The organism is Mycobacterium sp., from assembly GCF_965229105.1.
GTDB lineage: Bacteria > Actinomycetota > Actinomycetes > Mycobacteriales > Mycobacteriaceae > Mycobacterium.
Genome location: NZ_OZ245858.1, coordinates 6,624,663 through 6,680,775 on the forward strand (window position 1 = coordinate 6,624,663; position 56,113 = coordinate 6,680,775).

Annotated in this window: 55 protein-coding genes (1 of these 55 running past the window's edge); 18 read left to right on the top strand and 37 right to left on the bottom strand. The window is 65.1% G+C overall.

Annotation, left to right across the window (positions count from 1 at the left end; all coding sequences use genetic code 11):
- The first annotated feature begins 138 nt into the window (after positions 1–138).
- From trmB to mmpL3, 3 genes are all read left to right on the top strand, one after another.
- Positions 139–891, top strand: coding sequence for a tRNA (guanosine(46)-N7)-methyltransferase TrmB (gene trmB, locus ADBZ9O_RS31195; protein ID WP_526527370.1), 753 nt, complete (start codon positions 139–141; stop codon positions 889–891).
- Positions 888–1,595 carry an NYN domain-containing protein gene (locus ADBZ9O_RS31200; protein ID WP_526527371.1) on the top strand — a complete coding sequence of 236 codons (708 nt, stop codon included), beginning with the start codon at positions 888–890 and terminating at the stop codon, positions 1,593–1,595. The genes trmB and ADBZ9O_RS31200 overlap by 4 nt, the downstream gene beginning before the upstream one ends.
- A 75-nt stretch (positions 1,596–1,670) precedes the next feature.
- Positions 1,671–4,670, top strand: a complete 3,000-nt coding sequence (gene mmpL3 / locus ADBZ9O_RS31205; RefSeq protein ID WP_526527372.1) for a trehalose monomycolate exporter MmpL3 — start codon at positions 1,671–1,673, stop codon at positions 4,668–4,670.
- 15 nt (positions 4,671–4,685) lie between these two features.
- On the opposite strand, the gene ADBZ9O_RS31210 is transcribed toward mmpL3, so the two are convergent.
- The gene (locus tag ADBZ9O_RS31210; RefSeq protein WP_526527373.1) at positions 4,686–5,834 is read right to left on the bottom strand and encodes an AI-2E family transporter; all 1,149 of its coding nucleotides are present in this window, start codon (positions 5,832–5,834) and stop codon (positions 4,686–4,688) included.
- Positions 5,835–5,988: 154 nt separating this feature from the next.
- Here ADBZ9O_RS31210 and ADBZ9O_RS31215 point away from each other — a divergent pair, with 154 nt between their 5' ends.
- The 3 genes from ADBZ9O_RS31215 to ADBZ9O_RS31225 are packed head-to-tail and all read left to right on the top strand — an operon-like array spanning position 5,989 to position 8,808.
- Positions 5,989–7,149 carry a lysylphosphatidylglycerol synthase transmembrane domain-containing protein gene (locus ADBZ9O_RS31215; RefSeq protein ID WP_526533710.1) on the top strand — a complete coding sequence of 387 codons (1,161 nt, stop codon included), beginning with the start codon at positions 5,989–5,991 and terminating at the stop codon, positions 7,147–7,149.
- A gap of 49 nt (positions 7,150–7,198) precedes the next feature.
- The gene (locus tag ADBZ9O_RS31220) at positions 7,199–8,428 is read left to right on the top strand and encodes a M23 family metallopeptidase (protein WP_526527374.1); all 1,230 of its coding nucleotides are present in this window, start codon (positions 7,199–7,201) and stop codon (positions 8,426–8,428) included.
- Positions 8,428–8,808, top strand: a complete 381-nt coding sequence (locus tag ADBZ9O_RS31225; protein WP_526533712.1) for a DUF3054 family protein — start codon at positions 8,428–8,430, stop codon at positions 8,806–8,808. The genes ADBZ9O_RS31220 and ADBZ9O_RS31225 overlap by 1 nt, the downstream gene beginning before the upstream one ends.
- 13 nt (positions 8,809–8,821) lie before the next feature.
- Here the strand turns inward: ADBZ9O_RS31225 and ADBZ9O_RS31230 are convergent, their stop codons facing one another.
- The 4 genes from ADBZ9O_RS31230 to ADBZ9O_RS31245 form a co-directional block, all read right to left on the bottom strand.
- Positions 8,822–10,180, bottom strand: a complete 1,359-nt coding sequence (locus ADBZ9O_RS31230) for a sensor histidine kinase (protein ID WP_526527375.1) — start codon at positions 10,178–10,180, stop codon at positions 8,822–8,824.
- Positions 10,177–10,854, bottom strand: coding sequence for a response regulator transcription factor (locus ADBZ9O_RS31235; RefSeq protein ID WP_526527376.1), 678 nt, complete (start codon positions 10,852–10,854; stop codon positions 10,177–10,179). The genes ADBZ9O_RS31230 and ADBZ9O_RS31235 overlap by 4 nt, the downstream gene beginning before the upstream one ends.
- 71 nt (positions 10,855–10,925) lie before the next feature.
- Positions 10,926–11,300, bottom strand: a complete 375-nt coding sequence (locus ADBZ9O_RS31240) for a hemophore-related protein (protein WP_526527377.1) — start codon at positions 11,298–11,300, stop codon at positions 10,926–10,928.
- 187 nt (positions 11,301–11,487) lie between these two features.
- Entirely contained in the window at positions 11,488–12,078 is a 591-nt protein-coding gene (locus ADBZ9O_RS31245) for a hemophore (RefSeq protein ID WP_526527378.1), read from the bottom strand.
- A gap of 260 nt (positions 12,079–12,338) precedes the next feature.
- Between ADBZ9O_RS31245 and ADBZ9O_RS31250 the strand changes: the two genes are divergently transcribed.
- From ADBZ9O_RS31250 to ADBZ9O_RS31265, 4 genes are all read left to right on the top strand, one after another.
- Positions 12,339–15,338: an MMPL family transporter gene (locus ADBZ9O_RS31250; RefSeq protein WP_526533714.1), complete on the top strand. Its 3,000-nt coding sequence runs from the start codon at positions 12,339–12,341 to the stop codon at positions 15,336–15,338.
- Positions 15,339–15,415: 77 nt separating this feature from the next.
- Positions 15,416–15,859 carry an XRE family transcriptional regulator gene (locus ADBZ9O_RS31255; RefSeq protein WP_526533716.1) on the top strand — a complete coding sequence of 148 codons (444 nt, stop codon included), beginning with the start codon at positions 15,416–15,418 and terminating at the stop codon, positions 15,857–15,859.
- A 181-nt stretch (positions 15,860–16,040) separates the two neighbouring features.
- Positions 16,041–17,327 carry an O-acetylhomoserine aminocarboxypropyltransferase/cysteine synthase family protein gene (locus tag ADBZ9O_RS31260; protein WP_526527379.1) on the top strand — a complete coding sequence of 429 codons (1,287 nt, stop codon included), beginning with the start codon at positions 16,041–16,043 and terminating at the stop codon, positions 17,325–17,327.
- Positions 17,324–17,794, top strand: a complete 471-nt coding sequence (locus ADBZ9O_RS31265; protein ID WP_526527380.1) for a CoA-binding protein — start codon at positions 17,324–17,326, stop codon at positions 17,792–17,794. Before ADBZ9O_RS31260 ends, ADBZ9O_RS31265 begins: the two co-directional genes overlap by 4 nt.
- Here ADBZ9O_RS31265 and ADBZ9O_RS31270 read toward each other — a convergent pair.
- Entirely contained in the window at positions 17,791–18,480 is a 690-nt protein-coding gene (locus tag ADBZ9O_RS31270) for a hypothetical protein (protein WP_526527381.1), read from the bottom strand. The genes ADBZ9O_RS31265 and ADBZ9O_RS31270 overlap by 4 nt on opposite strands.
- Positions 18,477–19,112: an Rv1363c family protein gene (locus tag ADBZ9O_RS31275; protein ID WP_526527382.1), complete on the bottom strand. Its 636-nt coding sequence runs from the start codon at positions 19,110–19,112 to the stop codon at positions 18,477–18,479. The genes ADBZ9O_RS31270 and ADBZ9O_RS31275 overlap by 4 nt, the downstream gene beginning before the upstream one ends.
- Positions 19,113–19,152: 40 nt before the next feature.
- Between ADBZ9O_RS31275 and ADBZ9O_RS31280 the strand changes: the two genes are divergently transcribed.
- The gene (locus ADBZ9O_RS31280; protein WP_526527383.1) at positions 19,153–21,135 is read left to right on the top strand and encodes a M13 family metallopeptidase; all 1,983 of its coding nucleotides are present in this window, start codon (positions 19,153–19,155) and stop codon (positions 21,133–21,135) included.
- A gap of 63 nt (positions 21,136–21,198) precedes the next feature.
- Here ADBZ9O_RS31280 and ADBZ9O_RS31285 read toward each other — a convergent pair whose 3' ends face one another.
- Positions 21,199–22,209, bottom strand: coding sequence for a L,D-transpeptidase (locus ADBZ9O_RS31285; RefSeq protein WP_526527384.1), 1,011 nt, complete (start codon positions 22,207–22,209; stop codon positions 21,199–21,201).
- A gap of 334 nt (positions 22,210–22,543) precedes the next feature.
- Between ADBZ9O_RS31285 and ADBZ9O_RS31290 the strand changes: the two genes are divergently transcribed.
- The gene (locus ADBZ9O_RS31290; protein ID WP_526527385.1) at positions 22,544–22,843 is read left to right on the top strand and encodes a thiamine-binding protein; all 300 of its coding nucleotides are present in this window, start codon (positions 22,544–22,546) and stop codon (positions 22,841–22,843) included.
- A gap of 13 nt (positions 22,844–22,856) precedes the next feature.
- On the opposite strand, the gene ricR is transcribed toward ADBZ9O_RS31290, so the two are convergent.
- Both ricR and ADBZ9O_RS31300 read right to left on the bottom strand, forming a co-directional pair.
- Positions 22,857–23,150 carry a copper-sensing transcriptional repressor RicR gene (ricR, locus tag ADBZ9O_RS31295; protein WP_526533718.1) on the bottom strand — a complete coding sequence of 98 codons (294 nt, stop codon included), beginning with the start codon at positions 23,148–23,150 and terminating at the stop codon, positions 22,857–22,859.
- A gap of 64 nt (positions 23,151–23,214) precedes the next feature.
- Entirely contained in the window at positions 23,215–23,868 is a 654-nt protein-coding gene (locus ADBZ9O_RS31300; RefSeq protein ID WP_526527386.1) for a DUF305 domain-containing protein, read from the bottom strand.
- Positions 23,869–23,948: 80 nt separating this feature from the next.
- On the opposite strand from ADBZ9O_RS31300, the gene ilvD reads away from it, so the two are divergent.
- A complete protein-coding gene (gene ilvD / locus ADBZ9O_RS31305) occupies positions 23,949–25,670 on the top strand; it encodes a dihydroxy-acid dehydratase (protein ID WP_526527387.1) in 1,722 nt (573 codons plus the stop codon).
- A 3-nt stretch (positions 25,671–25,673) separates the two neighbouring features.
- Here the strand turns inward: ilvD and ADBZ9O_RS31310 are convergent, their stop codons facing one another.
- The 4 genes from ADBZ9O_RS31310 to ADBZ9O_RS31325 all read right to left on the bottom strand — a co-directional run bounded on the left by ADBZ9O_RS31310 (position 25,674) and on the right by ADBZ9O_RS31325 (position 30,083).
- Complete coding sequence (locus tag ADBZ9O_RS31310) at positions 25,674–26,714, bottom strand: extracellular solute-binding protein (RefSeq protein ID WP_526527388.1); 1,041 nt, start codon at positions 26,712–26,714, stop codon at positions 25,674–25,676.
- A 105-nt stretch (positions 26,715–26,819) separates the two neighbouring features.
- On the bottom strand, positions 26,820–27,869 hold the full coding sequence (locus tag ADBZ9O_RS31315) for an extracellular solute-binding protein (RefSeq protein ID WP_526527389.1): 1,050 nt from the start codon (positions 27,867–27,869) through the stop codon (positions 26,820–26,822).
- Between the two features lie 85 nt (positions 27,870–27,954).
- Positions 27,955–28,743, bottom strand: coding sequence for a DAPG hydrolase family protein (locus ADBZ9O_RS31320; protein WP_526527390.1), 789 nt, complete (start codon positions 28,741–28,743; stop codon positions 27,955–27,957).
- Complete coding sequence (locus tag ADBZ9O_RS31325) at positions 28,743–30,083, bottom strand: FAD-binding oxidoreductase (protein WP_526533720.1); 1,341 nt, start codon at positions 30,081–30,083, stop codon at positions 28,743–28,745. The genes ADBZ9O_RS31320 and ADBZ9O_RS31325 overlap by 1 nt, the downstream gene beginning before the upstream one ends.
- 65 nt (positions 30,084–30,148) lie before the next feature.
- Here ADBZ9O_RS31325 and ADBZ9O_RS31330 point away from each other — a divergent pair, with 65 nt between their 5' ends.
- Positions 30,149–30,832, top strand: a complete 684-nt coding sequence (locus ADBZ9O_RS31330; RefSeq protein WP_526527391.1) for an IclR family transcriptional regulator — start codon at positions 30,149–30,151, stop codon at positions 30,830–30,832.
- Here the strand turns inward: ADBZ9O_RS31330 and ADBZ9O_RS31335 are convergent.
- From ADBZ9O_RS31335 to ADBZ9O_RS31360, 6 genes are read right to left on the bottom strand one after another with little or no spacing between them, the layout of a single operon-like run.
- Positions 30,829–31,482 (bottom strand): O-methyltransferase, encoded by a 654-nt coding sequence (locus ADBZ9O_RS31335; RefSeq protein ID WP_526527392.1) that lies wholly within the window; start codon positions 31,480–31,482, stop codon positions 30,829–30,831. The two genes, ADBZ9O_RS31330 and ADBZ9O_RS31335, sit on opposite strands and share 4 nt — an antisense overlap.
- The gene (locus ADBZ9O_RS31340) at positions 31,482–31,979 is read right to left on the bottom strand and encodes a TIGR04338 family metallohydrolase (protein WP_526527393.1); all 498 of its coding nucleotides are present in this window, start codon (positions 31,977–31,979) and stop codon (positions 31,482–31,484) included. The genes ADBZ9O_RS31335 and ADBZ9O_RS31340 overlap by 1 nt, the downstream gene beginning before the upstream one ends.
- On the bottom strand, positions 31,976–32,725 hold the full coding sequence (locus tag ADBZ9O_RS31345; RefSeq protein ID WP_526527394.1) for a DUF2786 domain-containing protein: 750 nt from the start codon (positions 32,723–32,725) through the stop codon (positions 31,976–31,978). The genes ADBZ9O_RS31340 and ADBZ9O_RS31345 overlap by 4 nt, the downstream gene beginning before the upstream one ends.
- Positions 32,726–32,734: 9 nt before the next feature.
- Positions 32,735–33,670, bottom strand: coding sequence for an NADP-dependent oxidoreductase (locus tag ADBZ9O_RS31350; RefSeq protein ID WP_526527395.1), 936 nt, complete (start codon positions 33,668–33,670; stop codon positions 32,735–32,737).
- Positions 33,671–33,680: 10 nt separating this feature from the next.
- Positions 33,681–34,712: an alpha/beta hydrolase gene (locus ADBZ9O_RS31355; RefSeq protein ID WP_526527396.1), complete on the bottom strand. Its 1,032-nt coding sequence runs from the start codon at positions 34,710–34,712 to the stop codon at positions 33,681–33,683.
- Positions 34,709–35,563 (bottom strand): alpha/beta hydrolase, encoded by an 855-nt coding sequence (locus ADBZ9O_RS31360; protein ID WP_526527397.1) that lies wholly within the window; start codon positions 35,561–35,563, stop codon positions 34,709–34,711. Before ADBZ9O_RS31360 ends, ADBZ9O_RS31355 begins: the two co-directional genes overlap by 4 nt.
- 63 nt (positions 35,564–35,626) lie before the next feature.
- On the opposite strand from ADBZ9O_RS31360, the gene ADBZ9O_RS31365 reads away from it, so the two are divergent.
- Entirely contained in the window at positions 35,627–36,625 is a 999-nt protein-coding gene (locus ADBZ9O_RS31365; RefSeq protein WP_526527398.1) for an RNA polymerase subunit sigma-70, read from the top strand.
- 30 nt (positions 36,626–36,655) lie between these two features.
- Here ADBZ9O_RS31365 and ADBZ9O_RS31370 read toward each other — a convergent pair whose 3' ends face one another.
- From ADBZ9O_RS31370 to ADBZ9O_RS31400, 7 genes are all read right to left on the bottom strand, one after another.
- Complete coding sequence (locus ADBZ9O_RS31370) at positions 36,656–37,567, bottom strand: type IV toxin-antitoxin system AbiEi family antitoxin (protein ID WP_526527399.1); 912 nt, start codon at positions 37,565–37,567, stop codon at positions 36,656–36,658.
- A 487-nt stretch (positions 37,568–38,054) separates the two neighbouring features.
- Entirely contained in the window at positions 38,055–38,324 is a 270-nt protein-coding gene (locus ADBZ9O_RS31375) for a DUF4926 domain-containing protein (protein WP_526527400.1), read from the bottom strand.
- Positions 38,325–38,337: 13 nt separating this feature from the next.
- Entirely contained in the window at positions 38,338–38,592 is a 255-nt protein-coding gene (locus tag ADBZ9O_RS31380; protein ID WP_526527401.1) for a DUF4926 domain-containing protein, read from the bottom strand.
- Positions 38,593–38,603: 11 nt separating this feature from the next.
- Positions 38,604–39,827 (bottom strand): WXG100-like domain-containing protein, encoded by a 1,224-nt coding sequence (locus tag ADBZ9O_RS31385; RefSeq protein WP_526527402.1) that lies wholly within the window; start codon positions 39,825–39,827, stop codon positions 38,604–38,606.
- Between the two features lie 116 nt (positions 39,828–39,943).
- Positions 39,944–40,231, bottom strand: a complete 288-nt coding sequence (locus tag ADBZ9O_RS31390; RefSeq protein ID WP_526527403.1) for a WXG100 family type VII secretion target — start codon at positions 40,229–40,231, stop codon at positions 39,944–39,946.
- Positions 40,228–40,527 carry a WXG100 family type VII secretion target gene (locus ADBZ9O_RS31395; protein WP_526527404.1) on the bottom strand — a complete coding sequence of 100 codons (300 nt, stop codon included), beginning with the start codon at positions 40,525–40,527 and terminating at the stop codon, positions 40,228–40,230. Before ADBZ9O_RS31395 ends, ADBZ9O_RS31390 begins: the two co-directional genes overlap by 4 nt.
- A 46-nt stretch (positions 40,528–40,573) precedes the next feature.
- Positions 40,574–41,014: a MarR family winged helix-turn-helix transcriptional regulator gene (locus tag ADBZ9O_RS31400; protein WP_526527405.1), complete on the bottom strand. Its 441-nt coding sequence runs from the start codon at positions 41,012–41,014 to the stop codon at positions 40,574–40,576.
- 101 nt (positions 41,015–41,115) lie between these two features.
- Here ADBZ9O_RS31400 and ADBZ9O_RS31405 point away from each other — a divergent pair, with 101 nt between their 5' ends.
- From ADBZ9O_RS31405 to ADBZ9O_RS31415, 3 genes are all read left to right on the top strand, one after another.
- A complete protein-coding gene (locus ADBZ9O_RS31405) occupies positions 41,116–41,883 on the top strand; it encodes a pirin family protein (RefSeq protein WP_526527406.1) in 768 nt (255 codons plus the stop codon).
- Positions 41,864–43,168 carry a PQQ-dependent sugar dehydrogenase gene (locus ADBZ9O_RS31410; RefSeq protein ID WP_526527407.1) on the top strand — a complete coding sequence of 435 codons (1,305 nt, stop codon included), beginning with the start codon at positions 41,864–41,866 and terminating at the stop codon, positions 43,166–43,168. The genes ADBZ9O_RS31405 and ADBZ9O_RS31410 overlap by 20 nt, the downstream gene beginning before the upstream one ends.
- Positions 43,169–43,366: 198 nt before the next feature.
- Entirely contained in the window at positions 43,367–44,383 is a 1,017-nt protein-coding gene (locus tag ADBZ9O_RS31415; protein ID WP_526533722.1) for a phosphodiester glycosidase family protein, read from the top strand.
- Positions 44,384–44,410: 27 nt separating this feature from the next.
- On the opposite strand, the gene ADBZ9O_RS31420 is transcribed toward ADBZ9O_RS31415, so the two are convergent.
- From ADBZ9O_RS31420 to ADBZ9O_RS31465, 10 genes are all read right to left on the bottom strand, one after another.
- Positions 44,411–46,660: an AAA family ATPase gene (locus ADBZ9O_RS31420; RefSeq protein ID WP_526527408.1), complete on the bottom strand. Its 2,250-nt coding sequence runs from the start codon at positions 46,658–46,660 to the stop codon at positions 44,411–44,413.
- 153 nt (positions 46,661–46,813) lie between these two features.
- Positions 46,814–47,638 carry an SDR family NAD(P)-dependent oxidoreductase gene (locus ADBZ9O_RS31425; protein WP_526527409.1) on the bottom strand — a complete coding sequence of 275 codons (825 nt, stop codon included), beginning with the start codon at positions 47,636–47,638 and terminating at the stop codon, positions 46,814–46,816.
- Positions 47,639–47,905: 267 nt separating this feature from the next.
- Complete coding sequence (locus ADBZ9O_RS31430) at positions 47,906–48,646, bottom strand: hypothetical protein (RefSeq protein ID WP_526527410.1); 741 nt, start codon at positions 48,644–48,646, stop codon at positions 47,906–47,908.
- Complete coding sequence (locus ADBZ9O_RS31435) at positions 48,613–49,158, bottom strand: Rv1363c family protein (RefSeq protein WP_526527411.1); 546 nt, start codon at positions 49,156–49,158, stop codon at positions 48,613–48,615. Before ADBZ9O_RS31435 ends, ADBZ9O_RS31430 begins: the two co-directional genes overlap by 34 nt.
- The gene (locus ADBZ9O_RS31440; protein ID WP_526527412.1) at positions 49,155–50,147 is read right to left on the bottom strand and encodes an RDD family protein; all 993 of its coding nucleotides are present in this window, start codon (positions 50,145–50,147) and stop codon (positions 49,155–49,157) included. Before ADBZ9O_RS31440 ends, ADBZ9O_RS31435 begins: the two co-directional genes overlap by 4 nt.
- The gene (locus ADBZ9O_RS31445) at positions 50,144–50,794 is read right to left on the bottom strand and encodes an Rv1363c family protein (protein ID WP_526527413.1); all 651 of its coding nucleotides are present in this window, start codon (positions 50,792–50,794) and stop codon (positions 50,144–50,146) included. Before ADBZ9O_RS31445 ends, ADBZ9O_RS31440 begins: the two co-directional genes overlap by 4 nt.
- Positions 50,764–52,314, bottom strand: coding sequence for an MCE family protein (locus ADBZ9O_RS31450; RefSeq protein WP_526527414.1), 1,551 nt, complete (start codon positions 52,312–52,314; stop codon positions 50,764–50,766). The genes ADBZ9O_RS31445 and ADBZ9O_RS31450 overlap by 31 nt, the downstream gene beginning before the upstream one ends.
- 7 nt (positions 52,315–52,321) lie before the next feature.
- The gene (locus ADBZ9O_RS31455) at positions 52,322–53,476 is read right to left on the bottom strand and encodes a virulence factor Mce family protein (RefSeq protein WP_526527415.1); all 1,155 of its coding nucleotides are present in this window, start codon (positions 53,474–53,476) and stop codon (positions 52,322–52,324) included.
- The gene (locus ADBZ9O_RS31460) at positions 53,476–55,110 is read right to left on the bottom strand and encodes a virulence factor Mce family protein (protein ID WP_526527416.1); all 1,635 of its coding nucleotides are present in this window, start codon (positions 55,108–55,110) and stop codon (positions 53,476–53,478) included. Before ADBZ9O_RS31460 ends, ADBZ9O_RS31455 begins: the two co-directional genes overlap by 1 nt.
- Before the next feature lie 3 nt (positions 55,111–55,113).
- A protein-coding gene (locus ADBZ9O_RS31465) for a virulence factor Mce family protein (RefSeq protein ID WP_526527417.1) crosses the window boundary here: on the bottom strand, positions 55,114–56,113 show its 3' portion. The gene runs 593 nt beyond the window's last position; 1,000 of the gene's 1,593 nt are visible here — the last part of the coding sequence; its start codon lies off the right edge, out of view; the stop codon is at positions 55,114–55,116.

The following is a 56,113-nucleotide window of genomic DNA, read 5'->3' on the forward strand; positions in this document are numbered from 1 at the left end:
CCGACCCCCACCGGCGCGAGCCACGACAGCCCCATCCTGGGGACAACCAGGCGCTGTGACCGGCACTAAGTGCAACTGTTGGGTATCAATCTGCACCACGATGCGGGTCGATTCGGGTTGATGAGCGACCATTGACACATGTATGCGCATCGTGGGTCGGGGTCTGCGGAGCTGTCCGCCGAACCCGACGAGCCAACCGACGCGCACCTCTACCCCCGAGTGACCAGTTTTCGATCGAGACGATCGAGCCTGAATGACGCCCAGCAGGACACCTGGGATCGGCTGTGGCCACGCCTCGGCACGCAGGCCCGGTTACCCGACCGGCCCGCCGAACTGCTCGATACCGCGGCCTGGTTCGGGCGGTCAGCACCGGTGATCCTGGAAATCGGCTCCGGCACGGGCACCTCCACTCTGGCGATGGCCAAGACCGAACCGGATATCAACACCGTCGCTGTCGAGGTGTACCGCCGTGGTCTGGCCCAGCTGCTCTCGGCGATCGACCGGGACGGGGTCGAGAACATCCGGCTGATCCGCGGCGACGGTCTCGATGTCCTGGAGCACATGTTCGCGCCGGGGTCCCTGACCGGGGTGCGGGTGTTCTTCCCTGATCCGTGGCCGAAATCGCGCCACCACAAGCGCCGCCTGCTGCAACCGGCCACCATCGCCCTGATCGCCAACCGACTGCGTCCCGGCGGAGTGCTGCACGCCGCGACCGACGACGCGCACTACGCGGGGCAGATCGCCGAAGCCGGGGACGCCGACCCCCACCTGCGACGCATCTCCCCAGGTGCGGTGTTGCCCGTGTCCATCGAGCGGCCCACCACCAAATACGAGTCGAAGGCACACCACGCGGGCAGCGCCGTCGCCGAACTCCTGTGGGAGCGGTCATGACCGTGGATCTGATCGGCGACACCGCATCCGAAACCGACGACCAGGACGTGACTCCGGTCACGCTGCGCACCCGTCGCGTCCTGCTGGTGTGGGACGCCCCCAACCTTGATATGGGTCTCGGCTCGATCCTCGGCGGCAGACCCACCGCGGCACACCGCCCCCGGTTCGACGCGCTGGGCCGCTGGTTGCTGGCCCGCACGGCGGATCTCTCGCAACCCACCCCCGATGATCCGACCCCGTTTTCGCTGGAGCCGGAAGCCACCGTTTTCACCAATATCGCCCCGGGCAGCGCAGACGTCGTCCGGCCATGGGTGGAGGCACTCCGTAACGTTGGTTTCGCGGTATTCGCTAAACCAAAGGTCGACGACGACAGCGACGTCGACGCCGACATGCTCAACCACATTGCGCAGCGCCGCAGTGAGGGTCTGGCGGGCTTGTTGGTGGCGTCGGCCGATGGGCAGGCGTTCCGGCTACCGCTGGAGGAAATTGCCCGCGACGACGGCACCCCTGTTCAGGTGCTCGGATTTCGCGAACATGCCAGCTGGGCATTAGCGTCGGATACCTTGGAGTTTGTCGACCTGGAAGATATTCCTGGTGTGTTCCGGGAACCGCTCCCGCGAATCGGCCTAGATTCGCTACCAGAGCAGGGTGCCTGGCTACAGCCGTTCCGGCCACTCTCGGCGCTGCTGGCGTCCCGGGCCTGAGTACAACGGATTTAAGAAAACTTCAGAGCCATGCGCAGCGGGTCGCAAAGGACTTTTTGACGGTTAGGAGCTTACGTGTTCGCCTGGTGGGGTCGGACGGTGTACCGATACCGATGGATTGTGATTGCGGTCATGGTCGCGGCGTGCCTCGGTGGTGGCATCTATGGCATGAGCCTCGGTAAGCACGTCACGCAGAGTGGTTTCTACGACGAGGGCAGCCAGTCGGTCCACGCGTCGATCGTCGGTGACGAGGCATACGGGCGTGACACGTCCAGCCATATCATCGCCATTTATACGGCGCCTGAGGGCAAGACTGTCGACGACCCCGCGTTCCAGAAGAAGGTCCTGGACAACCTGGCGGAGGTCGAGAAGGACCACCCCGACCAGATTCTGCGATCCATCGGCTATTTCAAGAGCCCCGAGATTCTCAAGAACATGTCCGATGCCGATAAACAGCATGCGTTCATGTCGATCCAGCTCAAGGGCGATAACGACGACACCATCCTGAACAACTACAAAGAGGTCAAAGACGACTTCAATGTCCCCGGCGTCGACGTCAAGCTCGCTGGCCTGCAGCCACTGGCCGAGCAGCTGACCGGGACCATCGGCAAGGATCAGCAGCGCGCTGAGATTGCGGCCATCCCGCTGGTGGCGGTCCTGTTGTTCTTCGTCTTCGGCGGTGTCGTCGCAGCCATCCTGCCCGCCCTCATCGGTGGATTGTCGATCGCAGCGGCGCTGGGCATCATGCGCCTGGTCGCCGACTTTGCGCCCGTGCACTTCTTCGCCCAGCCGGTGGTGACGCTGATCGGGCTCGGCATCGCGATCGACTACGGCCTGTTCATCGTCAGCCGGTTCCGAGAAGAGCTGGCCGAGGGTTATGACACCGAGGCATCCGTGCGCCGCACCGTGATGACCTCGGGCCGGACAGTGATGTTCTCCGCTGTCATCATCGTGGCCTCCTCGGTACCGCTGCTGCTGTTCCCGCAGGGATTCCTGAAGTCGATCACCTACGCGATCATCGCGTCGGTCATGCTCGCGGCGATCCTGTCGATCACCGTGCTACCCGCCATCCTCGGCATCCTCGGACCCAACGTCGATGCGCTCGGGGTCCGCACACTGCTGCGGGTGCCCTTCTTCCGCAACTGGAAGCCGATGCGACTGTGGCTGACGTGGCTGGCCGATAAGACGCAGAAGACCAAAACCCGCGCCGAGGTCGAGAAGGGTTTCTGGGGCAAGCTCGTCAACCGGGTGATGAAGCGGCCGATCGTGTTTGCCGCTCCGATTGTGGTCTTCATGATCGTGCTGATCATCCCGCTGGGGCAGCTCGCACTCGGCGGTATCAGCGAGAAGTATCTGCCACCGAACAACTCGGTCCGCCAGGCGCAGGAGGAGTTCGACAACGTCTTCCCCGGCTTCCGCACCGAACCGCTGACCCTGGTCCTGGAGAGCACGAACGGCCAGCCGGTCACCGACCAGCAGATCGCCGAGGTCCGCAACCGGGCCATGCAGATCTCAGGGTTCACCGACCCCAACAACAATCCCGACAGCATGTGGCAGGAACGTTCCTACCTCGATGGCGCGTCGAAGGATCCGTCGATCCGGGTGATCCAGAACGGCCTGGTCGTGCGCAACGAGGCGGCCAAGAAGCTGGCGGAGCTGCGCGCGATCCCGCCCCCGCGTGGGATCACGATTTCCGTCGGCGGCACCCCGGCGCTGGAACAGGACAGTATTCACAGCCTGTTCGACAAGCTGCCGCTGATGGTGGTCCTGCTGATCACCACGACGACGATCCTGATGTTCCTGGCGTTCGGATCGCTGGTGTTGCCGATCAAGGCCGCGTTGATGAGCGCGCTCACCCTCGGGTCGACGATGGGCGTGCTCACCTGGATGTTCGTCGACGGGCACGGTTCCGGGCTGATGAACTACACGCCGCAGCCATTGATGGCGCCGATGATCGGCCTGATCATCGCGGTGATCTATGGCTTGTCGACGGACTATGAAGTGTTCCTGGTCTCCCGAATGGTCGAGGCCCGCGAACGCGGGATGTCCACCACCGAGGCCATCCGGATCGGTACGGCCACCACCGGCCGGTTGATCACCGCTGCCGCGCTGGTGCTGGCAGTGGTTGCCGGGGCGTTCGTGTTCTCCGATCTGGTGATGATGAAGTACCTGGCCTTCGGCCTGCTCATCGCGCTGCTCCTGGATGCCACGATCGTCCGGATGTTCCTGGTGCCGGCGATCATGAAGATGCTCGGCGACGACTGCTGGTGGGCACCGCGGTGGATGAAGCGACTGCAGGTCAAGATCGGCCTCGGCGAGACCCACCTCCCCGATGAGCGCAAGCGGCCGATGACCCAGGCCCCTGAAGACGAAGCTGACGCAGCTCTCGTCGGTGCCGGCGCGCCGGTACCCGACCGGGCCCGCCCGCACGACCCGACCCATCCCGGCGCCGAAGGGGCACCGCGCCCCAGGGCGACGCCGGCTCGGATTCGTCCGCCGCAGGAACTCCCGTCCGGTGCGGGCACCACCCGGATCCCGACGGCCGCTGCTCCCGACGCCGATAGTGAGGCGCCGACGACCCGGTTCTCCTCGGCGAAGAGCGCCGTGCGCAACGCGGTCACCACCGCGGCCGGGGCGGCCACCGCCGCCACGCACCGCCAGGCCCCACCCGCCAACGCCGAGCGGGAGATCGAATCATGGCTCGGCGAACTGCGCGGGAAGCCGGGTAGTGCTGCACCGCAACCACATTCACAACCGTCATCGGACCCAACCCGGTCGATGAATCCGGCACCCACTGGTGAGTCGCCTGCGGATAAGACGACGGCGATCCCGGTGGCACGTCCCAACGGCACCCATACCGAGGACAACGACGCGACACCGGAGGCCGCCACCAGGGCCATCCCCGTCGCGAACCCACGGGCCAAGGACACCGAGGCCGCTACCGAGAAGCTGAACTCGCGCCCCGACCGCGGCGAGGGTCCAGCGCCCCAGGGCGAGGGTGATGACAAGCCGACCCGTCGTGGCGGTGGCGGGGTCAGCGCACAGGATCTGCTGCGCCGCGAAGGCCGTATTTAATACGCGCGGTGTGCTTTAGCCGTCTCTGCCGGAGTCGACCACGTCGGCGTCGGCGGAGATGACTGGTCCGTCCTCCGCTATCTGTTTCGCTTCTTCGGCGGCAGGGTCATCGGCCAGCAGCACCCGCAGCGCGCTGTTGACGAACGCGATGATCGGGACCGCCAGGAGCGCCCCCACGATGCCCGCGAGAACGCCGCCGCCGGCGATACCGAGCACCACGGCCAACGGATGCAGCGATACTGCACGACCCATCACCAGGGGCTGAAGAATATGCGCTTCCAGCTGCTGTACGGCGACGATCAGACCCAGGGTGATCAACGCGACCACCGCACCCTTGGTCAGCAGGGCGACGATGACGGCGAGGAATCCGGTGACGATCGCACCTACCAGCGGGATGAAGGCACCCAGGAACACCAGCGACGCCAGCGGCAACGCCAGCGGTACACCCATGATCGCCAGGCCGGTGCCGATACCGACGGCGTCGACCAGGGCCACCACGAACGTCGCCCGTACATAGCCGATCAGGGAGTGAAACCCGGCCCGGCCCGCATCGGTGATCCGCACCCGCACATCGGAGGGGAAGACCTTGGTGACGAAATCCCAGATATTGCGTCCACCGTGCAGAAAGAAGATCAGCGTGAAAAACACCAGCAGGGCGCCGGTGACGATCTCGGTCACCGTCGACGCCGTCGACAGGGCACCGCTGGTCAGCTTTTCCTGATTGTCCTGCAGCGCCTTGACCGCCGAATCACCTGCGTGTTCGATCTGTTCGCGGCTGAGGTGGGCCGGCCCTTCGACGAGCCAGGTCTGCAGCGAGTCGATGCTGTGGGTGACCTGTTCGACGAGGCCCGGTAGGCCCGAAATGAATTGGCTGACAACGAATGTCAAAATCCCGCCGAGGGTCGCGAAGCTACCGAGCAGCACCAGCGCCACCGCACCACCGCGGGGTGCGCCGCGGCGGTCCAGCCAGTCGACCACCGGTACCAGCAGCGCCGCCAGCATGGTTGCCAGGGCCACCGGGACGACAATGAACTCAACCTTGGCGACCACCCACAGCAATGCGATGAAAGCGGCCAGAAGGACCAGCAGGCGCCATGCCCACGCTGCCATCTTGCGTATCAGCGGGGTGACAGCAAGATCGTCGGCTCCGGTGGGCAATGCCATCGGGCCAGCGTAGCGGCCGGGCAACGTTTAGCCGGGCAACCTCTAACCGGGCACGCAACCTGACCGGTCGACGACCCGGGCGAGGCTGCACTAACCGGGGGTCGCGCACCGTTACCCTAAGCACGTGTCCCACGACGCGCGGGCCAACGATGCCATGAGCCAGCAGGAAGGATCGGCTCGTAGCAAGTACTGGTGGCTGCGCTGGGCGGTCTTCGGTCTTGCCATCGTGGTGCTGGCCGTCGAGGCCACGCTGGTCTGGGATCAGCTGGCCAAGGCGTGGAAAAGCCTGCTGACCGCGAACTGGTGGTGGGTGCTGGCCGCGGTGTTCGCCGCGATGCTGTCCATGCACAGCTTCGCCCAGATCCAGCGGGAACTGCTCAGGTCGGCCGGGGTGCGAGTACGTCAATTGCGCTCCGAGGCCGCCTTCTATGCGGGCAACGCCCTGAGCACCACGCTGCCGGGCGGGCCGGTGCTCTCGGCCACCTTCATTTACCGGCAGCAGCGTATCTGGGGCGCCTCGCCGGTGGTCGCGTCCTGGCAGCTGGTGATGTCCGGCGCGCTGCAGGTGGTCGGCCTGGCGTTACTCGGCCTCGGCGGCGCATTCCTGATCGGCGCGAAAAACAATCCGTTCTCACTGCTGTTCACCCTCGGCGGTTTCGTCACGCTGCTGCTGCTGGCCCAGGCCGTGGCGTCGCGGCCGGACCTGATCGACGGTATCGGCGCACGAGTGCTGTCCTGGGTCAACCAGATTCGAGGCAAACCGGCGGACACCGGGTTGGCCAAATGGCGCGAAACACTTGAGCAACTCGAATCGGTCAGCCTGACCAGACGTCAGCTCAGCACGGCTTTCGGCTGGTCGTTCTTCAACTGGGTCGCCGACGTCGCCTGCCTGGCCTTCGCGGCCTACGCCGCAGGCGGTAAACCGTCGCTGGCCAGCCTGACGGTGGCCTACGCCGCGGCCCGCGCGGTCGGCTCCATCCCGCTGATGCCGGGCGGATTGCTGGTGGTCGAGGCGGTGCTGGTGCCCGGCCTGGTGTCCAGTGGCATGACGCTGCCCGCCGCTATCTCGGCGATGCTGATCTACCGACTGGTCAGCTGGATTTTCATCGCGGCGATCGGCTGGGTGATCTTCTTCTTCATGTTCCGCACCGAGAGCACCGTCGACCCGGACGTGCAGGAGCAAGCCGACCTCGCCGCCGCCGCATCAGAAGGGCGGGAGCCGTCAGCGCACCCCGAACCTCCGCCGGACGCCGGCGATACCGCGCTGCAGGGGCCGCTTCCCCCGCCGCACCCCGACGAGCAACGCGACCGCTGAGGATGCCCGACCCGTCCCGGTCCGGTGAGGTTCATGATTGGATCGGCGCATGTCGTTGCGCCCGTTCGTCAGAGGTCTGGTCCAGGCAGCTGCAGTACTGACGGCGGTCGCGACGGTGGCCGCGTGCTCGTCGTCTGCCCCGCCCGAAGCCGACAGCACCACCACGTCGCGGCCACCCGCGATGGTGACACCGTTGATCGGCTCGTCCACCGCCGACCCCATTCCGGTGCCCGCCACCGACGGCAGGACACATATCGCCTACGAGCTGCTGTTGACCAATTCGATGCCAGGTGAGGTCACGGTCGATTCACTGACCGCGCTCGACGGCGACCGGAAACTGCTCACCCTTTCCGGTGACAATCTGGCGTACTGGACACGGGCGCTGGGCAACTCCGCCACCCCGACCAACCGCATCCCGTCTGGCGGTTCGGCGCTGATCTGGCTGGACGTCACCATCGACAATGGGTCGCCGGCTCCTACCGAGATCGAGCATTCCGTCTCGCTCACCGTCGCCAAACCGATCCCGGGCCTGGTCAACGCCAACCTGACCCAGCTGGTGGCACCCGTGCAGGTGCAGACCAGCAAGCCGATATCCATCGCCCCGCCGCTGGACGGACCCAATTGGCTCGACGCAAACAGCTGCTGCGATACGACCGCACACCGGATGGCCGCTAACCCCATCAACGGAAAGATCTATCTCGCAGAGCGATTCGCCATCGATTACGTCCAGCTGACACCGGATTTCCGGTTGTTCAACAGCGACCCGACGAAGCCGGAGAGCTACCCGTATTTCGGCGCGCCGATTCACGCGGTTGCCGACGGGAAGGTGGTCGCCGTCGTCGATAATCTGCCCGAGCAGGTCGCGGGCCGCAGTCCCACCGGCCTGCCCCTGGACCAGTACGGCGGTAACCATGTCGTCCAGGACATCGGTGACGGAAATTTCGCGTTCTACGCGCACCTGAAAACGGGCAGTGTCGCTGTCAAACCGGGTGACGACCTCAAAGCCGGCCAACAGCTCGCCGCCCTGGGCAACACAGGAAACACCGACGCCCCGCATCTGCATTTCCACCTGATGGATGGTCCGGACCCGTTGGCGTCCAACGGTTTACCGTTCGTCATCAGATCATTCGGATTGGATCAGCGGGTGCTCTCCTTGTCCGCACTCGATAAATTGTTCACTGGCCAGCCCGCACCGCTGCAGCCCGGATTTGCCGCGCGCCAGCAGTCGGAGGTCTCCCCGCTGGTGCTGGACATCATGAATTACTCTGTCGGACAGTGATACCTACCGAAGCCACCAGCACCCGCAGTGCGGCGACCAGTCTCGCCGTCGATATCGCCTGCGTGCTGGTGTTCTGCGCGATCGGCCGCCGCAGCCATGCCGAAGGAATCACCGTCGCCGGGGTGGCATCGACCGCATGGCCATTCCTGTCCGGAACCGCGGCCGGCTGGCTGCTGTCACGGGGCTGGCAGCGACCGACGGCGATCGCCCCCACCGGGGTGATCGTCTGGGTCACGACGGTGATCGTCGGCATGCTGTTGCGAAAGATCAGTTCCCAGGTCGTCGTGCTGCCGTTCGTGATCGTGGCCTCGCTGGCGACAGCGGTACTGCTTCTGGGCTGGCGTGCGGCCGTGGCTGTGCGCGCGTCGCGCCGACACTGACGGCGAACCCGACCTAGACGGACGGCTCCGGTGCGGTCGCCACCGTCAGCGTGGCACGAAGGCCGCCCAGCGGCCCGTCCGACAGTTCGATATGCCCGCCATGCAGCACCGCCTGCTGCGCTACCAGGGCGAGCCCGAGGCCGGAGCCGCCCTGCGTGGCCGTACTGCCCCTGGAGAACCTCTCCAGCACGACGACGTGTTCCTCGGCGGGCAGGCCACGGCCGTTATCGTCGACGACGATCGCCATCTCGGTGCCCTGCCGGTGCGCCGCGAGGGCGATCAGGGTTGCACCGCCATGGGTGATGGCGTTGCGCACCAGATTGTCCACGGCCAGCCGCAGCCCGCCGGGCCAACCGAGGATGGTGCCGGCACCGTCGGCCTGCACGGTGATCTGCACTGAGCCGCCTGGGCGCTGATTCTCCCGGGCGACCCGGTCCAAAAGCTCTTCGACATCGATCTTTTCGCGGTCCTCAGCCTGGGCCAACTGCCCGGAAGCCAGCTGCCCCAACGCGGTGATGATCGCCTCGACCCGGCGTTGAGCTCGGGACAGGTCGGCCACCACTTCCTCGCGTTCCTCCGGTGGCAGGTTATGGATACGCAGGGTGTCCAGGTCGGCGCGCATGGCCGTCAGCGGGGTGCGAAGTTCGTGGGCGGCGTTGGCGGCGAAGTCCTGGGCAGCCTGCAGTGAGTTGGTGGTGGCCACCTGAGCGGCGGCCAACCGGGTGATCATTCCGGTCATCGCGTCGGACAGGTCCTCGGCTTCTTTGAGGCCGTGCACCGGCGCGATCTGTTCGGTGCCGTCCTGTCCGAGGCGCCGAGTCTGCTCGGTGAGCCTGCGAAGCGGCCGACTGGCTGCGCCACCCAACAACCAGCCAAGTCCGCCGGCGATCAGTACCGCACCGATGCCGATCGTGGCGTACAACGGGATCCGCGCCCGGTTGAGCAGAATGCTGTCGGCCCGAATACCGATCGATACCAGCAGCACACCTTGAGAGTTGTTCTGCGACACCGTGCGCACCCGGTACTCGGCGCCGTTGACGGTGACCGTCGAGGTGCCCTCGGGTAGCCGGGGCAGCTGGAATCCGCGCTGGAACACCACCTGACCGGTGCCGGCGGACCGGCCTGTGGACAGCACACCGCGTTGCGGATCCTGGAATTCTTCGGGCCGCATACTCGCGTCGACGATCGCGTCGAGCCGCCGATCCAGTTGCGTCACATCGTTATTCGCGAGAACGATCGACGTCAGCACCACCAGCACACCGACGACAGCGGCCGCGGCGATGGCGGCAGCGATAGCGACCCGGGTACGAAGGGAGGCACTGGGCTGCTTACGCCGAGATGCCCACTTGGATGGCTTGATCGACGAACTCATGGGTCGGCGCGGAGCACGTACCCGATCCCGCGAACCGTGTGGATGACCCTCGGCACGTCTTCGCGTTCAAGCTTGCGTCGCAAGTAGCTGATGAAAACGTCGGCCACATTGGTGTCGACGTCGAAGTCATAGCCCCAGACGAGTTCAAGCAGGCGCTGTCGACTCAACACCACACCGGCGTTCTCGGCCAGGACCGCCAGCAGATCGAACTCACGCTTGGTCAGCTCGACCCGCTCGCCTGAGACGAACACCAGACGCCTGGCGGTATCGATGGTCAGCGGGCCGACGGTCATCGCATCGGAATGCTCATCGGAGTGGGCCGAGCGACGCAGCAGCGCGTGCAGCCGGGCCACGAGTTCGCCCAGATCGAACGGTTTGGTGAGGTAGTCGTCGGCGCCGGCCTCGAGTCCCGCAATGCGGTCGTTGACGGTGTCACGAGCCGACAGCACACAGATGGGGATGTCGTTGCCCAGAGCCCGCAGCGCGGTCACCACGGCGACCCCGTCCAGCTCAGGCATCTGAACATCGAGGACGAGGGCGTCGTGACTTTCGTTGGACAACAGGCGAAGTGCTTCTTTGCCGTTGGCGGCGACGCGAACGTCGAACCCGGAATGGCGCAGCCCCCGAGCAACGGAGGTACGCACATCCGCGTCGTCATCGACCATGAGCACCATGTGGCCCGCGCCATCACGCGCGGGCCCGTCTCCCCCACTAGGTGACTGTGCCCCCAGTCCGACCAGGGGCACTAGGCGCCGGGCGCGTCCGAGATGCCGTCGCCGTTCTCGTCACCGCACCGGTTCTTGAGGTCGACCAGCGGCTGACGGATAGCGGTCAGTTCAGCCTTGTACTGCGGGTTGGCGTTCAAGTAGTCCTGCACCTGGCTGCGGACGGTGTCGCGAGGCGCACCCTCCAGGCCGGTGAAGAAGGCGTTGACGTCCGGATGCGTGAACAGGTACACCGAAGTGCCTGCGGAAACGCCAGCAGCAACCTGCGCAAGGTCGCCGGCGGTGCAGTTCGGTGGCGGGTCGGCGAGCGCCGACGGTGCCGCGAACAGCATCGCACTGGCAACCGCGCCGGTTCCGATCACACCGACAAACGCGCGACGGACAGTGAGCAACATGGTCAGGCTCCTTCATTGGGAGTAGAGAGGCCAGCTCGAGTGGATCGCAGGACGACGAAACACCGTACTGACTCCGGAAAGCTAAGCAGATTCTGTGACCACTTTCCTGCCTTGCGTGAAGGCAATCCCCAGAAACTGCAAAACCGCAGGTCAGTGACCCGAGTGGCGCGCCGGTCCGTGACCCTTGCTAACGAGTGCCGGTCGCTGCTGGCCCCGACGCCGACCCAGGTGTCGTCGGTACCGCCGTTACGGGCGCTCCCACAACGGGCGCGGTGCCCGTCGTCCCGGCCACCGCCTGTGCGGCTGTGGCGGTTCCTGGCAAACCCGCCGGCAGTCCGCCACTCTGCTGGGCGGCCTGCAGCAGACCCAACAACTGCGGGAGCGAGACCGGCAGTTTGCACTTGGCGGACAGGGTGGTGAGCGGCTGCTGGATCGCTTGCAGATCCTGACCGGCCTGCGGGTTGCCCTCGAAATATGCCTTGAGAGACACCAGTGATTGGGGCCCCGCCTGCTGCTGCGAGATCGTCGTCAGCGCCTGGTTGGTGTCGGGGTGCGCGTCGAGGTAGATACCGGTGTTGGTACCGACCGACCCGACGGTGCGAGCGATGCTGCTGGCTGCACACGGATCGGGGACCGCGCTGGCTGGCTGCGCAAGGAGAAGGGCGGTGCTACCGACGACAGCGGCAGTGGCGGCGCCGCCCAGGCCACGTCGAAACACCTGACCGGTCGCTCGCTGGGAGAGGTACACGGGGGATAGCTCCTTACGGATTGCGAACATCTGCGCGCCATCGCAAACAGCACAAGAGCGCTGATGCCGGCACACGGTCCCCCGACCTGGACACGGCCAAACCACATCCTGCCATCTCAAACTGGCCGGTGGCCAACCGGTCCAGCGAACACGCAGGTCAGGCCCAGCCGGCAGGCACCTCGGGGTCACCGCAGCTCAGGGCCCTGGTACAGCAGTGACGCCCAACCTGCTGCGGTAAGCTCACGGCACGCAATTCGGGGAGAATGCGGGGAGAGACCATCCAGCAGTTCATGATGCGGCTGAGCAGCAACCTGCGCCGGTTCCGCTGGTTTGTGTTCGCTGCCTGGTTGCTGGCGCTGGCGCCCGCCATCTGGCTCACCCTCACGCAGTCCGACAATCTGACCGGCGGCGGCTTCGAGGTCGCGGGTTCGCAGTCGCTGAATGTGCAGTATCAGGTCGAAGACCATTTCCCCACCGAAGGCGCATCGCCGCTGGCCCTGGTCGCCGCCCCACGGGCCGATGCCACCTACGACGATATGACCGCGGCCGTCGCCGGACTGGAACGCATGGCCGCCGAGGTGCCCAGCGTCACCATCGTGCCGAACCCGATGCAGCCAGCGCCGCAGCCCGACCGGCCGTACGTGGTGTCGCTGAAACTGGACTTCAACAACACCGGCGCCGTGGACGTCGCCAAGCAGTTGCGCGAAAAGGTCGGCATCGACGGTGACCAACCGGGCGAGGCGCAGGACGGCCGCGTCCGGCTCTATGTCATCGGACAGGGCGCACTCGGCGCGGCGGCCTCGGAAGCGACCAAGCACGATATCGCCGAAGCCGAACGGTGGAACCTGCCGATCGTCCTGATCGTGTTGCTCGCAGTATTCGGCTCCCTCGCGGCCGCGGCCATCCCGTTGGTCCTCGGCATCACCACGGTCATCGTCACGATGGGTGTCGTCTACTTCTTATCGCTGTATACGACGATGTCGGTGTTCGTGACGTCGACGGTCTCGATGTTCGGTATCGCCCTGGCCATCGACTATTCGCTGTTCATCCTGATGCGCTTCCGCGAGGAGTTACGCGCGGGCCGAGACGCCAAACAGGCCACTGATGCCGCGATGGCCACCTCCGGCCTTGCCGTCGTGCTGTCCGGTGCCACCGTCATCGCCTCCGTTACCGGTATCTATCTGATCCGCACGCCCGTGCTGAGTTCGATGGCCACCGGTGCGATTCTGGCGGTGGCGGTCGCCGTCCTGACCGCCACGACGCTGACGCCTGCGGTCCTGGCCACCTTCGGCCGGTCAGCGGCCAAACGGTCGCGGGTGCTGCACTGGGGACGCCGGGCGGAGACCACTCAGTCCCGATTCTGGACCCGCTGGGTCGGTGGAGTGATGCGCCGCCCATGGCTGTCCGCCTTGAGCGCGACGCTGTTTTTACTCTTGCTGGCCGCGCCCGCCTTCTCGATGGTGATGGGCAACAGCATGTTGCGCCAATTCCCGGCCTCGCATGAGATCCGCGGCGGCGTGGGCGCAGCGGCCGAAGCTCTCGGAGCCGGCGCGCTCGGACCCGTCCGGATCCTGGTGACCTTCCCCGACGGTGACGCGTCGTCACCGCCGAACGTCGGGGTCGTCGACGGTATCGCCAAGGAGATGGGCCGCGCGATCAACGTCGTGTCGGTGTCGCCGCCGCAGTTCTCCGATGACGGCCACAGCGCACTGCTGAGCGGGGTGCTGTCGGTCGATCCTGAGGACCTCGGGGCTCGCACCACCGTCGACTGGTTGCGCGAGCAGCTGCCCAAGGTGCCCGGCGCCTCAGCGGAATCGGGGGTGCGGGTCGATGTCGGCGGCCCGACCGCTCTGATCAAGGATTTCGACGATCGGGTGAGCCATACCGGACCCTTGGTGTTCGCGTTCGTCTCGCTGATCGCGTTCGTCATGCTGCTGATCTCCGTGCGATCGGTCTTCCTTGCCTTCAAGGGCGTCGTGATGACCGTGCTGTCGGTGGCCGCGGCCTACGGCAGCCTGGTGATGATCTTCCAGTGGGGCTGGCTGGAACCCCTCGGCTTCGAACCGATCAGCTCGATCGACAGCACCATCCCGCCGCTGGTGCTCGCGCTGACCTTCGGCCTGTCGATGGACTACGAAATCTTCCTGTTGACCCGGATCAGGGAACGCTTCCTGCAGTCCGGGGACACCCGCGACGCGGTGGCCTACGGCGTGTCCACCAGCGCCCGCACCATCACCAGCGCAGCGCTGATCATGATCGCCGTCTTCATCGGATTCGCCTTCGCCGGTATGCCGTTGGTCGCCGAACTCGGGGTGGCCTGTGCGGTCGCCATCGCCGTCGACGCCACCGTGGTCCGGCTGGTGCTGGTGCCCGCGCTGATGGCCATGTTCGACCAGTGGAACTGGTGGATACCGAACTGGTTGGGGCGCATCCTGCCGTCGGTCGATTTCGAGAAGCCGTTGCCCAAGGTCGACCTCGGCGATCTGGTGATCATCCCCGACGACATCTCCGCACTGATCGCGCCCGGCGCCGATATGCGCCAAGTGGTCAAGTCGGCGGCCAAGCTCAAGAATCTGGCACCCGACGCCATCACCGTCGCCGACCCGCTGGCGTTTAGCGGGTGCGCGGGCCTGGGTGATCTGCACGGCAAGGTCAAAGGCAGCGACGACGCCAGGGCGCACAAGGCGGCGCAGGCTCGGATCGGCGCCGCACTGACGCGCAGCGGCGCAGGCCGGTCCCACAGCAGTCGGTCGCACACCAACGGGCACGGCGATAAGCCGAGGAACTCCGGGCGTCCGGCGCGACCGGTGCATCCGGTGACGATGTGGCGTGGGCGGCTGTCCGTCGCGCTGGATGCGCTGAGCGCACAGGATGACGACCTCTCCTACTTCGGCAAATCCGCACTCCAACGGTCCAGCCCGATGGAGACCACCAATGTCCAGCTGCCCACGGGCGACCGGCTGCAGATTCCCACCGGCGCTGAGACGCTGCGGCTCAAGGGCTACCTGATCCTGTGCCGCAATAGCAGCCGCGATTACGCCGAGTTCGCCGATCTGTGCGACGCGATGGACCCCCAGACCGCAGCCGTCGTGCTCGCGGGTATGGACCGGTATTACTGTGGTCAACGATCTAACCGACTTTGGGTTGCCACCCAGCTGGTTCGGCGGCTTGCCGATCCCCACCCGTCCGATGTGGACGACGGGATAGGACCAGATGGCGAGGCAGACTGGGAGCGGGTAAGGCAACGGTGCCTGTCTGTGGCCGTAGCGATGCTGGAGGAGGCGAGGTGACGTTGGCCCCCAGCGAGGCCGGTAATGCGCGCCACCCAGAATCAAACGTCGACGCTCCGCTTTCGGGCGAACCCCGTATCCACGACGACCGACCGGTCGAGTTCTGGCCGACGTCATCGATCAGGTCGGCGCTGGAAACCGGGGATATCACCGTCTGGCAGCGCATCGTCGTCGCCATCAAACGCGACCCATTCGGTCGCACCGCCCGCCAGGTCGAGGAAGTGCTCGAGCGCACCGAACCGTTGGGCATCTCCAAGGCGCTGTCTGAAGTGCTGACGCGCAGCCGACAACACCTTGAGGCCAACGAGCGCGCCGAAGCCGCCCGCCACGTTCAACTGCTGCTGGCCCGCTCTGGACTCAGCGAGCAGGAGTTCGCGTCCCGCATCGGTGTCCCCACCGCTGATCTGGCCATCTACCTCGAGGGCAAGGTCAGCCCGCCCGCATCACTGATGATCAGGATGCGACGACTCTCCGATCGCTTCGCCAAGATGCGGTCCCAACGTCCGAACAGCGTCGACTGACGCAGACCAGGTGTTCCCTGTCGAGCCTGAGTCTTCCCGTCGTCGACTGTGCAGGAAGACGTCGAGGAATCAGCAAGATCTCGACGCCTTCCTGCACAGTCGGCGCGCAACCCCCCTGGTTTTAATCCGCCAGCAGATATCTCTTTTGCCGGTGCCAGCTCGCCTGCCATGCTCGTGACCCGTGACGCAACGAACCTTCGGCCTGGCCACCCGCGCCATCCACGCCGGCCAGCGCCCCGACCCGCAGACCGGAGCTCGGGTCGTCCCGATCTACCAGAACGCCAGCTTCGTCTTCGAGAACACCGAGGACGCCGGAAACCTGTTCGCGCTGCAGAAGTACGGGAACATCTACAGCCGGATCGCCAACCCGACCGTGGCGGCTTTCGAGGAGTGCATCGCCAGCCTCGAAGGAGGTATCGGCGCGGTGGCCGCCGCCAGCGGCCTGGCCGCCCAGTTCGCCGTCTTCGCGGCACTGACCGGAGCCGGTGACCATATCGTCGCCGCAGGCAGCCTCTATGGCGGCACGATCACCCAGCTCGATGTCTCGTTGCGCCGTTTCGGGGTGGACACCACCTTCGTGCCGGGTACCGACGCGCAAGACTATGCCGCGGCCATCACCGATCGAACCAAACTGCTCTACGCCGAAGTGATCGCCAACCCGTCCGGGGAGATCGCCGATATCGCCGGGCTGGCCGCCGTCGCGCACGCCGCAGGCCTACCGTTGGTGGTCGATGCCACCGTCGCCACCCCGGCGTTGTGCCGGCCGATCGAACACGGCGCAGATATCGTCGTGCACTCGGCCACCAAATTCCTCGGCGGACACGGCACGACACTCGGCGGGATTGTCGTCGAGGCCGGTCAATTCGACTGGGGTGCAGGTCGTTTCCCTCAGCTGACCGAACCGGTAGCGGCATATGGCGGCCTGAGCTGGTGGGGTAACTTCGGCGAATACGGTTTTTTGACCAAACTGCGCAGCGAACAGCTTCGCGACCTGGGGGCGGCGTTGGCCCCGCAGTCAGCGTTCCAGCTACTACAGGGTGTGCAGACGCTGCCACAACGGATGAGCGCACATATCGCCAACGCGCGGACCGTGGCCCAGTGGCTGGAGGCCGACCCGCGGATCGAATACGTACGCTGGGCCGGGTTGCCCTCCCATCCACATCATGACCGGGCCAAGGTGTATTTGCCCGACGGCCCGGGTTCGGTATTCGCCTTCGGGGTCCGCGGTGGCCGCGAAGCCGGCGAAAAGTTCATCAATGCAGTGCAATTGGCCAGCCATCTGGCCAATATCGGCGATGTGCGCACGCTCGTCATCCACCCCGGCAGCACCACCCATCGTCAGCTCACCGACGAACAGCTGCACGCCGGCGGAGTGGGACCAGAACTCATCCGCATCAGCGTCGGCCTCGAGGATGCCGACGATATCCTGTGGGATCTGGACCAGGCACTGGAGGAGTCACAGCGATGACCGGATTGGATGCGGTTGAAAGGCAACGGATTCTGCGCGACACCAAAACGGTCGCCATCATCGGCGCATCGGCGAACCCGTCGCGCGCAAGCTACTTCGTGTACACGTATCTGAAGTCAACGAGTGACTATGAGATCTATCTGGTCAACCCGTCGATCAGCGAAATCGACGGCGCGCCGGTCTATCCCAACCTCGCTGCCCTGCCCGTGGTCCCGGATCTGGTCGATGTTTTCCGTAAGCGTGACGACCTACCGTCGGTGCTGGCCGAGGTACTGTCGCTGCCGCACCATCCCACGACGCTGTGGCTGCAACTGGGTCTGCGCCACGACGACGTGGTCCGCGACGGTGAAGCCGCCGGCCTGGACGTGGTGCAGGACCGGTGCCTGAAGATCGAGCACGCCCGCTTTCACGGCGGATTGCACCTGGCCGGTTTCAATACCGGTGTGATCGACTCTCGGCGGCGCTAGCCGGCGTTGATCGGGGCCACGTCGTACACCAGCCACTGACCGTTCTGCTTCCCCAGCGCCACCCGCAGCGCCAGGACCGCCCGGCTCGGCTGCTGCCCTGGCACGTTCTGGGTGCCACGCATGACGACGGCAACACTGGCCGCCGCGGGGCCGAGGGCCTCGACCCCCGCAGAGATGGTCTGGGCCTGCGCCGAAATGTTCTTCTGCGCAAGCGCTTCGGTGGACTTACCGAAGTTCGTCTTGAACTCGGCCGCTTGCTCCGGTGCCATCAACGCGGCGGCCCGGTCGATCGACGATGACGGATCCTGCGGGGAGAACGTGGCCGTCGCCTCCGAGACCGCTGTCGCGAGCCGAACCACTTCGGCGGTATCGCGATTGAGGTCCCGGTCCGGCACCGTCCAGCGCGTGTAGCCGACGAGCACCGCAGCGACGAGCGCCGCGGTCATCAACGCGACAGCCGCCAACCGCAGGGGGGCGCCGTCATCGTCGGTGCCCACCGTCACCCGGTCGCGACGCATCAACACGAAGTTCACGATCATCGACTGCACCACCAGCAGGCACAGCACCGAGCAGGTCGCCACCCACCACAGGGGCCAGCCCAGGAACACCCCGATCATCAGCAGAGCCGCGAGTGCGATCAGCGGACCGACGATATCGAACGCCACCAGGCGCCAAAGGTTTCTCATCGTGTCGACTCCAGCCGCGAGATGAGCAGTTCGCCGTCGACGTCAGAGACGTCGAGCCGAAGGTTCCAGCGCACCGTTTGTGGTGTGCCGCCGACGTTCTGGCTCACCGAGGACGCGATCACCAATACGGTGTCGGTGCGCTTGGCCAACCCTGGCGGTAACGACTCCACTGGTGGCGGCGCGCTACCGGGTGCAGTGTCCAGATCGTGGTGCACCGACTCCAGCGCGACCGCCTGAATCTGGCCCGTGGTGTTGGACTGCAGCTTCTGCACCACCTCGCGGTACGGCGCCACCGCGTTGGAGAAATCGGCGTTCAGCTCGCCGACGGTGCCGTCATGCAGTTTCTGCAGGCTCGCTTCGACGTTGTCCTTGTTCATGTTGATCAGCACGCCGGTCCAGTCTGCGGCCGTCTGCATGACGTCGGTCCGGTAGCGAAGCTCCGTGACGTCGTCGTGGTGTTGCTTCCAGATCAAGCCGATCATGACGACGGCGACGACCGACGCCAGCGCCAGAACCGTGGACAGGATCCCGTACCGGGAGAACACCGGCCCATCAGAGGTGGCGACGGTATCGGTCGCCGTTTCCTCAGAACTCAGGCTGACGCCGGGTTCGCTGTCCTGCACCTCGGGCATGGCCGTGAGGGTACCTGGCAAGTTCTGGAAGAATGGCAGGGTGACGGTAGAAGCCATTCGCTCAGGTATCGAACTGAGCTACGTCGATGACCATGCCCGCCCCCAGGACGACCTGTTCGGCCACGTCAACGGCCGTTGGTTGACCGAATATGAGATTCCGGCCGACCGCGCCACCGACGGTGCCTTCCGGTTGTTATACGACCAGGCCGAGGAGCAGGTGCGCGACCTGATCACGGAGGCCGCTGACGCGAACGCCCCCAAGGGCACCGACCAGCAGCGCATCGGCGACCTCTACGCCAGCTTCCTCGACGAGGACGCCGTCGAACGCCGCGGCGTGGCACCACTGCTCGACGAGCTCGCCCTGATCGATGGGGCGGCCGACGCGAAGGCGCTGGCCGCGGTGCTCGGGAGCCTGCAGCGCACCGGTGTCGGAGGCGGCGCCGGCGTGTACGTCGACACCGATTCCAAGAACTCCAACCGATACCTGCTGCACGTATCGCAGTCCGGCATCGGGCTGCCCGACGAGTCCTACTTCCGCGAGGAGCAGCACGCGGAGATCCTGGCCGCCTATCCCGGCCACATCGCCAGGATGTTCGCGCTCGTGCACGGCGGCACGGCCGATGACAACGCCGAGACCGCGTCCCGCATCGTCGCATTGGAGACCAAGCTGGCCGCCGCGCATTGGGATGTGGTGAAACGCCGGGACGCCGATCTGACCTACAACCTGCGCAACTTCTCCGATCTGCCCGCCGAGGCACCCGGTTTCGACTGGGCCGGTTGGGTGACGGCGCTGGGCACCAGCGTGGACAGAACAGCTGAAATCGTCGTCCGCCAGCCCGACTATCTGACGGCGTTCGCGGCGTTGTGGTCCAGTGAGGCGCTGGCGGACTGGAAGGACTGGGCCGCCTGGCGGCTCATCAACGCGCGCTCCGGCATGCTGACCGACGCGCTGGTGGGTGAGAACTTCGCCTTCTACGGCAAGCTGCTCAGCGGTACCGAAGAGATCCGGGACCGTTGGAAGCGCGGCGTCTCGCTGGTCGAGGGCCTGATGGGCGACACCCTGGGCAAGCTGTATGTCGAAAAGCACTTCCCGCCCGGTTCCAAAGCCAGGATGGACGAGCTGGTGGCCAACCTGCGCGAGGCCTACCGCGTCAGCATCAACGACCTGGAGTGGATGACGCCGGAGACCCGTGAGCGGGCGCTGACCAAATTGGACAAATTCACCGCCAAGATCGGCTACCCGAAGAATTGGCGGGATTACTCGGCGCTGGTGATCTCCCGTGACGACCTCTACGGCAATTACCGCCGCGGCGCCGAAGTGGAATCCGACCGCGACTTGGCCAAGCTGGGCGGGCCCGTCGACCGCGACGAATGGTTCATGACCCCGCAGACTGTCAACGCGTACTACAACCCCGGGATGAACGAGATCGTCTTCCCCGCAGCCATTCTGCAGCCGCCGTTCTTCGACGCCGAAGCCGACGACGCGGCCAACTACGGCGGTATCGGTGCGGTGATCGGACACGAGATCGGACACGGTTTCGACGATCAGGGTGCCAAGTACGACGGTGACGGCAATCTGGTCGACTGGTGGACCGACGCCGACCGCGCCGAATTCGGCACCAGGACAAAGGCACTCATCGATCAGTACGACGCGTTCTCACCGAAGTCACTGAGCGCCGATCATCACGTCAACGGCGCCTTCACCGTAGGTGAGAACATCGGCGACCTCGGCGGACTGTCCATCGCGCTACTGGCCTACCAACTGTCGTTGGGCGGCAAAGAGGCTCCGGTGATCGATGGCCTCACCGGAACTCAGCGGGTCTTTTACGGCTGGGCACAGGTGTGGCGCACGAAATCGCGTGACGCCGAAGCGATTCGGCGCCTCGCGGTCGATCCGCATTCGCCACCGGAGTTTCGCTGCAACGGCGTGATCCGCAATATCGACGCGTTCTACGAAGCGTTCGACGTCCACGAATCCGACGAGCTGTATTTGGATCCGCAACAGCGCGTGCGGATCTGGTAAGACACCAGGACACGAGAACGGCCGCCCGAGTTGCTCGGGCGGCCGTTTTCGTGTGCGGGACAATTACATCTGCCAGTCCTGGGCACCGTCATTCTGGTTGTAGGTACCAACGGAGTTCTTCACCACGATCGGGTCACCGCTGCCGAAGTTGTCGAAGAACCACTGCGCATTCGCGGCGCTGAGGTTGATACAGCCGTGACTGACGTTGGACTTACCCTGATCGGCCACCGACCACGGTGCGCTGTGCACGAAGTTGCCGCTGTTATCGATTCGGACCGCATCTTGGACGGTCAGCTTGTAACCCTGCGCCGAAGTGCTCGGCACACCATAAGTCGCGGAGTCCATCACGATCGACGGGAACTTCTCCAGCACGTAGTAGGTGCCGTTCGGGGTGTCATGGCCGGGCTTACCCATCGAGACGGGGAACGTCTTCTCCAACTTGCCGTTCCGGACGATCTCCATCTGATGTGTCTTGTTGTCGATGGTGGCCACCAGCGATTCACCGGTACCGAAGGTCGACTTGGCGCCGCCCGCATCGATGTTCACGACGGTGTTCGCCGGCCAGAAGTCGATGGGTCGCCACCGCAACTGGGTATCGCTGAGCCAGTAGAACTTGCCGGGGACCGCCGGAACCGATGAGACGTGCACGGCGTCCTGCGCCATCTGCCGGTTGGCGATGGGCACCGCGAAGTTGATCGCGATCGGCTTGGCGACCCCGACCATCGCCCCGTTGGACGGGTTGAACGACGGTGGCCGGAACGGCGGCGTGCCGGTGAACGGCAGCGGGTTCTGCCCGGCCGGGGTGCCCTGCGGCGGTGCGGCCAGTGGATCAGCCGGCGGCGCAAACGGGTCGACGGGCGGGGCGGCCAGCGGATCGGCGGGCGGCGGCGGAGCCATCGGGTCGACCGGCGGCGCCGCGAACGGATCAGCGGGTGGCGGGGGTGCCATGGGATCGACCGGCGGTTGGTCGATAACCGAAGGATCGTTGGGGTTCACCTCGGGGTCGGCAGATGCCGCCGAGACCCCGAATGTCATCGACGCAACCAGTCCCGCGGCGCCGATCGCAGCCGCCATCTTCCGGGCACGAACCCGTGATGCGCGGCGTCCTGAACCGCCTATTGATGTTGGTGGCATGGGCCAACCTCCACTCTCATTCTCGGTCCAGTGTCGCACAACCGATCGACCAGCTACCAGGTCATTCGACCGCACGACAGGGCAAAACAGTGTCCGATCACCACACTGAACTGTGAAGATGATCGTGACGACCACGGTGTTTGTTACTCCTGGGAGTTGCCTGTGACTCGCTTACAGACGGCGCTCCGCGCGCCACTGACGTCACTTCACCGTCCCTCAGCAACATCGAACGGTCGCCATCTCAACCCTGCTGCCGATGTGTCAGGCTGGATCTGTGATTGTGGCCTTCAGCATCAGCCCATCCGGTGGCGACGAAACCGGCGGTGTCAGCTCGGCGGTCGCCGAGGCGGTCCGCGTGGTACGCGCGTCGGGTCTGCCCAACGAAACCAACGCCATGTTCACAAACCTGGAGGGCGACTGGGACGAGGTGATGGCCGTCGTCAAACAGGCCGTCGATGCGGTTGCCGCCGCGTCACCACGGGTCAGCCTGGTCCTCAAAGCCGATATCCGGCCGGGCTACACCGGCCAGCTCACCGCGAAGGTGGAGCGCATCGAACGGGCACTGGGCGACTGACCCGCGCACAGCTCTAGGACCGCACCAACCGCGCGATCGCCGCCGATGCCTCGGCCAGCTTGGCCGCCGCCTCATCGCCACCTTCTGCGACGGCATGGCTGACGCAGTGCCCGAGGTGCTCGTCGAGCAGACCCAGCGCGACGGACTGCATCGCACTGTTCACCGCGCTGATCTGGGTGAGGACGTCGATGCAGTACTTGTCCTCTTCGATCATCTTGGCGATACCGCGAACCTGGCCCTCGATGCGCCGCAGGCGCTTCGCATAGTTGTCTTTGTTCGTCGAATAGCCGTGTTCGGGAGCAGCCACGTTTTCCGCGTCGTCTGCCGCTTTCTGAACCACTGATGCTTTCTGAACCACCAAGCCCCTCCTTCTAACTGGTGCCCAACATCTGCTTCATCTGCACAATTTCGGCTTCCTGGTCGCCAACGATGTGCTGTGCGAGCGATTTGGCGTCCACGTTCGCGCCGTTGGCGATCTCGGCCTTCGCCATGTCGATCGCACCCTGGTGATGGCTGATCATCGATTGCAGCCACAGTGTGTCGAACTCAGTACCCTTGAGCGACTCGAGCCGCTTCATCGTGGCGTCGTCGACCATGCCGTTCATTGCCATCCCGCTGTGCCCGCCGTGCCCGGAGTTGTCATCCGGGTTCTCCTGCCACTGGACCAGAAAAGCTTTCAGCGTCTGAATTTCCGGCTCCTGGGCGGCCGAGATCTTCTGCGCCAACTCGATCACCTGCGGGTTCGTGCTGCGCTCTGGCACCAGCGCCGACATATCCACGGCCTGCTGATGGTGCGGAACCATATCGCTGGCAAAGGTCACATCGTCGGCGTTGAAACCGGCAGGCTCGCCGCTGATCACAGGCGTGGTCTCGGCGTGCGTATGGTCGGTGTGCCCGTCAGACGTCGAGGGGCTGGTGCACCCCGAGATGACGATCGCGGTGGCCAGCCCGGCGAGTACAGCGACGATGCGGGCGGGGTTGATGGAGAGCAAACACGACTTCTTCAACGACTTCGTCAACGTCATGGGACTCACCGTACCCGATACCCCAGTGGGGTATCGGAAAACGATTTTGGCGACCACTGCCACCAGGGCATACTGATGTGATGCCCTCTGAGCCTTCCGGTCCGTCTGGACCGGCACCGGATATCAAACCCCGTAGCCGCGACGTCACCGACGGCCTCGAGAAGACCGCCGCTCGCGGGATGTTGCGGGCCGTCGGCATGGGCGACGACGACTGGGTGAAATCGCAGATCGGCGTCGCATCGTCGTGGAACGAGATCACCCCGTGCAACCTGTCGCTGGACCGCCTGGCCAAAGCCGCCAAGGAGGGCGTGCACGCCGCCGGCGGTTTCCCGATGGAGTTCGGCACCATCTCCGTCTCCGACGGCATCTCCATGGGCCATGAAGGTATGCACTTCTCACTTGTCTCGCGTGAGGTGATCGCCGACAGCGTCGAAACCGTCATGATGGCCGAGCGCCTGGACGGGTCCGTCCTGCTCGCCGGCTGCGATAAGTCACTGCCCGGCATGTTGATGGCCGCCGCCCGCCTCGACCTGGCCAGCGTGTTCCTCTATGCCGGCTCGATCATGCCGGGCAAGGCAGTGCTCGCTGACGGTATCGAGCGCGATGTCACCATCATCGACGCCTTCGAGGCCGTCGGCGCCTGCTCACGCGGTCTGATGTCGCGCGAGGATGTCGACACCATCGAACGCGCCATCTGTCCCGGCGAAGGAGCGTGCGGCGGCATGTACACCGCCAACACCATGGCCAGCGCAGCCGAGGCGCTCGGCATGTCGCTACCGGGGAGCGCGGCCCCGCCCGCCAGCGACCGCCGCCGCGACGGGTTCGCCAAGGCCAGCGGCGAGGCCGTCGTCGAACTGCTCAAACGCGGTATCACCGCCCGCGACATCATGACCAAAGAAGCCTTCGAAAACGCCATCGCCGTGGTGATGGCCTTCGGCGGGTCGACCAACGCGGTACTGCATCTCCTCGCGATCGCCCACGAGGCCGATGTCAAGCTGACCCTCGACGATTTCATCCGCGTCGGCGCGAAGGTGCCGCACCTGGCTGACGTCAAGCCGTTCGGCAAGCACGTGATGTACGACGTCGACAAGATCGGCGGCGTGCCGGTGATCATGAAGGCGCTGCTCGACGCGGGCCTGCTGCACGGCGACTGCCTGACCGTCACCGGCCAGACGATGGCCGAGAACCTCGCCCACATCGCACCGCCGGATCCCGACGGCAAAGTGCTGCGGGCACTGAGCAACCCGATCCACCCCACCGGCGGTATCACCATCCTGCACGGGTCACTGGCACCCGAGGGTGCCGTGGTCAAGTCGGCGGGCTTCGACTCCGACGTGTTCGAAGGCACCGCAAGGGTTTTCGACGGTGAGCGCGCCGCGATGGACGCCCTCGAAGACGGCACCATCGTCGCAGGAGATGTCGTCGTCATCCGCTACGAAGGTCCCAAGGGCGGACCGGGGATGCGCGAGATGCTCGCGATCACCGGCGCCATCAAGGGCGCCGGGCTCGGCAAGGACGTGCTGCTGATGACCGACGGCCGGTTCTCCGGCGGCACCACCGGCCTGTGCGTCGGGCACGTCGCACCCGAAGCGGTCGATGCCGGTCCGATCGCCTTCGTGCGCGACGGTGACCGCATCCGCCTGGACGTCGGCAAGGGCACGCTGGACCTGCTCGTCGAGGCCGACGAATTCGATTCGCGCAAAGCGGGTTTCCACCCACCAGCGCCGAAGTATCCGACCGGGGTGCTGGCCAAGTACCGCAAGCTGGTCGGCTCGGCGGCCCAAGGCGCGGTGTGCGGCTGACGCCTACTGAACGGCCTGATTGAAGATCTTGGTGATCGAGCCGTTCTTGCTGTCGAAGAAGCGCGAATCGGTACTGCTCCAGCCACCGAGATCGTCGATGGTCCAGAGCTTTTGCGTCGGCATCGGGAACTCGCTGGCGAACTCCGCGGCGACGGCCGGGTCCGAGGGCCGGAAACCGGCCCGCGCCCACAGGCGTTGCGCGTCAGGCGTGTAGAGGAAGTCCCTCAGGTGGGTGGCCGCCTCGATATGCGGGCCGTCCTTGATGACGGCAATCATGTTGTCGGCCTTCATCGTCTGCGGCGGCACGATATGGGTGAGCGATGTGTCGCGCCGCTCGGCGTCGATGGCTGTGCTCTCGGGGACGATCAGCACATCCCCTTTGCCCTGCAGAAAAGCGTCGGTGGCCTCGCGCGCGGTCGCCGGGGCGATCTTGATGTGCTCAAGCACAAGCGTTTTCAGGAAATTCAGTCCGCCGTCGGGATCTTGATTGCCGCCGCTGGTCGCTGCGTAAGCGGCGAGGACTCCCCATTTGCTCGATCCCGAGAGCACCGGGTTGACCGCAATGACCTCCAGCCCCGGCTGGAGCAGGTCCGACCAGTCGTGGACATTGTTGGGGTTGCCGGCGCGAACCATCAGGGTGGTCACCGAACCAAACGGACTGCCGGCGCCGGGCCCGGCATTCCAGTCGGCCGCGACCTTGCCCGCGCGAACGAGCCGCGTGATGGTGGGCTGATCGGAGAAGTTCACGATATCGGCGGACTGGCCGTCGATGATGGCCTGCGCGAGATCCCCCGAGGTGCCGTAGGACGGACTGTTGATGGTCACCCCCGCGCCCTGCGGGCCGGCCAGGAAGGCGGGAATGACGGAGTTCCAGCCGGACTGCGCCGACGCGAAAGCCGATAGTGACAGCGCGTCTTTCGCCGAGGTGTCCTTGTCGGTGTCCGCACCGCCGGCTTTTCCACACGCAGAGAGGCTCGCGGCCACCACCAGCACGAGCACGAGCGAACACATATCGAGCACGCGACCGCGGCGGGTAAAGCTCATCTCAAATCCTCGCCACTCAATCGTTGCCAACAATTCGGACGACGATAGCAAGGTTTGCTGGAAATAGCCCTAAGGAGCAGCTTTGCACTTTGAATACATTGCTGGCTAACTGACCGCCTGGTCGAAGATCTTGGTGACCACACCGTTTTGGCGGTCGAAGAACTTCGCATCGATCGAGCGCCAGCCACCGAGGTCCGCGATGGTCCACAGCGTGTCGGGCATCGGAAACTGTTCGGCGAATTCGGCGGCGACGGCGGGGTCGGACGGGCGGAAACCTGCCCGCGCCCACAGGCGCTGCGCGTCGGGCGTGTAGAGGTAGTCGCTGAGCCGGGTCGCTGCGTCGGCGTGCTGGGCGTCCTTCATCACGGCCACCACGTTGTCCACCCGAAGAGTCCGCGGGGGCGTGATGTGCTCGACAGGTTTTCCTTCGCGCTGCAGTTCGATGGCGTTGGCCTCGGAGGTCAGCAGCACGTCGCCGGAACCATTGACGAACGCATCGCTGGCCTCGTGACCGGTGCCAGGACCGCCGCCTTGGATGTGCTCAAGCACCAGTGCGTTCAGGTACGCCATCCCCGCGGCCGGGTCTTGACCTCCGTTACTCATGACCGCGTACGCCGCCACGAGTCCCCACTTACCGGATCCGGTAGCAACCGGGTTGGCCGTAACGACCTGCAGACCGGGCTGGAGCAGATCACCCCAGTCGTGGATGTTCTTCGGATTGCCGGCGCGAACCAGGAAGGTCACCACTGAACCGAAGGGGCTGCCTGCGCTGGGACCCGCATTCCAATCCGCTGCGACCTTGCCGGTTTGCACGAGCCGGGTGACGCTGGGCTCATCGGCAAAGTTGACCAGATCGGCACGCGCCCCGTCCGTGATCGACTTCGCCATGACACCCGAGCTGCCGAACGTGGGTTGAATCTTGATGCCAGCGCCCTGGGGGCTAGCCAGAAACGCGGGAATGACGGCATTCCAACCGGGCTGGGCGGCGGTGAATGCTGTTAACGCAAGGCTGTCCTTCGTCCCGGCGTCCTCGTCGGTATCCGCGCCGCCGGCTTTTCCGCACCCGGACAGGGCGACGGCGGCCACCACGGCCACCGCACACCAACCAAGCACTCGACTTCTCGCCGCACTGCGCATCGAACCGGACCTCGCCATCCACTGGTGTCACCAAACTGTTGACGAGGATAGCTCAAAATTTGCTGAATATGCGAATCGCTGGTGAAAGTTCGAATGAAGCCTATTAGTTACCGAATCGTTGCCATAGCTCAGGCAGCAGATGGGTGACATGATTCATCTCCTGAGCGCAATGGACCAGCAGGTCACGCGCAGTGGCGGCGGACGCACCGAGCACTCGGGAAGCGACGGGCCGCACCGCCCTGTTCGCCATCCCCGGTGCGCGGCGGACCGCGATATGCCTGCCGCCCATCCAGAAGCGGGAGCGCATCTCACTGCCATCACCGGTGGGCCGCACGTGGTGGATCAACCACCCCACGTCGACAGGCACGTCGCTAGATCCGAGCCTGGCACAGACGGCGACCGCGTCGGTGAGCCGATCCTCGTCGAGCCCGAGCCGGCTGGGCCGCACGAACTGGATGGCTGCGGCGGTCAATGCAGAACCGAGGTACTCCTGCACCAGCGATGTTCGACCGACATAGGTGCCTTCCCCACCGCCGTCGGCCCATTGCGCGGAAACGTGGGCGCGTGGATGCCACAGCTTGTAACGGCGGTCGTCGTTGCCATGCCAGCCGAACCACCAGGTCCACATCTCCGGGGTGACGCCCGGCATATCGGTGCGTACCGACACCTGCACACCGCCGTCGCGCAGGACGCCGTAGCCGTTCTCGGTCTGCTGATACCCGTCGTCCAGCAGCGTGGCGGCGTCATCGAAGGCCAGGAGTGCCGGTTCGGCCTGCGGGCCGTGTTCGAGGGCCTCGACGACGTGGCGGGGCAGCGGGGCCATTTCCGGACGGAAGAACTGTGCGAACGGCGTCGCGCGATCGGCGTCACGGTAGCCGAGGTAGCCGGCCATCAGACGCGACCCATCCAGCGGTAGAACCGACCGTCGGGGTCGTAAGACGCGCGGACCTCATCCAGCCGCGTCATCGTGTCATCGCTGGCGAACTTCGCCGGCCGCTGACCCAGGTTCTCGTCGGCGAGCTGGATCCCGGTGGCCAGGTGCGCCATATCGGCCATGTTCGACCGCGACCAATCGCCATATCTGCTGTCGTCGGCCGGGTCCTGCCACACCGAGTACAGCGCCAGGTAAATCTCATCTTCCAGGCTGTAGGCCATGTCCTGGCGCTGCGGCGACGGCCCCCAATTGAGCCAGAGGAAATGCGACGGGTGCGGCGGCATCGTTTCCAGAATGCGGTGGATGCCGGGCATCAGATCCTGCGCTGACGCCGAGGTCCACATGTTGTCCGCCGCATAGCGATAGCCGTCCGGGTAGTTGCTCATGATGGCCTGGTACCACGTCGGTAGGTCAGCCTGCGTGTAAGGCATTGCCAGAATTGCCTTTTCGCGCACCGGGCAGGTGTCGAGCAGGGCCAGGGCCTGTTGCGCCTCGGCTTCGGTATCGGCGAAGACCGGCGAAGCGAACACGATGCCAGGGGTATCCAGGCCGGCACCGGGTATCGACTGGGAGGTGACGATCTGCAGTTCCACCCGCCGGTCCACCTCGCCGCTGATCGCGCGTGCCCAGGTGAAGATCTCGTCGGCGTAGTCCAGCGGATACACATACAGGCTGCTGCCACAGACCGGTGGGTTCGGATAGACCCTCAGATGGAATGCGGTCACCACCGCGAAAAAGCCCGGGCCCGAACCGCGCGCCGCCCAGTACAGATCGGGATGGTGCTCGGCATCGATGTAGAGCTGCTCGCCGTCGGCGGTGACCACGTCCAGACCGACGACGCTCTCGCAGGCGGGCCCGAGGAGGCGACTGTTCCAGCCGTAACCACCCTGCAGTAGATACCCACCGATGCGCACACCCTTGCAATGTCCGACCGGGAAGAACAGCCCCGCCGCGGCCAGCTCACCGGCCAATACGCTGCCGCCCTTACCGGGGCCGACGACGGCGACCATGGTGTCGCGGTCCACCCGACAGTGCTCGAGCCCGCTGACGTCGAGAAGCAGGCCGCCGTCCCGGACATGGTTACCCGCCCAGCTGTGCCCGCCGGATCGGACACCGACCTGAAGCCCCCTCGCCTTGGCGTAGGTCACTGCCGCCACCACCTCGGTGGCATCGACAGCCTGCACGACCAGGTCGGGAAACCGATCGGGCGTCCTGGCGTTCCAGACCGTGGCACGGCGCGCGGGTTCGTACCCGTCGTCGCCGCGAAAAAAGTGCCGTCCTGCTGGCAGCGTCGCCATCATATCCCTCGACATTCGCATTCCGAATCTTGTTGATTCGGTATGTGGGTCAATATAGTGAAGCCATGTCCCGCGCGGAAGAGGTATCAGCGACCAATTCTGAGCGGCGAGAGGACGGCATCCAGGTGCTGCGACGCGCGGCGGACGCGTTGGACGAGATCGCGACCGCGCCAGGCCAGCTGCGTCAGGTCGATCTTGAGACGCGGCTGGGACTGGCAAAGTCGACCACGCGGCGATTGTTGACCGGTCTGGTCGAGGTGGGCTTTGCGCGCACAGACGAACAGGGGCGCTTCCACGTCGGGGACCGCGTTCTCGGCTTGAACAGCGCCGACGGCACCCGGCTGGCGACGCGTTTCCGACCCACCTTGGAGCAGGTGGCCGCAGACACCGGCGAGACCGTCGATCTGTCGGTGCTGCGCGGATCGCAGATGTGGTTCATCGACCAGATCGAATCCGTTCATCGATTACGCGCCGTTTCCGCTATCGGAGAACGATTCCCGTTGAACGACACCGCAAATGGCAGATCCGCGCTGGCAGCCCGCGACGGCAGGACTGGCACCGACACCCTGTCGTTCGATCGCGGCGAACACACCCCCGGCATCTCAGCGGCGGGGATCGCGGGCACCACCGCAGGCGGCCATATCATTGCCGTCTCCGTGCCGGTACCCACCGAGCGCTTCCTGCGACAGGAGGCGATAATCGTTGCGGCACTGGGCGTTGCGGCGGCCTCTCCGGCGTGGGAAAGCTAAGTCACCAGGGCGAGCGCAAATCCATCCCAGCCTTTACCGCCCACGGTCTGGATCGCCGCGGTATCAAGGCGCGGATGTGCACCCATCATCTCCAGCATCTCGCGCACGGCGGTCGCCTGGCGGTCATCGGCAGCGGGACTGAGCACCCGACCGTTGCGAATGACGTTGTCGACGACGATGACCGTACCGGGGTGACCGAGATCGATCGCCCACTGGACGTAGGCGTTGTTGTTCTCTTTATCGGCGTCGATGAAAACGAAGTCGAACTCCCCGGACATTCCGGGCAACGTGTCCAGGGCGGCGCCGACAATGATCTGGACCCGATCGGCGACACCGGCCCGATCGATGTTTCCCGCGGCGACCTCGGCGTGGCGCGGATCGAATTCCAGTGTGAGCACGCTGCCTTCGGGTCCGACAGCGCGCGCCAGGGCGATCGTGCTGTAGCCACCGAGGGTGCCGATCTCCAGGACCCGCCGGGCGCCACACATGCGGACCAACAGGCCAAGGAAATGTGCGGCCTGCGGCGTCACCTCGATCGGCGGCAGCCCCGCGGCCGTGGAGTCAGCCAGCGCTGAGGTCAGGGCCGGATCATCGCCGAGCAGAACATCATTGAGCAAAGCATCGACAGCCTCTGCGGTTGGATCACTCATCACTTCACCCCTTCTTTCGTATAGACGACACGCAGCACATGCCCCACTTCCGGACCCATCACCAGTTCGGCAAGTTCGCAGAACGTATCGACGAATCCCGACCCGTGGGCCGATCCGGCGGGTTGAAGATGATGCGCGACCTCATGCAGGACAACCAGTTCACGCATGGCCCAGTCCGCGGGACGACGGTCCGGCACTGCGATTATCCCTGTGCCGTCGGTATTTTCGTAGTGGGCGGCGGTCGCACCCCGTCGTGACCGCACCGCAAGGGCACCGGCCGCCGGCCAGCGCTGCGTCACCCGCGGCAGCGCCAACACCTCGTCCACATAGCGCGCAACACCCTCCAGCGACCCAAAGCGTGCTTCGGGTGGCAACGTCAGCGATGTCCCGAAAAAGTCGATGCCGCGGGCACTGTGCTCGGCAGCCCGGTCGAATAACGTCCGGACGAACCCCTCGGCGGCATACACCTTGGCGCGCTGGACATCGCGTTCGTTCATCTCTCCAGACGCGTCCGTGCGCCGGGCAACTCCGGGCTGTTACCGAGGCGCGCCCGCTTGCCTGCCCGGTCACCGGCCCGACGGGCCGCCGACGAGTAACCGGCCGATGCGCGCGCCGCCTGCCACGTGCCACGGGCTTTCGAGGTGCTGCGGTAATGGTCGGTCAACTCGATCTCCTTGTCGCGGAGCGCAATGGCCGTACCGGGAGCCTTGACCTTGTCTTTCTTGGCGTCCCGTTGCGCTTCGTCACGCGCTTCACCGAGGCGTTGCCCCACCCTGGCGCCGAACGCCAGCTGGAAGTTCAGCCGGGCGGTGATCGTCGGCGTCGGCCGATGCGCACCGGAGCCGATGTAGGTATCGGAGGCCCGCACCATCTGCACCACCAGGCTGGCATACAGCGCGTGCGTGGCGTCGATATCCTCGGCGAAACCGTAGGCATAGACGAACGCCGAATTCGAGGCCACATCGCAGCGCACATCGTTGGCTGCGGCAATCACCGCGAATAGCTGTACGTAGGTTCGCAATCCCTTGGTACCCGGCTCACCGATCGTGATGGTGCGTTGCGTCGGCGCCTGGGCCGCGGAGCGTTGCGCGGAATGGGATCTGGCCACCGCGAGATCGATCGAGGTGGCGGTGGCCAGGCGCTGGGCCGCCGACATGAACGCCTCGGCCTCGTGGGCGTTATCGGTACCTTCGGCTTGGCGCAGCAGGGCGGCGATACGCGCCAGCATCTTGTCGTCAGTCATGCGCGCACGCTATGGGACCAGTACGACTTTTCCGTGCGCGTGCCCCGTCTGCAGATACCGGTGCGCATCAGCGGCCTGCGCGAGCGGGAAGACCTTGTCCACTGCCACGCTGAGCTGGCCCGCGGCGGCCAACCTGATCAATTCGGGCCGGGAGGCGTCGCGGATTGCCTGCCCGCCGTCGGCTCCCGTCAGCGTCGCGATCCCCAGTTGCGGCGCCTTGTCGAAGTTGGCGATCGTCGCGATCCGACTCTTGTCGGCGACCAGTTCGACCGAGGTGTCCAGCGCTTCTTCGGTTCCGACCAGGTCAAGTGCGGCGTCGACGGCACCGATCGCACGGACCCGGTCGGCCAGACCCGGGCCGTAGGCCACCGGACGGGCACCGTAAGCACGCAGCTCGTCGTGGCGCGCCGGACTCGCGGTGGCAATCACCACCGCACCCCGCGCGACGGCCAGTTGGATCGCCGCCAGGCCGACACCCCCACCGGCGCCGTGGATGAGCACGGTGTCGCCTGTCCCCACTGCCGTATTCGTCAACAGGTGCCAGGCCGTCTCAGCGACCAGCAACAGTCCCGCAGCCTCCTCGAAGGACAACGACGCTGGCTTGTGACCGATCTCGGCGGCATCGGCGATCACCTGTTCGGCGTAACCGGCGCTGATATTGGTGGCTATCACCTCGTCGCCGATGCTCAACGCTCCGGTGTAGCCGACCGGGTCTGCAGACCCGAGTGCGGCCACGACACCGGCGGCCTCCATCCCCACCGGCAGGGGCAGCGCGGCGGGGTCATCACCCATGTAACCGCTGTAGAGCTTGAAATCGATGGGGTTGGTGCCGGCCGCTCTGACCTCGATCAGGACCTGGCCGGGACCGAGCTCAGGCAGCACGATGTCTTGTACCGCAAGCACTTCCGGGCCGCCATAACCCGTCGCCACCACCGTCTTGGTCATGGGCGCGAGTCTACTTTGTGACGAACTGATCGAGCGCGGTGAGCAGTTGCGGTGACAGTGGATCCTGTTTGGCGTAGTTCGCCGCGTTATCGGCCGGGTCGTCGCGCAGCACGTGGCTGACACCCTTGAGCTCGACGAACGTCAGGTCCGTATGCGCCAATGCGTCGGCCAGCGCCTTGGTGGCAGTGCACTGAGCTTGGCTGTCGGTATCGCTACAGGCCAGCAGCACCGGTGTGCCAGGCGGTATGCGCTGCGCTTCAGCGACCGGGTCGATGGCGTCCTGCTCGATGACGGCCTTCACATTGCCGGGATTGAGAACGGCACTCAGCCCGTCGGGCAACTGTCCCGGCGGCACCGTACCGGTGGTACGCGCCTGGTTGACGGTGGCCGTCCATGCGGCCAGCACACCGTCGGCCTGCTGCTGGGTCTTGCTGCCCTGTTTGAGCTGCAGCGCGTTGTCCGCGATCACCCGTCCGGTGATCAAGTCCAGATAGCGACCCGTCAGCGGTAACAACAGGCCCAGCGAGTGGATCTTCGGTGCGGCGGGGTCGGTATCGGTGGCCAGCGCCATCGCATGGGTGGTGCCTTCGCCGATGGCGTAGGTGGAGATGCGGGCCTTGTCGGTGCCGGCCTGCTCAGCCAGGAACCGGACCGCCGCCTTGGCCCCGAGCGTGTAGACCGCACTACCGACGTCGGCACGGTGGTTGGCGTAGGGCCCGAGCCCGGTCTTTCCGGTACCGACCTTGTCGTAACGCAGGCTCGCTATCCCTTTGTCGGACAGGTAGGTGGCAAGTTGGCGCATATTGCCGACCGGACCGACCACGGCGTTGTCACCGTTGCGGTCGGTGTTACCGCTCTCCGAGATGAGCAGAGCCGCGGGCCCCACCGGGTTGCTCTTGAGGTGGCGGTAGGTGCCGTGCAGCGTCAGACCCTCGGCGGTGAACGTCACCTCGTCTTCGACCCAGGTGTCTTTCTCCGAGCAGGCCGAGACCAGGCCGATCATCACAAACAACGAAAGCCAAATGGCAACAACAGCTTTCACAACCGGGCCTCGGTCCATGCGACGACGTCGTCGAGCACCCTGTCGCGCTCGGGTTCGTTGAACACCTCGTGGTAGAGCTCGGGGTACACCTTGAGGTGCACATCGGCGGATCCGACGAAGTCGACCAGACTCTCGCTGCCCGTGGCTAGGACCAGGCGGTCCTGCGCACCATGCACGACCAGCAGTGGTTTGGTGAGCGCGCCGGCGCGCTGCGGCATCGTCTCGCCGACCTCAAGCAGAGCTTTGGCGATACCCGCAGGGACCTTTCCGTGGTGGACCAGCGGGTCGGCGTTATAGGCGGCGACGACGGCGGGATCGCGCGATACCGCGTTGGCGTCGAGTTCCTGGACCGGTACGCCCGGCGCCACCGAGCCGACCAGCTTGCCGACAACCGCCAACGCGGGCGATACGTTGGCCTGGGCGGCGATCGCCGGTCCGGACAGCACCATCAGGTCGTAGTCGCCCGTGTGCTCGGCGCCATACGCAAACACGATGCCGCCACCCATGCTGTGCCCGAGGACGATCCTGGGCAGCGTCGGGTGCTCCTTGGCAGCGATCCCGACGAGGGTGCCGAAGTCAGCGGTGAACTCCGACATGTTCTTCAGGTAGACGCGCTTGCCGCCGGAACGACCGTGGCCGCGGTGATCCAGTGCGTAGGTCACCAGCCCGGCGTCCCCGAACCGCTGTGCGACGTGGTCATAGCGGCGCGCGTGTTCGCCGAATCCGTGCGCCAGGATGACTATTCCTCTGGGGCCCGTTGGCCCATGCGGGTCATCCGGCGTCCAAGTGTCGTACACAATGCGGACGCCACCGACGCCGTCAAAGGTCCGCTCAGTCCGGGTTGTGGCCATCTGGGCAGCGTAGCGGTCACTCCTGGGCCGTTTTTGTCACCACCGCTGGGTAAGCTCGGACACGTGAGCGTGCTCGCACGAACCCTCGATGACAGCGCAGACGGGTCAGACGCGTTTCTCGCCGATGCGCAGCAGTACCGACGTGAGCTTCTGTCGCACTGCTACCGAATGACCGGCTCTCTGCACGACGCCGAAGACCTGGTGCAGGAGACCTTCTTGCGGGCCTGGAAGGCCTACGACCGGTTCGAAGGCAAGTCGTCGGTGCGGACCTGGTTGCACCGCATCGCCACCAACACCTGCCTGACGGCGCTCGAAGGTCGCAACCGACGCCCGCTGCCGACCGGACTGGGCACGCCGAGTTCTGACCCCGGCGATGACATCGCCGAACGGACCGAGGTGCCATGGCTGGAGCCGATACCTGACGGTGGCGAAGATCCTGCTGATCCGTCGGTGATCGTCGGCTCTCGCGAATCGGTGCGGTTGGCGTTCGTCGCCGCCCTGCAACACCTGCCGCCACGGCAACGAGCGGTCCTGGTGTTACGCGACGTCTTGCAGTGGAAGGCCGCCGAGGTCGCCGAGGCGATCGGCAGCACCACGGCCGCGGTCAACAGTCTTCTGCAGCGGGCCAGGGCCCAGCTCGACGAGGTCGGCCCCAGCCAGGACGACACCATCGCGGCCCCTGAAGAGCCCGAGGCAAAGGATCTCCTCGCCCGCTATATCGCGGCGTTCGAGGCGTACGACATCGATGCGCTGGTCGAACTGTTCACCGCTGATGCCATCTGGGAGATGCCGCCGTTCCCGCAGTGGTACCGCGGGCCGGAGAACATCGGGCGGTTGTCTCGCGAGAAATGCCCCGCCGAACGCGCAGGGGATATGAAATTCATTCCGATCGTGGCCAACGGGCAACCCGCGGCCGCGATGTACATGCGCGACCAGGACTCTGGTCGACACCTGCCGTTCCAGCTGCACGTCCTCGATATCAAGCCGGGCGGGATCTCGCACGTCGTGGCGTTCCTGGACGGGTCGCTATTCGCGAATTTCGGCCTGCCCGAGAGTCTCTAGGCCCGCCGAGCGTCCGCGCCGAATGTGGACTTAAGCAACGCTCCCGCCCGAAAAGCGTGATTCAAGTCCACACTCGGCGAGCCACGTGCACCCCGCTGCCCTCAGCGCGTCGATCACTCGGTCGACCACCACCCATGGTCGGTAGCGCAACATGTCTGCGCTGACCCGCACGATGAGCCAGCCGTGCTCGGCCAGCTCCACACTTTTGTCGATATCGTGGGCCCGCCGCTTGGGATCGGTCCAGTGCTGTTCACCGTCGTATTCGACGCCCACCTTGCAGTCCTCGTAACCCATGTCGATGCGAGCGAACGGGTAGCCACCGTCGTCGTAGACAGTGATCTGCGTCTGCGGCCTGGGCAGGCCTGCCTCGATGAGCAGCAACCGCGTTCGGGTCTCGGGTGGCGATTCCGCACCGCCGTCCATCAGCTGCAGCGCCTGCCGCAGCTGGGTCAACCCACGGGCACCGCCGTGACGGGCCACCACCTCGGCGACGTGTTCTGGTGTGCAGCCCGTCGCATTGGCCAGCGCATCCAACCGCACGACCGCCTCAACTAAGCCCTTTCTGCGTCCGAGGTCGAAAGCAGTCCGCGCCGGCGTGGTGACAGGAACCCCGTTGACCGAGCCAATTTCTGCGGGATCCAACGTGGCACGGTGGACGACGATGCCGTTGGTAGAGCCCTCGGGGCGAATCAATTCTGCAGGCAATCGCGCGTCGATCCATTTTGTGCCGTACAAGGCAGCAGCGGAAGTCCCCGCCACCACACCTTTACGCTCGGACCATAGCCACGCGGCGAACGCCTTCGTCTTCGGTGTCAGTTCGATGCCCTTGGGCAGAAAGACGTTTCGGTAAATCATCTGGTGACGGCTGTACAAGGTTCGTCTGGTAACCAGACCACTGGCCAGCGCTTCCGATCCGACGAATGGTGCTGCGGCTATCTTCATGTAGGTAGACCATCAGGGCTGCCTGACGAGTGTGGACTTACGCCACCCGTCGGGGGATCGCCTGTGGAGAAAGTCCACACTCGGGATAGCGGGCTGACTAGCTATGACCCGGGCAGCACGTCCCACTCATATGCTGTAACTCGGACGCGCTCCCAACCCCAGGGGACATCGTCGTTCCACCAGGCCAATGCCATTCCACTGAGAAATCCAGCGGTCACCCACACGAGGACTTCACCCCAGATTTCGCCGTCCGGCCCGGGCACGAGCATTCTCGGCCGCAACGGGCCAGGCGTCTCGACGTAGGCGGGCACAGTGTGCGTCGAGTCAACCGAAAGATCGAGTGTCGAAAGGTGGGTCTTAACAACGGTGATGTGGGGAATCTGCCCGATCAACGTCTTACTGTCGGTTCTGCGCGAGCCCGCTAGATACTGCGAAAGCACCTCTCGCTCAGCGGGATTCAGTGGGCGAGGGAGCCCGCTCGACCCGCTCACTGTGACGAGTCTGGTCCGAAGCCCGGAAGCCACCCAACTCCTGCGCGCCACACGACCTCTAAGTCGGCAGCTGGCACGGTGTCCAACGCGATTGTGTCTCCACTTGAGTCCATGAACTCCACCTCATATGCCGACGGCAGATCCGCCTTGGTCGGCCCACCGTATTTCGAGTAGTCCATCACGACTGTGCCGCGAGCTCCGACTGCCAGTTTGTGCTGTGGTCGTGGCTGCAGAAGACGGACCACGTCGTACTCTTCGGGTTTCATCGCTGCTTTACTCTTACTGGATGTCAGCCGACGGCCCAAATCCAGGTAGCCAACCGATTTCCCGACGCCACACGACTTCCAGGTCAGCCTCAGCGACAGTGAACCAGCGTTCAGTCGTACCAACGGATTCCGGGAACTCAACGGCGTACGCGCGCGGAAGGTCCTTTGTCGAAAGAACCATCACCACCGTCCCCTCGGCACCTATCGGGGCGTTGTACTCCGGCAATGGACGCAGTAGTCGGACCACGTCGTACTCTTCGGGTTGCATACATGCATCTTTCATCTCTTGGTCGGGATTGCAGTTACCAACCGCACGACCCCATCGCTATTCCGTATCCAGCCGAACTTGACGTCGATGATTTTCCCGTTTTCGCCGGTTATCGAGATGACTTGATTGTATTGAGTGCCATACTGCGTCGAGCCAAATTCGACAGCTTTACTCTCGTCAAAGACAATCTGCCTCGCAAGGTCGTCGGAGTTTTCACGCGTGTAGCCCAGCGCTTGCCGGAACCATTCCGCTTTTTCGGCCCCTCCTTTTGTATTCTCCGGATTCAACAGATGTCCATCGAGCTTTCTCTTAACACTTTCCGCCGAAAGCCTCTGCAGCTCAAGTTGTTCAGCCGCTATACGCCCAGTCACCTCACCGAGGAAGATCCGGACCCGGGCAGACAACAACGCCGCAAGTTCGGACACAGTGCGAGCTGCAGCGCCAGCGGCACTGACCGTCGGCAACGCCGACAGTTCCGCCGCGATGCGAAACTCGCGGATGATGGTGGCGATGCGGGCGCCGGTCGCTGTCAGCCGCGCGACGTCAACGACCTTGGAGACCGCCTCGCTGGCGCCCGCGGTGAACGGAATCAAAACCGCAGCAACGATTTCGGTGACCACAATCGTCCCGCCCAGGACGAGCATTTCGTGCAATATCTTCGAATGCGCGTCGTCAATTGTCTGCGCGTAATCGGAACACGCCTGCGCAGCCGAGTCGAACCCATCGGCCACACTGTTGATCTGGTCGCGCTCCGTCGTGCAATTCCTCAGCAGCGCAGGGAATTCGGGTGACTGCTGATCCATCAGCGACGCGATCGCACCCATCGAACTGGTGCCGCCGTTGACGAGTTGCGCAGCGGAGCGCAGCTCCCGGCCCGCCTTCTGCCACGCGTCGTGCGTCGCGCGAAGCTTGTCCTGATGTCCATTGGGCCAGAGTTCTCCCTCGACATAGGCCGAGATGGTGTGCCACCACCCAGGGACGTCGCCATATCCGCCTTCGGCCGAGGGGACTGCGGGCGTCGGAAAAACCGATGACTCAGGTGGCGCCCGCCACGGCGCGGCTGGAGTTACGGCAGATTGACTGTCCGCGTTGTGATGATTAACCGCAGTCGCACTCAACAGATCCGAACACTTCCCGGCACCGTTGACAACTGAAGCCGAAGCGTCCATCAGAGAGCTGGTGAGTTTGTCGTACTGGGTCGCCCAGGCGTGGGCGCCGTTATCGGTTCCCGCCATACCGGCGGATCCCTGCAGAACGCCAACCAACCCTCTAACAGCCGTGGCAGTCGAAGTCCGCACACTGCCGTAGACGCGACCCGCGTCCATAACGGCGGAGGAGTCAACCGCCTGCGTCATGGCCACATAGAACTGTTCAACGCCGCCACGTCGATGTAGTTGCGGTGTTCGTCCTTCGCTGCCTCTCTGAGCTCGTCAGCCGCTTTGCGCATCTCCCCGGCCAATCTGATCCAGGTTGCGTGATACTCCTTTTCGGACTCCGCGCTAAGACCGGCCCACGACCCATGCAGCGCGGCGATCTCTCGGTCGACAGCGGCGGCGATCGCTTCTGAACGCTGATTGAACCGGTCAAGCCGCTCCACGAACGCCAGCAGCTCATTGAGGTCTACCGAGTAGCTACTCATTGCGTGTGGCCTCCGCCGAGTACTGATCGCAGTTCCACGGACGCCTGGTTCTCATGCTCCACCAGAAGCGCGACAGCCCGCAGCAGCGCAGCGGAGTGTTCCGTGAGGACGGCGGTCACTGTGGCCGCATCGTGGTGCCACCCGTCCCAGGCCGGTTCATACGCGGCAGAGGCGATGCCGGTCCACTTCGCCGACAAATCGGCCCACCCGCCTGCGATGTCGCCGAGCTCGCGGTCGAGTTCGTCAGCCTGATCGGCCAGGAACTGGGCTGCTGCAGCCGTCATCTCGGTCTGCATCTTCAACACCTCAAGCAGTCAAGCCCAGCTCGGCGGGTCGCACAATTCACCCCTGGCTGAGTCGGGCCACCACCCGCTCGGTCAGCGAGCCCAGCGAGCGCAGCTCGGCGGCCGTCATCCCGTCGAACACCACGGTCCGGACCAGCGCGGCGTGACCGGGTGCGGCAGCCGCCAATGCCGACCGACCACCGTCGGTGAGATCGACGTTCGCCCCGCGTCGGTCGTCGTCGCGACCTTCCCTGGTCAGCAGTCCCCGTTCCCGCATCCGCCGCAACTGATGCGATAGCCGGCTTTGCTCCCAGCCCAGGACATCGCCGAGCTCGCTGACCCGGATCGGACAACGCTCATCGAGCGCGACCAGCACGTCGTAGTCGGCCAGCGATAACCCGCACTCGTCTTGGAGCTGACGGTGCATCGCCACCTGCAATCTGCTGACCATTGTCAGGTAATTGCGCCATACCCGCTGCTGCTCGTCGCTCAGCCACATAGACCGACTGTAGCGGAATACATGACACGTCATCTAGGTTGCTCACTGCATGCCGCCCGGCGACCGCCTAGGCTGGCAGCCACGTCACAAGGAGTGATGACATGACCAGCACCATGAAACCCATCGTCGACGTTCGGCGTGCCGCAGACCGCGATAAAACCAAGATCTCGTGGTTGGACTCCAAGCATTCGTTCTCGTTCGGCGGCCACTACGACCCGGCCAACACCCACCACGGCCTGCTTCTGGTGAACAACGACGACACCGTCAAACCAGGCAGCGGGTTCGAGACGCACCCGCACCGCGATATGGAAATCGTCACCTGGGTGATGCGCGGGTCACTGGTCCATCAGGATTCCACCGGCCATTCGGGTGTCATCTATCCCGGCCTGGCTCAGCGCATGTCGGCCGGGCGCGGCATCCTGCACTCCGAAAAGAACGACTCCTGGACACTGACCGGTGATGAAACCCACCAGGAACCTGTGCATTTCGTGCAGATGTGGGTAGTCCCGGATGAGTCGGGTATCAAACCCGGGTATCAGCAACAGGAAGTGGATAACGAATTGCTCCGCAAGGGCCTGGTGACCATCGCTTCGGGTATGCCGCAGTACAAGGACGAGACGGCGATCTCAATCCAGAACAAGTACGCCGCACTGCGCGGCGCACGCCTGCAACCCGGCGAGAGCATCGAATTGCCTTACGCGCCATATCTGCATCTGTTCGTGCCGCGCGGTGACGTCACCCTGGAAGGTGCGGGCGAGCTGCATGAGGGCGACGCGGTGCGCTTCACCGCCTCGGGCGGGCAGCGAGTCACCGCAACTGAACCCGCAGAGATCCTGTTGTGGGAGATGCATGCCGGGCTGGCCAACTAAATCGATGGCGCTGGCCGCGACCGTACTGGTCGCGGCCTGCGCAAGCCCCTCCCCCGCACCGAGACCGTCAGCGGTATCGCCGGCGCCGGCCAGTCAGGCAGCAGAGCCCACGGGATTGGCACCGGCAACCGTTGAGGTGCCGGCCGACCTGGCACAGACCCCCTTCGACACCACCCGGCAGGCCATGGTGCCGCCGGGCTGGTCGATATCGGTCTGGGCCAGAGTGCCCAAGGCGCGACTGGCGGCCTGGACGCCCGACGGTGCGCTGCTGATCTCGGTGCCCTCGACAGGGCAGGTAGTCAAGCTGACACCGAGACCGGATGGCGCGCCCGAATCCAGCGTTCTGCTAGACGGATTGGATCAACCGCACGGGTTGACCTTCGTCGGCGATACGCTCTATATCGCCGAGAGCGACCAGGTCGACGCCTACACCTACACCGACGGCGAGGCGGTCGGCCAACGGGTGATCGCCGCGGGATTACCCGACGCGAAAAGTCCCGATCTGCGCGGCGCCTACTCGCACGCACTGAAAAGCGTCGCGGTCGGACCTGACGGTGCGGTGTACTTCTCGATCGGCTCCACCGGCAATATCTCCGCCGACGACCGCGACGCCACGCCGCCCCGCGCCACCATCATGCGCGTACCACCCGAGGGCGGTCCCGCTGCGCCGTTCACCACCGGGGTTCGCAATGGCACCGGCTTGGCCGTCGCGCCCGATGGTGCGGTCTGGACGGCTGTCAACAACCGCGACAATGTCCAATACCCGGAAGCGGGAACGGATTTCGGCCAAGTCCTGCCCGACTATGTCAACGACCACCCCCCGGAGTCCGTCGCCCGGCTGACGCCGGGTCGCGAATTAGGTTGGCCCTACTGCAATCCCGACGGCGGGCCAGCCGACCTAGCATTCATCCGGGATGTGCAGACCAACGTCGACGGTGACAAATTGGACTGCGCGGCGCTCCCGCCGGTCGAGCAGAGCATGGGCGCGCACTCCGCCCCGCTCGGAATGAGCTTCACCGAGCTGCCTGCCCCGTTCGGCAGTGGCGCCTTGATCGGCGTGCACGGATCGTGGAATCGCAAGCCACCGCGTGCGCCAGAGGTCTCGTTCTACCCGTGGCGCGACGGTGGCCTCGGCAACCAGCAGACGCTCGTCGGTGGCTTTCAGGACGCCAATGGCAGCCGGTGGGGCCGCCCGGTGGCAGCGGTCACCGGGCTGGATGGCGCGGTGTACATCACCGATGACAACGCCGGCGCCGTCTACCGGTTGACCCCGCCGGGACGCTGACGCTTCAGCAAACACTCTATCGGCGAACGTAATTCGCTCGATTTCGAATTGTCACTGCCTTGTTATCAAAGTTGACTGTGTGGCAGCTGTGACTATTGTGTTTGGTATCGAGCACCCGCTTTGCGGACCGAAAGGGCAGCAACCGTGAACACCGCAGCCGCCGCTGTCCGTCGGATCGCCGCCTGCGGTGCGGCGTTCATGCTCTGCGCGTCGCTGACAGCCGTTCCCGTGGCCCAGGCCGACGCCAGGGAGCAACTGGCCACCGCGATTGCGACGACCCGCGGCTCATATCTGGTCTACAACTTCGGCGGCGGCTTCCCGGCGCCGATGCTCAGGGCAGACGGCAGCAGCTACGAGATGACCAACGGCGGGCATCTGATGACCATCAAGGCCGCAGCGAAGCGACTCACCCCGCGCCTGCTGGTCGATTCCCACAGCGGATACCAGGCCCGGTGTGAACGCACCCCCGGCGCCCGCACCAACGAAGGGCTCTATCAGGCCTCGGAGATCTACACCCCGCTGGCGGCCTGGCAGGCGCTGGGGCAGCCGACCATCGCGATCAACGCCAACTTCTTCGATATCCGCGGTCAGAAAGGTGGGTCCTGGAAAACCACCGGGTGCAGTTCCCCACTGGGCGCCTACGTGGACAACACCAACGGCCAGGGCCGGGTGAATGCTGCCGTCACCGGGAATGTGAGTTATGCAGGTAAGCAAGGACTCTCGGGCGGCAACGAGAACTGGATCGCGCTGACGACGATGATCCTGCCGGTGGGCGGTGTGCCGTACGTGGTCTGGCCCAGCGGACCCGACGACTTCGATGCCGCCTCACCCACCATCGAGGGACTGCTCGACAAGGGGTCCCGGTTCGTGGCGGTCAGCGGTTTCGGATTATTGGGCCCGGGTCACACGGGCCAGATGAACGATCCCGGCCCCAGCGCAGCGCGGACCGCCATCGGGTACTCCCAGCAACGCGATGAGATGTACATCTTCCAGGGCGGCAACTACACGCTGGACAATATGCAGGACCTGTTCCGCAGTCTTGGCGCCGATGTGGCGATCGGGCTCGACGGCGGTGGCTCGTCGTCGATCGTTCTGCGCCGCGACACCGGTGGTATGTGGGCAGGCGCGGGTGTCCCCAAGGGTTCCTGCGATACAACGGCCGTGCTGTGCGACTCCCACGAACGCGCCCTGCCCAGTTGGCTTGCGTTCAACTGACTTTCAGCCGCGACCTAGACCGAGCTACTAGTCGGCGGCCTTATCCCCGCTTTTGTCACCGCTCTTATCGGCCGACTTATCCGCACCGGAGACCGTTTTCACCGTCTTCTGCACGGTGTCGTGGACGTCGTCTTGGATATTGTTGACGACCTTCTGGATCTGCTTCTGGCCGTCCTTGGCGATCTTGTCGAGACTTTCAGCAGCCTTCTTGGCCGAGGCGTCAGCACTGGCTTGGGCGCGCTTGGCGGCCGCGGCTGTATTGGAGGTGACCGCTTTGAGGGGTTTGGTGGGTGCAACGACGGGATCGTTACCAGTGTTGTTGTCCGCCAACGCTTTTGCCGTGCTCGGTACCGGGTCCTGAGACTGCGCCGCCGGTACCGCGGCACCGGCTGCGGCATTGACGGCGCTATCGGTGAGTCCGGAAAGATCGGTGATCTCGCTCAACGGGCTCACTGTGCTGGCCACACCGGGCAGGCCGTCGAGGCCGACCAGATGGGCAAGTGTCGCCAGCGGATTGACGACGGGGGTATCACTGACAAACCCGTCGGCGATCGCCTTCTGGATACCCGCCCCAAGCTGGACGACGAGATCGCCGGGGACTTGACCCCAGTCGATGTTCTGCGGCAGTGAGCCGAACGGGGTGATGACGTTCGCCTGGTCCAGCGTGCGGTCATAGTGAGGGACACCATCAACGACGGTGCGCTGCACATCGGTGTAGCCGAGATTCGTCAGGCTGGTCAGTACGGGCTCGATGGCGGTGGCGATCGGGTTGTTCAGGTTTGCGCCGGTGAACAGGTTGATCACGTCGATCGGCAATTTGATCGGTTCGAGCAGCGGCAGGGCGTCATTTACCGGGACCGTCAGATACAGGTTCAGCGCGAGCGGGCCGGTGGTGTCGCCCAGCGCCGCGGCGAGCTGTGGTGTCAGTTGGCCGTCGACGACCTCAGTCAGGCTCGCGGCCGTCACGCCGCGCAGGATGTATGTCGGAAAGAACAGTGCTGCCGCGGAATTGGCCAGCGAGATTGGATTTGGCCACGACGGGACGTCCGACAGCGGGTCATATTCGACCGTTCCGTCGACCTTGATTGGAACGAGGTTCGCCCCGCCGATGATCACACCGGTGGTGCCGACCGGGTCGTGCAGCGTGTTATTCGGATTGGTACTGCTGCTCACCTCGGTGTCGGGGGTGACGGTGTCGATACCGAGCAGGGCGGCCTCGGGATAAAAGCGGGCGAACAACCCACCGTTGGCGCGGCCGGGATTGCGCAGTAGGACCATCGGCAGAATCGTGAGGCTGCCCGCCAGCGGGCTGGTGCCGGTGTAGTTCGCACCTCCGGGTTGATTGGGTAGGTCCGCGACCACCTGCCGGTATGCCATGCCGGCGGCGAACGCGCCGAGCCCGAAGCCCGCGACGATCGGCACCCGGGCGTCGAGCACGTTGATATCGCCCGTGAGTTGCAAGCCGGCCTGAACAGTCTTGAGCGCAGCAATCGTCAGGGCGTTCCTCAGCGTGTTCGGAATCATCGGGATCAAGGCGTCCAAAACGCCAAGCGCGGTGACGTCCAGATACGGAGTGCCGTTGATCTCGTCGGCGACCGAGTTCGGGAACCCGGGCACCCAGCCCAAGTCCACCCCGAGGAATTTCAACAAGGTCAGTGGCGGGCCCGCGGTGATGACGTTGATACCGGGGGCGGGCACGCCGGCGAGGTTCAGCGGATCGGCAAGATCAAAGCCGAGCAGTGTGAGCAATGCCGCGACGTTGTTGATGCCGGCCGCGGACAGCCCGGCGCCCAATACCGGTATGCCACTGAGGTCGATCGGGACGCCGGCCAGGGCGTTCGCCAGCAGGGTGCCCAGCGCTGTGTTGATGGCGCTCGTGGGGTCATAACCCAGGGCTTGTAGCAGCCCGGACAGGTTGACGTTATCGAGAACTCCCGATTCCAGTGCCGCCCCGAGCGTCTGGAACAGGTCGTAACCCTGCGTGCCGAGGCCGAAGGTCAGATCCGGAATCGACGCCGGGTCCGGCGCCCCCGGTGCAAGCGCCATCGGTGGCAGCCCCGGCGCACCGGGCGTCGCAGCAAGTGCGCTGGCCAGCCCGGCCACCGATGCGGTCAGCTCGACGGGGATCGCGCCCGCAGTCCCGACGGCGGGGAGCGCAGAGTTTGCCACGGGCGGGGGTGCCGCGCCGACAACCAGCGAAGTGACGGTTGCGGTCGCAACACCAACAGTCGCCGCCCGCTTGGCTACCCGAGACCGCGCGCGATGCCTAGATGCCATGTGACCACTCCCTATGCCGATCTCTCAGGATGATCTCAGGATGGTAACACCGGCGATATCGGGTGGAAGAGAATTGCTGAAGTCAGCTGAGCTCCTGGTTGAGCAGTCCAGCTGACGTTGCTGTCAATTACCGATAGGTCGTTTCCGTCGCGTTCATGGCTGCTTCATCACCGTGCGGAGAATGCGGTCCGTTACCGCTGTCGGCAGGTTGGTGATGAGCGCGATCTGGAGTTTGGGCCCGAGCCCGACGGCATAGCGCGCTCGCGGCCGTCGCGCGGTCAACGCCTCCCGGACAACGGCCGCCACCTCCTGCGGCGGGACCGCTATCTTGCGTGACATCGGGATGGACCTCCGAAAGCCCGCAACATGTTTGGCGTACAACACGTGCTGCGCGGGGGTCATCTCCGCTTCGAGCCGGTCAGCAGTCTCTTCGGCGGTGTCCCACATATCAGTGGCCGTCTGTGCTGGTTCCACCACGTGGACGCCGATCTTCCACGGCCGCAACTCCATCCGCAGCGCATCGGCCGCCGCCTCCAACGCGAACTTCGAGGCACAGTACGCACCGACGATGGGTGTCGAGATTTTGCCATTCACGCTGGAGATGAACACAATTCGGCCTTGGGCCTCGCGCAGCTGCGGTAACACCGCCTGCGTGACCGCCAGCTGACCGACCACGTTGATCTCCAACTGCCGCCGCAGGTCGTCGACACTGACCGTCTCCAACGGCCCACCGACAACCACGCCAGCGTTGTTCACCACCGCGTCCAACCGGGACGGCAACGACTCTGCCAGCGCCGCAATGTGTTCGGCGGATGTCACATCAAGCAGGACGGTCCGCACCCGCGGTATCGCCGACATGACCTCGGCATCGGTGTCGTTGCGGACGCCCGCAATGACATCCCACCCGTCGGCGGCCAGTCGCGCAACGATTGCTTTGCCGATCCCGCGGGCGGCGCCGGTCACCAGAACACTGGGCATGGGGTGACCCTAGTCTGCGAAGAATTGTCAGACACCGGGGAGGCGACGGCCATGGGCCTGGTCGCCTTCCCGGTGTCTACCCCCGACTCCGGCGGGCACTATCGCCCCGAGTCGCTATACGACGAGTCAGGTCGGTGAAGACCCCGCTACATCGCCGATCCTTTTCGCCGACACCGTTTGTTCGGCTAGCGAGATGGAAATGTACACGACTGTGACCAGATTTATTGACGGAATAGTCAGATCGGCGTCAACAGCCGTCACATTTCCTCAGAGCTGCGGTGTCAGGTCCAGCGAGGTGATGGTGCTCATCTTCGTGACCAGCCATTGTGCGTGATCACGGGTCATGGTCAGTCGGTACGACAAGTAGCGCATCGACGGGATGTCCTTGGTCAACGGGCTCGTCGAGGTGCTGTTCGTATACACGATGGCGGTGGCATCGGATCCGGTCAGCGATTCGACCGCCGCCCCGACCACCTGGGTCGTGTTGGTGACCTGCGCCTGCTTATTCGTGGGCACGATCGCGTCGACATACTTGCGGTACTGCGCCTGGAAGTCACCGCCGAGGAATCTGGCGGAGCGGTCGGCCAGATTGTCCATATTCTCCGGCGTATACGTCCACAGGGTCGTGATGGCATCGGCGGCGGTCCTGGCGATGGTCAGTTTGGTGTCGACCTGCGCCCGGTCCGCCAGGTACGGCTGCACCATGGCAGCGCCAAACGCACCCGCACCCACGAACAACGCGGCCGCCACCCCGATAGCGATCGGCGCCCGCGCCCCCGGCGGAGTGCGCTCAACGAAGACCACCCGCCCCGGCGTCGTGTCCTCCTCCGCGACAGGTGTCTCGGGCTCGTCGACGGCAGCATCTGGTACGACAGCCTCTTCGGCGTCCGCCTGCACCGGCGGTAGCGTCTGCCTGCGTGCCTTGCCGACCGGCATCCGGTGGCGCCGACGGGCTGCGTCGTTATCGGCGCCGGTCAGATCACCTGCAGCAGATTGCTGATCTTCCACTGGTCACCTTCCTGTATCGCTGTTGCCACCCAACGATTTCCGCTTTCAGTGCGGGTACCGTCCGGCAGCAACGTCGTGGTCTCGGTGGCCACCACCACATCGGCACTGCCATCGTCATTCCAGCGTTCGATACCTGCGTCGAGCACGGTGCCCTTGGTGGGCTCGGCGCGAGCCACCTGGACGACGATCTCGTTCATCCGCTCGGTGTACATCTGGGCGAGCTGTCCGGTGGCCTGGGCCAGCACCCGCTCGGCATAGTCGTTGGCGTTGAACGGATCCAGAGTGGTGTACTGCGCCATGAAGGTGCGCGTGTAGTCGACCGCAGCCACATCTTTGACATTGGTGCGGCGGTCCTTCTCATGGCTGATCAACACCAGCGCGCTCACCGTGATAGCCGCGATGATGACCGCGGCCGCCGCCGATATCGCCAGGCCAAGGCCCCAGCGCCGGCCTCTCTGCGGTGGCAGCTCCTCGAATGCCGGCGCCCCGTCAACCCTGCGCCGCGGGCTCACTGGCCACCCCCGCTGGGCTTCGGCTTGGCCAGCACATTGAGCGCAGCCACCCGCCATGACCCGTCAGCAGACTTCTGGAAGTTGACCTTGACGGTGGCGGTGATGGTGCGCGGTTTGGGCGGAACACCGCGCTGGCCCTGCATCAGAATCAGCATCGTCGCATCGTGGTCGGTCGAGGTCAGCACCGCGCTGTTGGTCACCCAGTAATCGTTGGCGACGACGGGCGCCTTGGCGGCGCCATCCTTGATGGCCTGCTGCTGGGCCGCCAGCTGCGGCCGGTAGGCATCGGTGACCAGCGACTGGGCGCGGTCGAAATCGGCTTGCAGTGTCGAGGGGTCGTAGCTGAGCATGTCCTCGACGATCTTCGGACCTTCAACAGCGATCTGCTCGCGGGCCTGCCCTACCCGAAAGTCGTTGCGGTACACCACGGTATAGCCCAGTACCGCGGCACCGACGGCCAGCACCGCGGCGACCGATACCGCGATGAGCGCGATCCGCGGTGCCCGGGCCGGCGTGGCAGAACGGCGCCTGACCTCGGTGCCGAGCAGCAGATCGGCGAATGTGCGGCCACGCGAGTCCCACAGCGGCCAGAGCCAGCCGATGAACAGCGCCGCAGTGTCGAGCAGATGGGCGACGTCACGCGCGAGCAGCCGCCATGGCCCGACCGCCGTCCCGTCGCGACGCACCACGGCGATGCCGACCACCGCGCGCCCCAGGCTCCAGCCGGTCACCGCGGGAAGTAGCAGACGGTTCACCGCGATCGACAACAGCACGACCGCCGCCGCCGAGACGCAGAGCCACCACAACCAGTCGCGCTGCGCGGTCGACCAGGCGACGAGCGCCAGTGCGGCCACCACGCCGACACCCAGCAGGACGTCGACGACGAAGGCGCCGGCCCGCGCCAACCACGACGCCGGCCGCTCACTGGCCTGCGCCGGTTCATCGACGTGGGCTTCTTCGGTGGCAATGTCGTGCAGCAGTGCGGTCACTTCGTCACCTGGTCGAGCTTGGCGATCTTGTACGTACCGTTATCGGGCGCCATCGTCACCCGCAGTCGATACCCGGTCTCCTGGTTCTGCGTCGCCGAATTCGACACCGCCACCCGCAGAGCGACCAGCACGTCCATCGAACCGTCATCGTGGTGACGTTCGACGGCCGCCCGCATATTCGATACCTGAACCTGGGCGTTGGCCACCTGGTACGCATCGACCAGCACACCGCTGTACAAGGTGGCTTGGACGCTGAAATCGCCTGTCGCACAGTCGATGATCTTACGCTGACTGGCTTCCATCGCCGAGGTGTCCGGCGCCTGCGTGGCCGCAACGCAATCCTTGGCGGCCTGCATCGCAGACGCCTCCGCACGCGCGAACGCCGCACTCTGGTCATGCGAACGCAGGGCGAAGTATCCGCCGGTGGCCATGGCCGCGGCGAGAACCACCAGGGTCGCGCAGATGCCTACCACCCAACCGCGGCTGGCCAACCTCGAGCGGGACCGCGCACCGGGCGTCGGTTCGGCGCCGATCGATTCGGCGACGGCGTCCTCGGCGTCGGCAGCGTGCGCCGCGTCGTCGGTGGGGGCTTCGGATTCGTTATCCAGGACGGGGTCTAGCCGGCCGGAGCCAGCATCTCCTTCCATCCTTCGTCTCCTGTGTTCGTCGAATTGTTGACCGTGTACTTGACTCCGTCGGGACCGACGACCTCACCACTTTGCGGGTTGTAGATCGCGGTATTACCTGGGGCCGGAGTGTAGATGCACGGATTGGGTTGCTGACCGCTGCACTGCACCGAACCGTTGCCAGGCGCGCTCAGTGGATCGCTGGTCACCGGCGGCGGGCCAGGCAGTTGATCGGCAGGCAATGGGTTGGTCCCGCTGTTGATCGTAGGCGCCGGTATCACCTCACCCGGTTTCACCGGCTGCTCACAGCGTGCGCCCGGCGCCGGGCAGTTCAGCACCTGGTTGGGGTCGCCGTACCACGGGTTCGTACCCAGCGGAACATACGGCTGGTCGCTGCGGCACTCGGCCGGGGTGGCCGCACGCTTGCCCGGTACGTCGACGCAGGGATAGTTACGAGCGCCGCGGACGACGTTGGCCGGGGTGTCCTTGGGGATCTTGCAGTACAGGCCGTTCGGCAGCGGCGCGGTGCTGGTATCCGCCGGCGACCGCCATTCGCTGGCGGGCAGGAAGCCCGTCAGGCATGGCGGTGGCTGGTTGATGGTCAGGCTGAAGTCCAGTGCCGCCGAACCCTTGTACGGTGCTGCCACCGCCTGCGCGATCGCCGCGCCCTGCGGCAACACCACCAGCGTCTGCTCGAGGCCCTTGTTGTAGCGCTTGAGCATGTCGAGCACGATCTCGGTGTTCGCCAGCGTCTGCGGAAGTGCTTCCCGGACATCGCTGAACACCGCGGTGACAGCATCGGCGGTCGGCGCGGCCTGTGTCAGCCCGCTGCGCAACGCCTGATCCTGGGCGGCGGCCTGAGCGGTGATCTCGTTGAGGTTGGCCGCCCAGCGCTGGATCGCGTCGCTGGAGTTGACCTGACTGTCGATGATCGGTGCGGAGTTGTTGATGATGTCGTTGACGTCGTTGATGTTGGTCTTGAAGTCACTGACGATCGCCTGGGTGCCGTCGACCAGGCGTTGCAACGCCGGGCCGAGGCCACCGACCGCAATTGAGGTCTCGTCGAGGAGGCCGGCGATCTTCTCCTTCGGCAACACCGACAGACCGTTGTTGGCGGCATCGAGCGCCGGCCCGATTTCGCGCGGCACCGTACCCCTGGCGACGGTCTGACCCGGCGAGAAGTACTGTCCCGGATTTCCGTCGGAGACCAGGTCGATGTACTGCTCGCCGATCGCCGACACCGAATGCACGTTGGCGACGGCGTCGAGCGGGATCTTGTACGAATCGGAGATGCTCATCGTCGCCTTGGCGCCACGCTCGGTCGGCACCACGTCGGTGACCTTGCCGATGGTGATACCGCGGTAGGTGACGTTGGCCGTGGCGTACAGCCCACCGGAAGCGGGCAGATCCGCGGTCAGCGTGTACTGCCCGATACCGGCGATGCTCGGCAACCGCAGGTAGTACACCCCCAACACCGACAGCGCGATCACGGTCAGCAGCGCGAACAGGACCAGCTGGATACGGATGAAGCGAGTCAGCATGGGTTGATCACCCCTCACTCCTTTCCACCAGCGGTCCACCGGCAACCGAGTTCGGGTTCGGAGTGAAACGCACATCCGGAATCATCGTGGCAGGATCGCGGCCCCATGACTGCTCGAGTGCACGCAGCGCACCCGAGAACGCGGTGCCGGTCAGGAACGAGTTGTCGATCGCACTGAGCGTCAGGTCGAAAGTCGCCGAGGTGTTGATGTAGTCACCGCGGATCACCTTCTGCACGTTGTCAATTGGGTATGGCGCCGTCAGCATCAACTTCAGCGCATCCACCAGGTAAGGGGAGGCCCGACCCAGCTGGGTCAGGGGGCGCTGCAGCAGCCGCAGGTTGGTTTCGATATCGCCGCGCGCCGCAGACAAGGTGTCATCGGTGGCCTTGCTGAACCGGCCCAGCGCTGTCACCGCGTCGGCGAACAGGTCGCGTTGATCGGCGAAGTGTTTTATCAGCGGCGGGAATTCGGTGAGTACCCGGTCCAGGGTGTCGTTGCGGGCCGCGACAATCTTGAGCAGTTCATTCGTCGAGTCGATGGCGCGGGTGAGGTCCTCACGTTGCGCATTGAGCTGTTCGGTGAACACGTCGAGCTTGCCGAGGAAGTCGCGGATCGGTACGGCATTGCCGTCGAGGATGTTGTTGACCTCGGTCTGGATCACTTCGAGGTTGGGGATACCGCCACCGTTGAGCACCGTCGAGATGCTGGCCAGAGTCCGCTCGGTGGTCGGGTAGGACGTCGAGTTCTTCAGCGGGATGGTGTCCCCGCTGCGCAACCGCTGCGACGACGGCTCCGGTGGCGCCGTCAGTTCGACGTGCTGCGTGCCAAGCAGACTGGTCTGGCCGATCCGGGCCAACGCATTCTTTGGCAACTGAATATTGGGGTCGACATCCAGGGTCAGGGTGGCGATCCAGTTCTTCAGCTCGATCGCCCGCACCGATCCGACAAAGACGTCGGCGACCCGGACCTTGCTGTTGACGTTGAGCGCCAACGTATCCGGCATCTGCACGTAGACCGTCATCCGGTCGCCACCACTGCCGGGGCCACCGGGCAGCGGCACATTGGCGATACCGCGCCAGCCGCACGAGGCCAGCACCATCGCCGCGACCAGCAGGGCCAGGCCGCGATACAGCACGCGCCGGGTTGTCTTCCACGCGTTCATCACTGGCCACCTACCTCAGCGGGCAGTGCCGGACCGCCTGCAGCGGGCGCAGGAGCCGGAGCCCCACCTGCCGGTCCGGCGCCGGTGCCGGGCAACTGCGCGGACACCGGTGCCGGCCCTGGCACGACATCAGGTCCAGGTGCAGGCGGCGGACCGGGCTGGACATACCACGGTGGGGGCAGCGGATTGGTGTCGGAGTAGGCATTGGGCGCCGCGCCACCGGGTGGGCCGGCAGGCGGAATGACGGAGATATCGGGGCCACCCATCAACTCGGCCAACGAATCCGGTGTCAGCATGTTCTGGGTGAACGCCTGCACCTGCACGCCCTGCATACCGGGTGCGACGATCCAACCGGGTTCGTGGTTGCCATGGCTGAAAAGTGTGTCCCGCGACCAGATTCCGGGCACCGTGGTGTCTTTGTAACCCGATGGTGGCTGCAGGCGCGCCTCGGAGTAGGCCACCTCCTTGGGCAGCACGTCGGGGGTGGAGAACATGTTGACGCCGAACGGCGGGAAGTTGAACTTGATCGCATCCAGGATCGGCGCCAGGTACTGCGCACACAGCTCTGCCGACTCCTGATAGCCCAGCCGGCTACCGGCCTGGATCGAGCTGCAGATGAACTGCATCGGGTTGGCGAAGCTGGCGACCACCGGGATGGCCGTCAACGCACCGTGTGCCGGTTCGTAGATATTGGCCGCGTTGGCGGCAAGGTTCGGGAACACGTGGAAAACCGTTTCCAGGCCGTTGCGCGGGTCGGGTTGGAGGATCGCGTTGGTGGCTTCGGCGAGGTTGTTGATGTCCTTGGACAGCACCGAACCGTTGTCGTTGACGAATTTGTGTGCGGTGGTGAGCAATCCGTCGATCTGCTTGAGCGCGGTGGAGATCTCCTGATCACTGTTGGTGAACGTGTTGGTGAATTCCGCGAGGTTGCTGTTGAGCTCGACGAACTGCTGATCACTTTGATGCAGCGCGTTGACGAACAGCGCCAGGCTCTTGGCGACGGCGAAGAAATCGCCGCGCCCTTCGTTGAGAGCGGTCACCGCATCGGACAACGCGTTGAGCGTCGTGTTGATCTCTTTGCCTTTACCGGCCAGGCCGTTGGCGAAGGACTCGATCACATCGCCGAACGGGCCCTTGGGCTGTTCCTTGGTGGGGCCGAGTTGGCTGACGATATCGGTGATCTGGTTGCGCAGGTCATCCCATTCGACCGGCACCTGGGTGCGGTCCAGCGGGATCACCGCGTTGTTCTCCAGCACCGGCCCACCCGTGTAGGGCGGGGTGAGCTGGATGGTGCGCGAGGCGACGAGGCTCGGATTGAGAATGGATGCCGTCGCATTCGCAGGCACCTTGTACTTGTTGTCGTAGGAGAACGTCACCCGCATGCGGTCACCGGCGGGTTCGATCTTGTCGATCGTGCCCACCTTGACACCCATGATCTGCACCTTGTCCCCCGGATAGAGGGCAAGGGCCTGCGGGAATTCGGCGACGACGGTGGTGGTGGTCAGCTTCTTGTACAACTGCCAGCCAACGATCACACCGACCAGGCCGAGCACGATGACGACGATGCCGATGATCACCGCCGTGCGGGAAACCCGTGGCAGCGCCATATTGCGGACGTTGAAGATCGTGGACATCGCTTACGCACCTCCCATATCTGTCGGCGCGATCGAGGGCACCACGAACGGCGGGTTACCGGGAAGGGGCGCAACCGAATTCGGCGACAGCTGCTGTCCGGGTCCTGGCGGCGGCGGGCCCTGCTCGTAGGGAACCGGCGGTGTCGCAGGCGGGGGCGGCGGCGGGCCGGGCAGCGGACCGACCGGCACCGTGCGCGCTCCCGGCGGGCCGGGCGCCAGTGGAACCGGTGCCGCACCTGGCACCGCGGGTGACGGTTCGCCGGGGATCGCGGCGGCGGGCACACCGGGTGCAAACGGCGGTGCATCCGGATTCGGAGCCGACGTCGCGACGTTCGGCGGACCGTAGTTGGCGCCATACGGGTTGTCACCGAAGGGACCGTTGGTCAGCGACGCGCAGGGCAGCGGGTTGCCGGGGGTCGGCAGGCCGTCGGCAGGCGGCGTGTAGGAGCACGGTGAACCCTTGATCACGGCAGGGTCCGGGTACTCGGCAGTGCCTTCCAGCGGTGTCGGCGCAGGAGCGGGCGCACCGTTGGGCGGGCGTTGCCCGTTGGGGTCCGGGAACTGGAACGCGGGCAGACCGGCGTTGCGCCAGAACTGTTCGGGATCGATACCGCGGTTCTTGAAGGCGGCGTCGATGAACGGCTGCAGCACCTGCCCTGGCAGCAGGTTGACGATCAGCACCTTGAAGTAGGGCCCGGAACCGATGGCCTCGGCCAACGCCCCGGCGAACTTGCTCAGCGAGACCAACACGTCGGAGAGATCGAGCTTGTGCTTGACCAGTTGGTCGCTGACCACGCGGAGCTGTTCGAGGACGTGGTTGAGGTTCGGGTTGTCGTTGACCAGGCCCTGAAACTGGGTGGAAACCTGCGAGATGTTCTCCAGCAGATAGTCGATGGCACGGCCGCGTTCATTGACCGCCGCCAACAGTGACTTGGCATTGACCAACAGCTGGTTGATCTGCGGTCCGCGATCGCCGAGCACGCTGGCCACCTTGTTGGCGTTG

Coding starts and splice junctions, on each gene's coding strand:
- trmB (WP_526527370.1), top strand. CDS start 139: ATGTATGCGCATCGTGGGTCGGGGTCTGCGGAGCTGTCCGCCGAACCC.
- ADBZ9O_RS31200 (WP_526527371.1), top strand. CDS start 888: ATGACCGTGGATCTGATCGGCGACACCGCATCCGAAACCGACGACCAG.
- ADBZ9O_RS31210 (WP_526527373.1), bottom strand. CDS start 5,834: ATGGCATTGCCCACCGGAGCCGACGATCTTGCTGTCACCCCGCTGATA.
- ADBZ9O_RS31215 (WP_526533710.1), top strand. CDS start 5,989: ATGAGCCAGCAGGAAGGATCGGCTCGTAGCAAGTACTGGTGGCTGCGC.
- ADBZ9O_RS31220 (WP_526527374.1), top strand. CDS start 7,199: ATGTCGTTGCGCCCGTTCGTCAGAGGTCTGGTCCAGGCAGCTGCAGTA.
- ADBZ9O_RS31230 (WP_526527375.1), bottom strand. CDS start 10,180: ATGAGTTCGTCGATCAAGCCATCCAAGTGGGCATCTCGGCGTAAGCAG.
- ADBZ9O_RS31235 (WP_526527376.1), bottom strand. CDS start 10,854: ATGGTGCTCATGGTCGATGACGACGCGGATGTGCGTACCTCCGTTGCT.
- ADBZ9O_RS31240 (WP_526527377.1), bottom strand. CDS start 11,300: ATGTTGCTCACTGTCCGTCGCGCGTTTGTCGGTGTGATCGGAACCGGC.
- ADBZ9O_RS31245 (WP_526527378.1), bottom strand. CDS start 12,078: ATGTTCGCAATCCGTAAGGAGCTATCCCCCGTGTACCTCTCCCAGCGA.
- ADBZ9O_RS31250 (WP_526533714.1), top strand. CDS start 12,339: ATGATGCGGCTGAGCAGCAACCTGCGCCGGTTCCGCTGGTTTGTGTTC.
- ADBZ9O_RS31265 (WP_526527380.1), top strand. CDS start 17,324: ATGACCGGATTGGATGCGGTTGAAAGGCAACGGATTCTGCGCGACACC.
- ADBZ9O_RS31270 (WP_526527381.1), bottom strand. CDS start 18,480: ATGAGAAACCTTTGGCGCCTGGTGGCGTTCGATATCGTCGGTCCGCTG.
- ADBZ9O_RS31275 (WP_526527382.1), bottom strand. CDS start 19,112: ATGCCCGAGGTGCAGGACAGCGAACCCGGCGTCAGCCTGAGTTCTGAG.
- ADBZ9O_RS31285 (WP_526527384.1), bottom strand. CDS start 22,209: ATGGCGGCTGCGATCGGCGCCGCGGGACTGGTTGCGTCGATGACATTC.
- ADBZ9O_RS31300 (WP_526527386.1), bottom strand. CDS start 23,868: ATGACGTTGACGAAGTCGTTGAAGAAGTCGTGTTTGCTCTCCATCAAC.
- ilvD (WP_526527387.1), top strand. CDS start 23,949: ATGCCCTCTGAGCCTTCCGGTCCGTCTGGACCGGCACCGGATATCAAA.
- ADBZ9O_RS31310 (WP_526527388.1), bottom strand. CDS start 26,714: ATGAGCTTTACCCGCCGCGGTCGCGTGCTCGATATGTGTTCGCTCGTG.
- ADBZ9O_RS31315 (WP_526527389.1), bottom strand. CDS start 27,869: ATGGCGAGGTCCGGTTCGATGCGCAGTGCGGCGAGAAGTCGAGTGCTT.
- ADBZ9O_RS31320 (WP_526527390.1), bottom strand. CDS start 28,743: ATGGCCGGCTACCTCGGCTACCGTGACGCCGATCGCGCGACGCCGTTC.
- ADBZ9O_RS31325 (WP_526533720.1), bottom strand. CDS start 30,083: ATGGCGACGCTGCCAGCAGGACGGCACTTTTTTCGCGGCGACGACGGG.
- ADBZ9O_RS31330 (WP_526527391.1), top strand. CDS start 30,149: ATGTCCCGCGCGGAAGAGGTATCAGCGACCAATTCTGAGCGGCGAGAG.
- ADBZ9O_RS31335 (WP_526527392.1), bottom strand. CDS start 31,482: ATGAGTGATCCAACCGCAGAGGCTGTCGATGCTTTGCTCAATGATGTT.
- ADBZ9O_RS31340 (WP_526527393.1), bottom strand. CDS start 31,979: ATGAACGAACGCGATGTCCAGCGCGCCAAGGTGTATGCCGCCGAGGGG.
- ADBZ9O_RS31345 (WP_526527394.1), bottom strand. CDS start 32,725: ATGACTGACGACAAGATGCTGGCGCGTATCGCCGCCCTGCTGCGCCAA.
- ADBZ9O_RS31350 (WP_526527395.1), bottom strand. CDS start 33,670: ATGACCAAGACGGTGGTGGCGACGGGTTATGGCGGCCCGGAAGTGCTT.
- ADBZ9O_RS31360 (WP_526527397.1), bottom strand. CDS start 35,563: ATGGCCACAACCCGGACTGAGCGGACCTTTGACGGCGTCGGTGGCGTC.
- ADBZ9O_RS31370 (WP_526527399.1), bottom strand. CDS start 37,567: ATGAAGATAGCCGCAGCACCATTCGTCGGATCGGAAGCGCTGGCCAGT.
- ADBZ9O_RS31375 (WP_526527400.1), bottom strand. CDS start 38,324: ATGAAACCCGAAGAGTACGACGTGGTCCGTCTTCTGCAGCCACGACCA.
- ADBZ9O_RS31380 (WP_526527401.1), bottom strand. CDS start 38,592: ATGCAACCCGAAGAGTACGACGTGGTCCGACTACTGCGTCCATTGCCG.
- ADBZ9O_RS31385 (WP_526527402.1), bottom strand. CDS start 39,827: ATGGCGGGAACCGATAACGGCGCCCACGCCTGGGCGACCCAGTACGAC.
- ADBZ9O_RS31390 (WP_526527403.1), bottom strand. CDS start 40,231: ATGAGTAGCTACTCGGTAGACCTCAATGAGCTGCTGGCGTTCGTGGAG.
- ADBZ9O_RS31395 (WP_526527404.1), bottom strand. CDS start 40,527: ATGCAGACCGAGATGACGGCTGCAGCAGCCCAGTTCCTGGCCGATCAG.
- ADBZ9O_RS31400 (WP_526527405.1), bottom strand. CDS start 41,014: ATGTGGCTGAGCGACGAGCAGCAGCGGGTATGGCGCAATTACCTGACA.
- ADBZ9O_RS31405 (WP_526527406.1), top strand. CDS start 41,116: ATGACCAGCACCATGAAACCCATCGTCGACGTTCGGCGTGCCGCAGAC.
- ADBZ9O_RS31410 (WP_526527407.1), top strand. CDS start 41,864: ATGCCGGGCTGGCCAACTAAATCGATGGCGCTGGCCGCGACCGTACTG.
- ADBZ9O_RS31415 (WP_526533722.1), top strand. CDS start 43,367: ATGCTCTGCGCGTCGCTGACAGCCGTTCCCGTGGCCCAGGCCGACGCC.
- ADBZ9O_RS31420 (WP_526527408.1), bottom strand. CDS start 46,660: ATGGCATCTAGGCATCGCGCGCGGTCTCGGGTAGCCAAGCGGGCGGCG.
- ADBZ9O_RS31425 (WP_526527409.1), bottom strand. CDS start 47,638: ATGCCCAGTGTTCTGGTGACCGGCGCCGCCCGCGGGATCGGCAAAGCA.
- ADBZ9O_RS31445 (WP_526527413.1), bottom strand. CDS start 50,794: ATGGAAGGAGATGCTGGCTCCGGCCGGCTAGACCCCGTCCTGGATAAC.
- ADBZ9O_RS31450 (WP_526527414.1), bottom strand. CDS start 52,314: ATGCTGACTCGCTTCATCCGTATCCAGCTGGTCCTGTTCGCGCTGCTG.
- ADBZ9O_RS31455 (WP_526527415.1), bottom strand. CDS start 53,476: ATGAACGCGTGGAAGACAACCCGGCGCGTGCTGTATCGCGGCCTGGCC.
- ADBZ9O_RS31460 (WP_526527416.1), bottom strand. CDS start 55,110: ATGTCCACGATCTTCAACGTCCGCAATATGGCGCTGCCACGGGTTTCC.